This is a genomic window from Amycolatopsis pittospori (genome assembly GCF_013870525.1).
Lineage (GTDB): Bacteria > Actinomycetota > Actinomycetes > Mycobacteriales > Pseudonocardiaceae > Amycolatopsis > Amycolatopsis pittospori.
Genome location: NZ_JACBXD010000014.1, coordinates 54,875 through 108,782, shown reverse-complemented (window position 1 = coordinate 108,782; position 53,908 = coordinate 54,875). Strand labels below are relative to the sequence as shown.

60 protein-coding genes (1 of these 60 only partly in view) are annotated in these 53,908 nt (G+C 69.0%); 30 read left to right on the top strand and 30 right to left on the bottom strand.

From position 1 onward, the window contains the following. From H5J31_RS10915 to H5J31_RS10890, 6 genes are all read left to right on the top strand, one after another. On the top strand, nt 1-11 hold the final stretch of the coding sequence (locus H5J31_RS10915) for a hypothetical protein (protein WP_181772385.1). Its footprint begins 598 nt before the window's first position; 11 of the gene's 609 nt are visible here — the last part of the coding sequence; its start codon lies off the left edge, out of view; it ends in the stop codon at nt 9-11. After that, on the top strand, nt 8-1,243 hold the full coding sequence (gene otnK / locus H5J31_RS10910; protein WP_181772384.1) for a 3-oxo-tetronate kinase: 1,236 nt from the start codon (nt 8-10) through the stop codon (nt 1,241-1,243). The genes H5J31_RS10915 and otnK overlap by 4 nt, the downstream gene beginning before the upstream one ends. After that, complete coding sequence (gene otnC / locus H5J31_RS10905) at nt 1,240-1,887, top strand: 3-oxo-tetronate 4-phosphate decarboxylase (RefSeq protein ID WP_181772383.1); 648 nt, start codon at nt 1,240-1,242, stop codon at nt 1,885-1,887. The genes otnK and otnC overlap by 4 nt, the downstream gene beginning before the upstream one ends. Then, nucleotides 1,884-2,570, top strand: coding sequence for a molybdate ABC transporter substrate-binding protein (locus tag H5J31_RS10900; protein WP_181772382.1), 687 nt, complete (start codon nt 1,884-1,886; stop codon nt 2,568-2,570). Before otnC ends, H5J31_RS10900 begins: the two co-directional genes overlap by 4 nt. 96 nt (nt 2,571-2,666) lie before the next feature. Continuing rightward, complete coding sequence (locus tag H5J31_RS10895) at nt 2,667-4,013, top strand: SLC13 family permease (RefSeq protein WP_181772381.1); 1,347 nt, start codon at nt 2,667-2,669, stop codon at nt 4,011-4,013. Between the two features lie 8 nt (nt 4,014-4,021). After that, entirely contained in the window at nt 4,022-4,270 is a 249-nt protein-coding gene (locus H5J31_RS10890; protein ID WP_328701448.1) for a hypothetical protein, read from the top strand. A 64-nt stretch (nt 4,271-4,334) separates the two neighbouring features. On the opposite strand, the gene H5J31_RS10885 is transcribed toward H5J31_RS10890, so the two are convergent. Together H5J31_RS10885 and H5J31_RS10880 are read right to left on the bottom strand one after the other, a co-directional pair. Next, nucleotides 4,335-5,075, bottom strand: a complete 741-nt coding sequence (locus H5J31_RS10885) for an alpha/beta fold hydrolase (RefSeq protein WP_181772380.1) — start codon at nt 5,073-5,075, stop codon at nt 4,335-4,337. Further along, a complete protein-coding gene (locus H5J31_RS10880) occupies nt 5,072-5,590 on the bottom strand; it encodes a PadR family transcriptional regulator (protein WP_181772379.1) in 519 nt (172 codons plus the stop codon). Before H5J31_RS10880 ends, H5J31_RS10885 begins: the two co-directional genes overlap by 4 nt. Nucleotides 5,591-5,730: 140 nt before the next feature. Here H5J31_RS10880 and H5J31_RS10875 point away from each other — a divergent pair, with 140 nt between their 5' ends. Further along, on the top strand, nt 5,731-6,498 hold the full coding sequence (locus H5J31_RS10875; protein ID WP_181772378.1) for an SGNH/GDSL hydrolase family protein: 768 nt from the start codon (nt 5,731-5,733) through the stop codon (nt 6,496-6,498). Here H5J31_RS10875 and H5J31_RS10870 read toward each other — a convergent pair. The 4 genes from H5J31_RS10870 to H5J31_RS10855 all read right to left on the bottom strand — a co-directional run bounded on the left by H5J31_RS10870 (nt 6,489) and on the right by H5J31_RS10855 (nt 8,373). Next, nucleotides 6,489-7,061: a TetR/AcrR family transcriptional regulator gene (locus H5J31_RS10870; protein ID WP_181772377.1), complete on the bottom strand. Its 573-nt coding sequence runs from the start codon at nt 7,059-7,061 to the stop codon at nt 6,489-6,491. The genes H5J31_RS10875 and H5J31_RS10870 overlap by 10 nt on opposite strands. Before the next feature lie 174 nt (nt 7,062-7,235). Then, on the bottom strand, nt 7,236-7,673 hold the full coding sequence (locus H5J31_RS10865) for an SRPBCC family protein (protein WP_181772409.1): 438 nt from the start codon (nt 7,671-7,673) through the stop codon (nt 7,236-7,238). Next, on the bottom strand, nt 7,670-7,987 hold the full coding sequence (locus H5J31_RS10860) for a metalloregulator ArsR/SmtB family transcription factor (protein ID WP_181772376.1): 318 nt from the start codon (nt 7,985-7,987) through the stop codon (nt 7,670-7,672). Before H5J31_RS10860 ends, H5J31_RS10865 begins: the two co-directional genes overlap by 4 nt. Continuing rightward, complete coding sequence (locus H5J31_RS10855; protein WP_181772375.1) at nt 7,987-8,373, bottom strand: VOC family protein; 387 nt, start codon at nt 8,371-8,373, stop codon at nt 7,987-7,989. The genes H5J31_RS10860 and H5J31_RS10855 overlap by 1 nt, the downstream gene beginning before the upstream one ends. A gap of 131 nt (nt 8,374-8,504) precedes the next feature. Between H5J31_RS10855 and H5J31_RS10850 the strand changes: the two genes are divergently transcribed. The 3 genes from H5J31_RS10850 to H5J31_RS10840 are packed head-to-tail and all read left to right on the top strand — an operon-like array spanning nt 8,505 to nt 10,917. Continuing rightward, nucleotides 8,505-9,089, top strand: coding sequence for an NADPH-dependent FMN reductase (locus H5J31_RS10850; RefSeq protein WP_181772374.1), 585 nt, complete (start codon nt 8,505-8,507; stop codon nt 9,087-9,089). Then, nucleotides 9,086-10,543: a DHA2 family efflux MFS transporter permease subunit gene (locus H5J31_RS10845; protein WP_181772373.1), complete on the top strand. Its 1,458-nt coding sequence runs from the start codon at nt 9,086-9,088 to the stop codon at nt 10,541-10,543. Before H5J31_RS10850 ends, H5J31_RS10845 begins: the two co-directional genes overlap by 4 nt. Continuing rightward, nucleotides 10,540-10,917: a MerR family transcriptional regulator gene (locus H5J31_RS10840; protein ID WP_181772372.1), complete on the top strand. Its 378-nt coding sequence runs from the start codon at nt 10,540-10,542 to the stop codon at nt 10,915-10,917. Before H5J31_RS10845 ends, H5J31_RS10840 begins: the two co-directional genes overlap by 4 nt. Here H5J31_RS10840 and H5J31_RS10835 read toward each other — a convergent pair. Beyond that, complete coding sequence (locus tag H5J31_RS10835; RefSeq protein ID WP_181772371.1) at nt 10,907-11,389, bottom strand: pyridoxamine 5'-phosphate oxidase family protein; 483 nt, start codon at nt 11,387-11,389, stop codon at nt 10,907-10,909. The genes H5J31_RS10840 and H5J31_RS10835 overlap by 11 nt on opposite strands. Nucleotides 11,390-11,471: 82 nt before the next feature. On the opposite strand from H5J31_RS10835, the gene H5J31_RS10830 reads away from it, so the two are divergent. Beyond that, nucleotides 11,472-12,020: a hypothetical protein gene (locus H5J31_RS10830; protein WP_181772370.1), complete on the top strand. Its 549-nt coding sequence runs from the start codon at nt 11,472-11,474 to the stop codon at nt 12,018-12,020. 70 nt (nt 12,021-12,090) lie between these two features. Here H5J31_RS10830 and H5J31_RS10825 read toward each other — a convergent pair whose 3' ends face one another. The 6 genes from H5J31_RS10825 to H5J31_RS10800 all read right to left on the bottom strand — a co-directional run bounded on the left by H5J31_RS10825 (nt 12,091) and on the right by H5J31_RS10800 (nt 17,136). Continuing rightward, nucleotides 12,091-13,446, bottom strand: a complete 1,356-nt coding sequence (locus H5J31_RS10825) for an SPFH domain-containing protein (RefSeq protein WP_181772408.1) — start codon at nt 13,444-13,446, stop codon at nt 12,091-12,093. Nucleotides 13,447-13,502: 56 nt separating this feature from the next. Then, a complete protein-coding gene (locus H5J31_RS10820; protein ID WP_181772369.1) occupies nt 13,503-13,934 on the bottom strand; it encodes an NfeD family protein in 432 nt (143 codons plus the stop codon). A 95-nt stretch (nt 13,935-14,029) separates the two neighbouring features. Continuing rightward, on the bottom strand, nt 14,030-14,845 hold the full coding sequence (locus H5J31_RS10815) for a DUF3097 domain-containing protein (RefSeq protein ID WP_181772368.1): 816 nt from the start codon (nt 14,843-14,845) through the stop codon (nt 14,030-14,032). A gap of 50 nt (nt 14,846-14,895) precedes the next feature. Further along, nucleotides 14,896-15,789, bottom strand: coding sequence for an aminoglycoside phosphotransferase family protein (locus tag H5J31_RS10810; RefSeq protein WP_181772367.1), 894 nt, complete (start codon nt 15,787-15,789; stop codon nt 14,896-14,898). Then, nucleotides 15,774-16,556, bottom strand: a complete 783-nt coding sequence (locus H5J31_RS10805) for an SCO1664 family protein (protein ID WP_181772366.1) — start codon at nt 16,554-16,556, stop codon at nt 15,774-15,776. The genes H5J31_RS10810 and H5J31_RS10805 overlap by 16 nt, the downstream gene beginning before the upstream one ends. A gap of 4 nt (nt 16,557-16,560) precedes the next feature. After that, nucleotides 16,561-17,136, bottom strand: coding sequence for a DUF3090 domain-containing protein (locus tag H5J31_RS10800; RefSeq protein WP_076166819.1), 576 nt, complete (start codon nt 17,134-17,136; stop codon nt 16,561-16,563). A 144-nt stretch (nt 17,137-17,280) separates the two neighbouring features. Here H5J31_RS10800 and H5J31_RS10795 point away from each other — a divergent pair, with 144 nt between their 5' ends. The 4 genes from H5J31_RS10795 to H5J31_RS10780 are packed head-to-tail and all read left to right on the top strand — an operon-like array spanning nt 17,281 to nt 21,206. Continuing rightward, nucleotides 17,281-19,221, top strand: a complete 1,941-nt coding sequence (locus H5J31_RS10795) for a S9 family peptidase (protein ID WP_181772365.1) — start codon at nt 17,281-17,283, stop codon at nt 19,219-19,221. Further along, nucleotides 19,218-20,105, top strand: a complete 888-nt coding sequence (locus H5J31_RS10790; protein WP_181772364.1) for a S66 peptidase family protein — start codon at nt 19,218-19,220, stop codon at nt 20,103-20,105. The genes H5J31_RS10795 and H5J31_RS10790 overlap by 4 nt, the downstream gene beginning before the upstream one ends. A 47-nt stretch (nt 20,106-20,152) precedes the next feature. Then, nucleotides 20,153-20,776 carry a class I SAM-dependent methyltransferase gene (locus H5J31_RS10785; RefSeq protein ID WP_181772363.1) on the top strand — a complete coding sequence of 208 codons (624 nt, stop codon included), beginning with the start codon at nt 20,153-20,155 and terminating at the stop codon, nt 20,774-20,776. Between the two features lie 13 nt (nt 20,777-20,789). Continuing rightward, entirely contained in the window at nt 20,790-21,206 is a 417-nt protein-coding gene (locus H5J31_RS10780; protein WP_181772362.1) for a TIGR03668 family PPOX class F420-dependent oxidoreductase, read from the top strand. A 140-nt stretch (nt 21,207-21,346) separates the two neighbouring features. Here H5J31_RS10780 and mptB read toward each other — a convergent pair whose 3' ends face one another. The 6 genes from mptB to H5J31_RS10750 all read right to left on the bottom strand — a co-directional run bounded on the left by mptB (nt 21,347) and on the right by H5J31_RS10750 (nt 30,532). Further along, complete coding sequence (mptB, locus tag H5J31_RS10775) at nt 21,347-22,906, bottom strand: polyprenol phosphomannose-dependent alpha 1,6 mannosyltransferase MptB (protein ID WP_181772361.1); 1,560 nt, start codon at nt 22,904-22,906, stop codon at nt 21,347-21,349. 83 nt (nt 22,907-22,989) lie between these two features. After that, nucleotides 22,990-24,639 carry a nickel ABC transporter ATP-binding protein NikE gene (gene nikE / locus H5J31_RS10770; protein WP_181772360.1) on the bottom strand — a complete coding sequence of 550 codons (1,650 nt, stop codon included), beginning with the start codon at nt 24,637-24,639 and terminating at the stop codon, nt 22,990-22,992. Beyond that, nucleotides 24,636-25,541 carry an ABC transporter permease gene (locus H5J31_RS10765; RefSeq protein ID WP_181772359.1) on the bottom strand — a complete coding sequence of 302 codons (906 nt, stop codon included), beginning with the start codon at nt 25,539-25,541 and terminating at the stop codon, nt 24,636-24,638. Before H5J31_RS10765 ends, nikE begins: the two co-directional genes overlap by 4 nt. Next, nucleotides 25,538-26,569 (bottom strand): ABC transporter permease, encoded by a 1,032-nt coding sequence (locus H5J31_RS10760; protein ID WP_181772358.1) that lies wholly within the window; start codon nt 26,567-26,569, stop codon nt 25,538-25,540. The genes H5J31_RS10765 and H5J31_RS10760 overlap by 4 nt, the downstream gene beginning before the upstream one ends. Before the next feature lie 9 nt (nt 26,570-26,578). Beyond that, nucleotides 26,579-28,366, bottom strand: coding sequence for an ABC transporter substrate-binding protein (locus H5J31_RS10755; RefSeq protein WP_181772407.1), 1,788 nt, complete (start codon nt 28,364-28,366; stop codon nt 26,579-26,581). A 375-nt stretch (nt 28,367-28,741) separates the two neighbouring features. Beyond that, the gene (locus H5J31_RS10750; RefSeq protein WP_207897828.1) at nt 28,742-30,532 is read right to left on the bottom strand and encodes a hypothetical protein; all 1,791 of its coding nucleotides are present in this window, start codon (nt 30,530-30,532) and stop codon (nt 28,742-28,744) included. Nucleotides 30,533-30,644: 112 nt separating this feature from the next. Here H5J31_RS10750 and H5J31_RS10745 point away from each other — a divergent pair, with 112 nt between their 5' ends. The 3 genes from H5J31_RS10745 to H5J31_RS10735 are packed head-to-tail and all read left to right on the top strand — an operon-like array spanning nt 30,645 to nt 32,382. Next, nucleotides 30,645-31,010, top strand: coding sequence for a cupredoxin domain-containing protein (locus H5J31_RS10745; protein ID WP_181772356.1), 366 nt, complete (start codon nt 30,645-30,647; stop codon nt 31,008-31,010). Further along, complete coding sequence (locus tag H5J31_RS10740; RefSeq protein ID WP_181772355.1) at nt 31,007-32,230, top strand: hypothetical protein; 1,224 nt, start codon at nt 31,007-31,009, stop codon at nt 32,228-32,230. Before H5J31_RS10745 ends, H5J31_RS10740 begins: the two co-directional genes overlap by 4 nt. Then, nucleotides 32,227-32,382 (top strand): hypothetical protein, encoded by a 156-nt coding sequence (locus tag H5J31_RS10735; protein ID WP_181772354.1) that lies wholly within the window; start codon nt 32,227-32,229, stop codon nt 32,380-32,382. The genes H5J31_RS10740 and H5J31_RS10735 overlap by 4 nt, the downstream gene beginning before the upstream one ends. Here H5J31_RS10735 and H5J31_RS10730 read toward each other — a convergent pair. After that, nucleotides 32,379-32,927: a TetR/AcrR family transcriptional regulator gene (locus H5J31_RS10730; RefSeq protein ID WP_181772353.1), complete on the bottom strand. Its 549-nt coding sequence runs from the start codon at nt 32,925-32,927 to the stop codon at nt 32,379-32,381. The two genes, H5J31_RS10735 and H5J31_RS10730, sit on opposite strands and share 4 nt — an antisense overlap. Before the next feature lie 92 nt (nt 32,928-33,019). Here H5J31_RS10730 and H5J31_RS10725 point away from each other — a divergent pair, with 92 nt between their 5' ends. Continuing rightward, entirely contained in the window at nt 33,020-33,304 is a 285-nt protein-coding gene (locus H5J31_RS10725; RefSeq protein WP_181772352.1) for an antibiotic biosynthesis monooxygenase, read from the top strand. Beyond that, a complete protein-coding gene (locus tag H5J31_RS10720) occupies nt 33,301-33,879 on the top strand; it encodes a DUF2867 domain-containing protein (protein ID WP_181772351.1) in 579 nt (192 codons plus the stop codon). Before H5J31_RS10725 ends, H5J31_RS10720 begins: the two co-directional genes overlap by 4 nt. Here the strand turns inward: H5J31_RS10720 and H5J31_RS10715 are convergent. Both H5J31_RS10715 and H5J31_RS10710 read right to left on the bottom strand, forming a co-directional pair. Continuing rightward, on the bottom strand, nt 33,828-36,830 hold the full coding sequence (locus H5J31_RS10715; protein ID WP_181772350.1) for an AfsR/SARP family transcriptional regulator: 3,003 nt from the start codon (nt 36,828-36,830) through the stop codon (nt 33,828-33,830). The two genes, H5J31_RS10720 and H5J31_RS10715, sit on opposite strands and share 52 nt — an antisense overlap. A 166-nt stretch (nt 36,831-36,996) precedes the next feature. Beyond that, nucleotides 36,997-37,437, bottom strand: a complete 441-nt coding sequence (locus tag H5J31_RS10710) for a winged helix-turn-helix transcriptional regulator (RefSeq protein ID WP_181772349.1) — start codon at nt 37,435-37,437, stop codon at nt 36,997-36,999. 90 nt (nt 37,438-37,527) lie between these two features. Here H5J31_RS10710 and H5J31_RS10705 point away from each other — a divergent pair, with 90 nt between their 5' ends. Together H5J31_RS10705 and H5J31_RS39835 are read left to right on the top strand one after the other, a co-directional pair. Next, on the top strand, nt 37,528-38,709 hold the full coding sequence (locus tag H5J31_RS10705) for a thiolase family protein (RefSeq protein ID WP_181772348.1): 1,182 nt from the start codon (nt 37,528-37,530) through the stop codon (nt 38,707-38,709). Beyond that, nucleotides 38,706-39,743 (top strand): (4Fe-4S)-binding protein, encoded by a 1,038-nt coding sequence (locus H5J31_RS39835; RefSeq protein ID WP_181772347.1) that lies wholly within the window; start codon nt 38,706-38,708, stop codon nt 39,741-39,743. The genes H5J31_RS10705 and H5J31_RS39835 overlap by 4 nt, the downstream gene beginning before the upstream one ends. Here the strand turns inward: H5J31_RS39835 and H5J31_RS10695 are convergent. After that, nucleotides 39,725-40,297 carry a dihydrofolate reductase family protein gene (locus H5J31_RS10695; RefSeq protein ID WP_181772346.1) on the bottom strand — a complete coding sequence of 191 codons (573 nt, stop codon included), beginning with the start codon at nt 40,295-40,297 and terminating at the stop codon, nt 39,725-39,727. The two genes, H5J31_RS39835 and H5J31_RS10695, sit on opposite strands and share 19 nt — an antisense overlap. Nucleotides 40,298-40,436: 139 nt before the next feature. On the opposite strand from H5J31_RS10695, the gene sigJ reads away from it, so the two are divergent. Then, a complete protein-coding gene (sigJ, locus tag H5J31_RS10690) occupies nt 40,437-41,324 on the top strand; it encodes an RNA polymerase sigma factor SigJ (RefSeq protein WP_181772406.1) in 888 nt (295 codons plus the stop codon). Nucleotides 41,325-41,395: 71 nt separating this feature from the next. Here sigJ and H5J31_RS10685 read toward each other — a convergent pair whose 3' ends face one another. The 3 genes from H5J31_RS10685 to H5J31_RS10675 all read right to left on the bottom strand — a co-directional run bounded on the left by H5J31_RS10685 (nt 41,396) and on the right by H5J31_RS10675 (nt 44,285). Next, the gene (locus H5J31_RS10685; RefSeq protein ID WP_181772345.1) at nt 41,396-42,475 is read right to left on the bottom strand and encodes a glycoside hydrolase family 5 protein; all 1,080 of its coding nucleotides are present in this window, start codon (nt 42,473-42,475) and stop codon (nt 41,396-41,398) included. Nucleotides 42,476-42,684: 209 nt separating this feature from the next. Then, entirely contained in the window at nt 42,685-43,287 is a 603-nt protein-coding gene (locus tag H5J31_RS10680; RefSeq protein ID WP_181772344.1) for a CGNR zinc finger domain-containing protein, read from the bottom strand. Between the two features lie 152 nt (nt 43,288-43,439). Continuing rightward, the gene (locus H5J31_RS10675; protein ID WP_181772343.1) at nt 43,440-44,285 is read right to left on the bottom strand and encodes an LLM class flavin-dependent oxidoreductase; all 846 of its coding nucleotides are present in this window, start codon (nt 44,283-44,285) and stop codon (nt 43,440-43,442) included. Nucleotides 44,286-44,475: 190 nt separating this feature from the next. Here H5J31_RS10675 and H5J31_RS10670 point away from each other — a divergent pair, with 190 nt between their 5' ends. Continuing rightward, nucleotides 44,476-45,741, top strand: coding sequence for a glycoside hydrolase family 1 protein (locus H5J31_RS10670; protein ID WP_181772342.1), 1,266 nt, complete (start codon nt 44,476-44,478; stop codon nt 45,739-45,741). Nucleotides 45,742-45,760: 19 nt separating this feature from the next. Here the strand turns inward: H5J31_RS10670 and abc-f are convergent, their stop codons facing one another. Beyond that, on the bottom strand, nt 45,761-47,389 hold the full coding sequence (gene abc-f / locus H5J31_RS10665; protein WP_181772341.1) for a ribosomal protection-like ABC-F family protein: 1,629 nt from the start codon (nt 47,387-47,389) through the stop codon (nt 45,761-45,763). 278 nt (nt 47,390-47,667) lie between these two features. Between abc-f and H5J31_RS10660 the strand changes: the two genes are divergently transcribed. The 3 genes from H5J31_RS10660 to H5J31_RS10650 are packed head-to-tail and all read left to right on the top strand — an operon-like array spanning nt 47,668 to nt 50,434. Next, nucleotides 47,668-48,276, top strand: coding sequence for an Rv1733c family protein (locus H5J31_RS10660; RefSeq protein WP_181772340.1), 609 nt, complete (start codon nt 47,668-47,670; stop codon nt 48,274-48,276). Nucleotides 48,277-48,318: 42 nt separating this feature from the next. Next, nucleotides 48,319-49,146, top strand: a complete 828-nt coding sequence (locus H5J31_RS10655) for a M55 family metallopeptidase (RefSeq protein WP_181772339.1) — start codon at nt 48,319-48,321, stop codon at nt 49,144-49,146. Next, complete coding sequence (locus tag H5J31_RS10650) at nt 49,139-50,434, top strand: M20/M25/M40 family metallo-hydrolase (RefSeq protein WP_181772338.1); 1,296 nt, start codon at nt 49,139-49,141, stop codon at nt 50,432-50,434. The genes H5J31_RS10655 and H5J31_RS10650 overlap by 8 nt, the downstream gene beginning before the upstream one ends. Nucleotides 50,435-50,460: 26 nt before the next feature. Here the strand turns inward: H5J31_RS10650 and H5J31_RS10645 are convergent, their stop codons facing one another. Continuing rightward, nucleotides 50,461-51,042, bottom strand: a complete 582-nt coding sequence (locus H5J31_RS10645) for a TetR/AcrR family transcriptional regulator (RefSeq protein ID WP_181772337.1) — start codon at nt 51,040-51,042, stop codon at nt 50,461-50,463. Nucleotides 51,043-51,131: 89 nt separating this feature from the next. On the opposite strand from H5J31_RS10645, the gene H5J31_RS10640 reads away from it, so the two are divergent. The 3 genes from H5J31_RS10640 to H5J31_RS10630 all read left to right on the top strand — a co-directional run bounded on the left by H5J31_RS10640 (nt 51,132) and on the right by H5J31_RS10630 (nt 53,378). Beyond that, nucleotides 51,132-51,539 carry a nuclear transport factor 2 family protein gene (locus H5J31_RS10640; RefSeq protein WP_181772336.1) on the top strand — a complete coding sequence of 136 codons (408 nt, stop codon included), beginning with the start codon at nt 51,132-51,134 and terminating at the stop codon, nt 51,537-51,539. Further along, entirely contained in the window at nt 51,536-52,036 is a 501-nt protein-coding gene (locus H5J31_RS10635; protein WP_207897826.1) for a DUF3237 domain-containing protein, read from the top strand. The genes H5J31_RS10640 and H5J31_RS10635 overlap by 4 nt, the downstream gene beginning before the upstream one ends. A gap of 268 nt (nt 52,037-52,304) precedes the next feature. Then, nucleotides 52,305-53,378: a GDSL-type esterase/lipase family protein gene (locus tag H5J31_RS10630; protein ID WP_181772335.1), complete on the top strand. Its 1,074-nt coding sequence runs from the start codon at nt 52,305-52,307 to the stop codon at nt 53,376-53,378. Here the strand turns inward: H5J31_RS10630 and H5J31_RS10625 are convergent. After that, nucleotides 53,375-53,674 carry a hypothetical protein gene (locus H5J31_RS10625; RefSeq protein ID WP_005150941.1) on the bottom strand — a complete coding sequence of 100 codons (300 nt, stop codon included), beginning with the start codon at nt 53,672-53,674 and terminating at the stop codon, nt 53,375-53,377. The two genes, H5J31_RS10630 and H5J31_RS10625, sit on opposite strands and share 4 nt — an antisense overlap. Then, nucleotides 53,661-53,888: a hypothetical protein gene (locus tag H5J31_RS10620; protein ID WP_007035425.1), complete on the bottom strand. Its 228-nt coding sequence runs from the start codon at nt 53,886-53,888 to the stop codon at nt 53,661-53,663. The genes H5J31_RS10625 and H5J31_RS10620 overlap by 14 nt, the downstream gene beginning before the upstream one ends. Between the last annotated feature and the right edge of the window lie 20 nt (nt 53,889-53,908).

Sequence of the window (53,908 nt, the reverse complement as noted above, 5' to 3'; positions counted from 1 at the left end):
TCGGGGGATGACCGGCGTGCTCGGCGCGATCGCCGACGACTTCACCGGCGCGACCGACGTCGCGGTCGCCTTCCGGCGCGGCGGTCTGCGAACCCTGTTGTTCTTCGGAGTACCGCCCGAAACCGAAGACCTTCCCGAGCACGACGCCGTGGTGCTCGCGCTCAAAAGCCGCTCCATCCCGGTCGACGAAGCCGTCTCGGTGTCGCTGGAAGCGTTGCGGTGGCTGCGAAACCGGGAAGCGGAGCAGATCTACTTCAAGTACTGCTCCACTTTCGACTCGACGCCGCGGGGCAACATCGGCCCGGTGCTCGACGCGCTGTCACGGGCACTTCCGCCCGGCACGGTGGTGACGACCCCGAGCTCGCCTGAACACGGACGTACCCAGTACCAGGGCTATCTGTTCGTCGGCGACACGCTGCTGGCGGAATCGCCGATGCGCGACCATCCGGCGACCCCGATGACGGACTCGTATCTGCCCCGGCTGCTGCGGGCGCAGACCCACACGCCGGTCGCCCTGATCACGCACGACGTCGTCCGCCGCGGCGAAGCCGCCGTGCGGGAAACCCTGGCGAGCGACGGATACGTCCTCGTCGACGCGGTGACCGAAGACGACCTGCGGCTGCTGGGACGGATCGCCGTCGACGCGCCTCTCGTCGCCGGTGCGGCCGGGCTGGCGGCCGGTCTCGCCGTCGCACGAGCCTCCGCGGCTCCCCCGCCCGTCGCGGCACGGACACCTGAGGGCCCGGCAGCGGTGCTGTCCGGCAGTTGCTCGGCACGGACGCTGGAACAAGTCGCCGTCATGCTGCGGCTCGGCCGTCCCGCCCACCGGCTGGACCCGGTCGAGACCCCGGATCCGGACGACCTCGCGGCGAGCGCGCTGACCTGGTACGACTCCCTCACCGGTGGCGTCGCGCCGTTGATCTACTCGTCGCTGAACCCCGCGGATCTCAAGCGCACGCAGGACAAGCTGGGCGTCGCCAGGTCGGCCGAAGTGCTGGAGAAGGCGACCGGGCTGATCGCCGCCGGGCTCGCCGCGCGCGGAGTACGCCGTCTCGTCGCGGCGGGCGGGGAGACCTCGGGGGCGATCGTCACAGCGCTCGGTGTCCGCGGCAGCGTCATTGGAGCCGAAGCGGCGCCCGGGGTGCCGTGGATCCAGCCTGTCGACGAACGCCATCCCGCGCTGTTGCTGAAATCCGGCAACTTCGGCGACGAAGACCTTCTCGCGACGGCTTCCGGCTCATGAGCGGCGACAGGCTTTACCGCGAACGCGTCATCGCCGCGGCCCGGTCCCTGTACGACCGGGGACTCACCCACGGCCGCACGGGCAACATCTCGGTGCGCTACGGCGAGCAGATCCTCGTCACGCCCACCGAAGCCTGCCTCGGCACCGTGCGGCCTGGTGATCTGTCGGTCATCGACGCCGACGGAAACCACGTCGCCGGGCCGCCGCCATCGAAGGAAGCCTTCTTCCACGCCATCGTGTTACGGCAACGGCCGTCCGCGAACGCCGTCGTGCACACCCATTCGACGCACTCCGCCGCCGTTTCGTGTCTCGACGGTCTCGACCCGGACGACGCCATCCCACCGCTGACCGCGTACTTCGCGATGCGGGTCGGCCGCCTTCCCCTGCTCCCCTACCACCCGCCCGGAGACCACGGCGTCGCCGAGCCGATCGCTCGCGCCGCCGTCGGCCACCCGGCCCTGCTGCTCGCCAATCACGGTCCGGTGGTCGCCGGGACGAACCTCGACACCGCCCTGGACACACTCGAAGAACTCGAGCACACGGCGGAGATCTTCCTGCTCCTGCGAGGCGCCGCCACCCGGCCGCTCACCGATCGGCAGCGCGACGCCCTCCACTCCCCACCCGCTCGGAAGGAAACACCATGACCACCCGCCTCAGCCTCTTCAGCGCCCTCTCCGTGAAGAAGGCACTCGACGACGTGCTGCTGCACGCGTTCGGGAAGGCGCACCAGGCCGACGTCGACGTGACGTTCGACCCGACGACCATCCTGGTCGGGAAGATCGGCGAGGGCGCCAAGCCCGACGTCGTCATCGCCGTGTCCGACGCCTTCGCCGGCCTGGCAGCGGCCGGCGCGATCGACCCCGATTCCCGCGTCGTCCTGGCGAAGAGCGGTATCGGCATCGCGACCGCGCCCGAACTGGACAGCCCCGACATCAGCACCGTCGACGCCCTGCGCACCGCACTGACCTCCGCGCGATCGGTCGCCTACTCGCGCAGCGGGGCGAGCGGCATCTACTTCGCCCGGCTGCTCCAGGACCTGGGCATCGCCGACCAGGTGAACGCCAGGGCGACCGTCGTCGAGAAGGGTTTCACCGCGCTCGCCATCACCGACGGACGCGCCGACCTCGCCGTCCAGCAGGTCAGCGAGCTGAAATTCGTCCCGCAGGCCCGGATCGTCGGCCCGCTTCCCGACGGCGCCCAGCACTACAGCGAACTCTCGATCGCGCTCGGCCCCACCGCGCCGCCCGGAGCCACGGACCTACTGCGGTTCCTCACCACGCCGGAGGCGAAGGCCGCCTACCGCGACGCCGGTCTCATCACCGCCTGATTCCGTCCCCACCGGATCTCCCCCTCTGCCAATGACGTCACCGGAGGCTCTCCCCGTGCGATCCTTACCTCACCACCGGCCACAAAGGACATACAGATGAACGCGATCCTGGCACTCGTCGCGTTCATCGCCGCCATCGTCGTGTGGAACGCGGTCTTCAAACGCAACATCGGCGAAGCGATGGTCGTCGGCTTCCTCGTCACCGCCGCGTTCGCGGGCACGGAGTTCTTCACCGTCGCCTGGGAAAGCCTGGTCGACGGACTCAAATCCGAGATCACCTTCGCCGCGCTGGCGTTCGTCTTCGTCAGTGAACTGCTGACCCGGACCGGGCTGGTGCAGCGGATGGTCGACATCCTCAGCTCGTTCCTCGGCAGGCGGCGGGGAGGGTCGGCCTACGCGGCGACCGTCGCATCCGGACTGTTCGGCGCGGTCGCCCACAACGGCGCCGCGATCGTGGCCACCGTCGGCTCCATCACCATCCCCTGGATGAAGCGGTCCAAGGCGAGCGGTGAGACCGCGGCGCTCGTACTGTCCGGGAACGCCGGTGTCGGCGCCACCTTCCCCTTCAGTGGCGCGTTCTTCATCCTGCTGGCCGCGCCGACCGTGCTGCCGGTGCTGAGCGCGGGCGACATCGTCGCGACGATCTTCGTCACCGGCGCGTGGATGGTCGGGATGCGGCTGATCATGGCCTACGTCATCGTGAAGCGCCGCGGTGTCCAGGCGATGGAGCCGCAGGACATCCATCCGTTGCGCGCTTCGTTCAAGGTCGGATGGCCGTCGCTGGTCGTGCTCGGCTCGATCGCCGTCCCGATCCTGCTCACCGCGCCGCCGACCGCCGACTTCGTCTCGGCCCGCATCGGCATCGACGCACCGGACGCGATCCCGCTGCTCATCTGGCTGCCGATCGTCATGCTGCTGGTCGGCCTGCTCGTCGAACGGAAGGCGCTACCGAAGGGCCGGGCGCAGTGGTGGGATCTGTTCGGGGCTGTCGGGCCCAAGCTCGGCCTGGTCGGGGTCACGATGGTCTCCGCCTTCGCCGCGTCCGACGTGCTCAAGACGCTCGGCCTCGACGACCAGCTCAAGCCCTACCTCGAAGGGCTCACCGGAGTCTCCCCGCTCGTGGCGGCCCTCGTGGTCGGCGTCGTCATCGTGATCGTCGCGGGGCCGCTCAACACGACGTCCACGGTCGCGGCCGTGGGCCCGGTGGCGTTCGCCGCGCTGACCGCCGCCGGCATCCCTCCGCACGTCGCCTTCGCCGCCATCCTCGTGTGGGCGTCGTCGGAGGGATGCTCGCCGCCCGGCGCGGCACCGCTGTACGTCGCCGCCGGCATCGCCGAGATCGATCCGGTGCGGATCTTCGTCCCGGTCGTCCTCTACTACCTGCTGCCCACCTTGGTGTTCGGCGTGCTGATGGCCGTCGGTGTGCTGTGGCTACCCCACTGAACCGGAGCGTGATCCCCCTGTATCGGATACTTCTGGCCGCGACCCGCGTCTGCCTGTTCGCGTTCCTCGTCGGCGGTTTCGTGGTCGTCGCCGGGCAGACGATCGGCATGATCGTCGGCTCCGGCCCGCTGGTGACGGTGTTCGGCACCGACGTCGCGGACAACGTCTGCATCGTCGCCGGAGTCGCGGGCATCCTCGCGTTTCTTCTGCTTTACACGCGAGAAGGACGGGAGAACGCGCCCGACGCGGACGAATAACGCGGAGCATTCAGGCTCACGAGGGGACACCAGCTCTCCTCGTGAGCCTCGCCCTGGCTACCGCTCAGCCCTGAGGAACCGGGACCAGACGGTGATCGACGGCCCCGTCCAGCCACGAGCGCAGGACGTCGTTGAACAGGCCGCTGTCCTCCACGTTCCAGATGTGGTGCATTCCGGGCGCGAGCCGTGTCTGGGTCTGAGGCGCGGCCCGGGCGAGTTCCGCCAGGGAACGGCGTACCGCAGCGGAATCCTTCTCGCCCGCGGTCGCGAGAAGGGGGCCGGAGTACCGGCTCACCTGGGCGGGCACCCCGCCCGTGCACACCTCGGCGATCATCGCGGCCGCGGTCTCGCGGCTTACCGAAAGACCGTGCTCGACGTACCGGGCTCGGGAGTCCTCCGGAATCCCGAACACCGCGGCTTGGGCTCGCCAGAACCACGGCGCGTGGCAGAGCGCGAGTTGCATCCGGCAGTACAAGCGCAGTCCGGCACCGGCCCGCTGGAGCGGCGCGCTGGTGAGGAACGCCGAGCGCACCCGGCTGGGATGTCTTGCCAGCACACGCAACGCGGTCAAGGCGCCCAACGAAAGTCCGACGATATCGAAGGGGCCGTCGACGCCCTGTTCGGTCACTCCCGCCACGACGTCGTCGGCCACCGCGTCCAGCCCCGGCCAGACCTCGGCGACGCGCTCGCCGAATCCCGGCAGATCGGGAGCGAACACCGTCCGGTCGGCGAACGCCTCCCGCTGCGGTTCCCACATCCAGTTCGCGACGTTGCCCCCGTGCAGCAGCACCACCGGGCGGCTCATGAGAGTTCCTTCTCGGCCTCGTCGAGCCAGGCGAGTTCGGTACGCAGGTGCGCGATGCCGTTGTCCAGCGTGGCAAGCCGCAGCCGGGCACCACGATCGGACGCCGGGTTCTCGGCCCGGATCCGCTCGAAACGCTCCAGCCGCGCCTCGGCCGCCGCGCGATGTCCCGCGAAAAGGGCTCGAAGGTCGTCGTCGTCGAGTCCGGCGCCGAAGAACACCCGGGCGAGGAACGGGTCACGTTCGACGTGGCGCTCCGGCTCGCTCTTCAGCCACTCGGCGAGGGCAGCTCGTCCGGCGGCGGTGACGTGGTGCTCCTGCCGATCCGGTGCCCCCGCTCCGGCCACCGTCTCGACCTCGGCGAATCCGTCCGCGACGAGCTGAGCGAGGGTGCGGTAGATCTGGGCCTTGTCCGCCGCCCAGAAGTGACCCGCGGTCGAGTCGAAATGACGCTTGAGGTCATAGCCGGTCATGGGAGCGAGCGCGAGCAACCCCAGAATGATGCGCGAGAGGATCATCCCCGTAGTAGACAAGTCCACTATGGGACTTGTCAACTACGACTGGCACGACGCTTCCGCGAACATCCTGTGCCGCGGCGCGGATCCGGCATGGGCAGGGGCTGGCCGGCCAAGCGCGACCGTCTGGGTAACATCTGAGCATGTCCGCAACGACCAACCGCTTAGTATGTCTCGGCGACTCCTTCACCGAAGGGGTGGGCGACGAGGACCCGTCGTCCCCCAACGGCGTCCGCGGCTGGGCCGACCGCGTCGCGGGCCAGCTCGCGGGCAACCACCCCGGCTTCCGCTACGCCAACCTCGCGATCCGCGGCAAACTCCTCGGGCAGGTCCTCGCCGAGCAGCTCGATCCCGCGCTCGCGCTGAACCCGGACATCGTGACGCTGTACGCCGGCGGCAACGACCTGATGCGGCCGAAGGTCGATATCGACGCCCTCCTCGACGATTACGACGTCGCGGTCGGCAAGGTCGTCGCCACCGGCGCGCGTGTCGTGCTCTTCACCGGCGTTGACGGCGTCGAAGACGCGCTGTTCCGCCGCATCCGAGGCCGCGTCGCGATCTACAACGAGCACGTCCGCGGGATCGCCGCCCGGCACGGGACACTGCTCGTGGACATGTGGGCGATGCGGCAACTCCGGGACCGGCGACTGTGGGCACCCGATCGTCTGCATCTGAACTCGTTGGGACACAACGAAATCGCTGCCGCCGTCCTCGACGCCCTCGGCGAACCGCATAAGCTGACACCGGCCGAACTCGGACCGCGTCCGCTGCTCAGCCCGCAGGCCCGGCGCACCGAGAACCTGCAGTGGGGCAAAGAACACGCCGTACCGTGGATCAAGCGACGGCTACGCGGCGAGTCCTCCGGAGACGCGCTCGCGCCGAAGCGGCCGACGATGGATCCCTACGCCTGACGCGGCCGGAGCCCGTCGAAGAGGATGCAGACCGTCCGGGCCCGCAATTCGGGCCCGGCATGCTCCGCCGCCTTCGCCGTCCCGATGATCACCGGGATCAACTCCTCGACACCGAGGTCCTTACGGACGTCGCCGGTGTCTTGTGCCCGGCTGAGAAGTACACCGAGCGCGTCCTTCAGCCGGACTCCGATGACCGATCCCGCCGAAGGAACGCTGACCCCGGCCGCCGACAAGGCTTCGAAGTAAGCGTTCTTGGCGCCGGCCATCTCGATCCATCCGGTCAGGAACCCGAAGAACGCGGCACCCGGGTCCGGCGAATCGGCGGCCACGGTCGCTTCCGCTTCGTCGACGAAGCGGTGAAGCCGCGCGTAGAGAACGGCTTCCAGCAGGGCTTCCTTCGTCGGGAAGTGCCGGAACACCGTGCCGACGCCGACTCCGGCCTCCCGGGCGACCTCCTCGGTCGGCGCACTGGTGCCCTTGGCCGTGAAGACGCGCTCCGCAGCCTCCAGCACCCTGGTCCGGTTTCGGCGGGCATCGGCTCGGAGCGGTTTTTCGTCCGTCACAGCGGGGATCCTAGACCCGAGGTCAACCGCCGGTTTCTTCAGTGGGCGTACCCGCCCGGTGGTCGTGAGTGGCGATTCGGGTTCTAACCCGAATCGCCACTCACGACCACCGTCGCCCATCGCGCCACCTGCGCCTTTCCCTCAGCCCGGGCCGCCCAGGGTCTGCCACTCCCCCTAGTCCGGCATGTCATCGAGTACGCGAGCCAGGGCCTTCGGGACGCCGGTGCGCCAGCCGCCGCTCATGATCCTGCGCGACATCCGTTGGAACTCGTCGTCGGGATCGAAGCCTTCGTGGCTGAGGAACAGCCGCGTGCCCCGGCCTTCCGGTTCGAGCCGCCAGGTGACCGTCCATTCCGGACCCCAGCTGATGCTGAGCAACCGTTCCGGCTCCACGGCCAGCACTTCGCAGGCCACCGGTCCACCGGCGAACCCCGCGGCAGGCACCGGGTCCGCGAGGAGTTCGAATCGGTGCCCTACCACGGGTTTGATGTCGTTCGGCATTCGCAGCCAGCGTTCCAGCAGGTCCGGTTCGGTCAGTGCGCGCCACACCTTGCGCGGCGGATGCGCCAGGAACTGGTCGACGTGGACGGCTGTCGGATCCTCGGCGTTCAGAAGTCCTCCTCGTCGAGCAGGTCACGCAGATTCGCCAGTTTGCCGCGCCAGAACCGCTCGTACGGCGAGAGCCAGTCCGAAACCTCTTGCAGCGGCGCGGCTTCCAATGAGTAGACACGGTTTCGGCCGTGCCGCTGTTCGCGGACGAGGCCGGCCTCTCGCAGTACCCGAAGGTGTTCGGACAGACTCGGACGACGCATGTCGAAACGTTCGGCGATCTCCCCAGCCGCCCTCGGGCCTTCGAGGAGGATCCCCAGCACCTCCCGACGGGCCGGGTGGGCGAGCGCGGCGAACACGTCGTCGTTGACCGGCATCAGCGCGGCCAGTTCCCGTAGCCCGACGCTTCGAGTAGCCCGATCGCGTTGCCGTCGGGGTCCCTCAGGGACGTCGCGCGCCCCCAGGGCATCTCCTCCGCGTCCCCCACCTCGACGCCCTGAGCGCGCAGTCCGGCGATGTCGGCGTTGACGTCGGTGGTGGCGAGCTGGAGGTGCACCCGCGCGTCGTGGTCGAGCCCGCCGACGGGACGGTCGGCCAGGACGATCCCGGTCTCCGCCCCCTTCGGGCCGACCATGACGAACGGGCCGTGCGGCCCGCTGACCTCGACGAGCAGATCGAAACCGAGCTTGCCGACGTAGAAGTCCCGCGCCTTGGCCTGATCGGAGACGGGCACGGTGAGGAACTGGATCCGGTCGATGTTCATGCCGGCACCATACGTAGGGTTTTCCCTACATGTCAACACTACAACCTCGATATAGCTGGAGGTCCAGGGATCGTGATCAGTGCCCCAACGACCTTGAGCTCACCTATGGACGAACTTTTAGCGTCATCGACATGAGCACCGAGACCACCGCACAGTCCCCACTCCGCCTCGCCGTGATCATCGGCAGCGTCCGGCACGAACGGTTCGCCGACGCGATCACGAGCTGGCTGGAGACCGAACTCGCCACGACCGACGGCCTGGAGGTCGACGTGATCGACCTCGCCGACGTCGATCTCCCGTTGCAGGGAACGCGGCCCGGCGGCACCGAGACGGCGATCAGCGGCAGACTGCACGCGGCCGACGCCTACCTGGTCGTCACACCCGAGTACAACCACAGTTTCCCGGCCGCGCTGAAGAACGCGATCGACTGGCATTACCAGGAATGGGCGTACAAGCCCGTCGCGTTCGTCGGCTACGGCGCGGGGTCGGGCGGCATCCGTGCGATCGAGCAGCTGCGGCTGATCTTCCCCGAGCTGAGGGCCACCACCATCCGCGACGCCGTCCTCCTCGCCGCACCGTGGACCCGTTTCGGCGAGAACGGCTACAAGGCCACCGAGGGTGAGCGCGCCGCGCTGACCGCGACGATGACCGAGCTCGGCTGGTGGGCCCGCACCCTGCGCGCCGGACGTGTCGCCGAAGTGGAGAGTGCGGCATGAACCGGCTGACCGGTCAGGAACTGCGCATCGCGTCGGTCATCGCGCTCGGCGGGCTGATGGCCGTCCTCGACACCACGATCGTCGCGGTCGCGCTGCCGCAGTTCATGACGACCTTCTCCGCTCCGCTCACCACGATCCAATGGATCGCCACCGCCTACGCGCTCGGCATGGTCGCGGCGATGCCTCTCGCGGCGACACTCGCTCAACGCTGGGGAGCGCGCCGCGTCTATCTGGCGGCGTTGCTCGTGTTCGCGGTGGCGTCGGCGGGCGCCGGAGCCGCCGGTGACCTCGGTTGGCTGATCGCCGCCCGGGCGGTCCAGGGTCTCGCCGGAGGCCTGATCAATCCCTTGGGCATGACCATCGGCTTCGGCGCGGTGGCCCCGGAGCGCCGTGGCCGGATGACCACGATCACCGGCCTGCCCCTGCTCATCGGACCGATCCTCGGCCCGGTGCTCGGCGGCGTCCTGCTGGACAGTGCGTCGTGGCGAATGCTGTTCTTCATCACCGTTCCGCCCGCACTGCTCGCCATCGTGGGAGTGCTGCGCTGGGTACCGGCCGGACCGCTTTCGACGGAACGTATCCCGATCGACTTCGTGGGCGGCCTGTTGCTCGTCCCCGGTGTCGTCGCGGTGGCTTACGGCCTCAGCGAAGAGTCGACCGGCGCCACCATCCGTACGTCGATCGTCCTGGTGGGCCTGGCGCTGATCACCGCGTTCGTCCGCCGGTCGTGGCGGCATCACGCGCCGCTGCTGAACGTCCGTCTCCTGCGTGACCGGACGTTCGGGCGCAACGCCGTGATCCTCGTCCTCTACGCCGCGCCGTACTTCGGCTCGATGCTGCTGATGCCGACTTACGTCCAGGTCATCCGCGGCGACTCGGCCTTGATCAGCGCACTGCTTGGGGTGCCGGCCGCGATCGGGATGGGCGTCAGCATCCAGATCGCCGCCCGCGTCCTGGAACGCTTCGGTCCGCGGATCGTGGTCGGGACCGGGCTGAGTCTCGCGATCGTCGCCACCGGGCTGACCACGCTCGTCCTCACGCCGGAGACGCCGTACCTCCTGCTGGCGATCTTGGGAGTGGTCCAGGGAGCCGGCACCGGAGCGATCATGATGCCCACCATCGTGAGCGCCGGGCGGAACCTGCACGGTTCAGACCTCGCGTCCGGTTCCGCGATCCTGCCGTTGACCAGCACCATCGCGACGGCCGTCGGCACCACGGCGGTGAGCGCGGTGTTCACCGCCCTGACCGCGGCGGCCACCGACGGGCGGGGCCTCGCGGCCTTGGCGGACCCGGCGTCCGACGCGACGCTCTCCGCGGAGGTCGTGTCCGCATACCGTGTGACTCTCTTCGGTGTCCTCGCGGTCATGGTGATCGCCCTGGTGGTCAGGCTAAGGACCCGGCCCGCCCTGGCCGCCCCGGTGGCGGAACCCACGACGGTACGGAGTGCGGCATGACGCGGACCGCGGCAGTTCCTCTGGCAGACGGGCGCCTGACCATCAGCGAGGTCGCGAGCCGGGCCGGGGTCTCGGCCAACGCCGTCCGGTACTACGAGCGGTACCGCGTCATCACCGCCGAGCGGACCAAGGGCAACGCCCGCCGGTTCACGGTCGACGCCATCTGCCGGATCCGGCTCGCGGTCGCCGCCCAGCGCGTCGGACTCAGCCTGGCCGAGAGCGCGGAGATCCTGTCCGAGATCCCGCCGATGTCCCCCGACCTGGATCTGTGGACGGCCGCCGGGCAACGCCTCATCGACGCCGGACAAGCGCGGATCGCCGAGCTCGCCGCGGTGGTCGACGAATACCGGAATCTCGGCTTCCTCAGGAGTTGAGCGGTCCGTCCGCCGGTGCGGACCATCGGAAAACCGGGCGGTTCTCCAGACCGGGGTAGGTCGCGGCCATACCCCGGTCCGGGGACATCGACCACAGCAAGGCGTTCGGCGACGCCGCGTGGTCCGCCCAGTCCGGCGACCAGCCGGGGATGTAGCGCTCGTAGATGCGGCGGACCCGCGCCACGTCCTTGGTCTCCAGCCTGGCGGGCCCCGTCATCCGCACCTGCCGGACGTCATCGGGTGGAGCGAACGTCGCGATCATGACCGCGACGTCGCGGTTGTGGCGAGCCGCGTCCAGGAAGGGGTTCGGACGATCGTCGAGCACCGGAGTGTGGAACCACAGCCGGCGCTCCTCGGCCACGAACCACATCATCGCCAGGGCCGGCTTCCCCCGGCCGGTCGTGGCGGCGACGCTGGCGGGCAACCGCGGCTCGTCGAGGAAACCTTGTACATCGAAGATCGGTCGGTCCATGGCGTACACCCTGCAACTTCGACTCCAGTCGAGGTCCAGCGCCGATCGGTTTCGGCGCACTGGGAGCGGGTACGCCTCGAACATGCATACTTCCTCCCCCGACCCCGCTTTGCTCGGCATCTACCTCAACGACCACCTGGCGGGCGCCATCGCCGGAACCGAACTCGCCAAGCGCGTCGCCGGCGCCGAAGGCGACAGAGATCCCGCCGGTGTGCTCGACAGACTGGCCGTGGAGATCGCGGACGACCGTGCCGCTCTGCTGACCGTGATGGCGGCGCTGGACGTTCCGGTCCGCCGCTACAAGGCCGTCGCGGCTTGGGCGGTGGAGAAGGCGGCACGGCTCAAGCCGAACGGACGGCTCGTGTCCAGATCCCCGCTGAGCCGGGTCGTCGAGCTCGAGGCGTTGCGCCTGGGTGTCGAAGGCAAGGCGTCCGGGTGGCGAACCCTGCGGGTGTGCGCCGACACCGATCCGCGGATCGACGCCGGCCGCCTCGACGATCTGATCAAGAGGGCCAGACGGCAGATCGACGAAATCGAAGAGTTGCGTGTCCACGCCGCCGCCGAAGCGTTCGGCGGTGACGCTCAACCGGTGAAACCGTCAGACACCGGCGGCGAGACGCGGACCCCATAGAGCTGAAGGTCCCCTTCAGCTCCACGGAAAAGGGCCGCCCCTCACGGGACGGCCCTTTTCCGATCCTGGATCAGCGCTGCGGCGGCGGCCCGCCCTGAGGGCCGCCGAACGGACCCTGCTGCGGGAACGGTCCGCTACCACCCGGCGCCTGTCCCGGAGGGCCCTGGTACGGGCCGCCCTGCGGAGCCGACGGCGGCTGGGGCTGCGGGAGCTGGGCGGGCGGCGGGGCCTGCTGCTGCGGGGGCTCCGGAGCGGCCTCCGGCTCGGGAGCCGGCGCGGCCTTTGGAACCTGACGCGGCGCGGGCGGCTCCTGGCGCGGCGTCGCGACACCCAGGGCCGGAACCTCCTTGCGTGCCACGGCTTCCGCCGCGGCGACGGCCTCGGCGACCTTCGGGTCGCTGGAGGTGTCGAACCAGCCCTGAACCTCTTCGTCCTCGAGATCCGGCTTCTCGACGACCTCTTCCTTCGGCGGCTCGTAGCGGAACACGCCGTCGTCGCCGGGAGCACCGAGCGCGCGGGCGAAGCCTTCCAGGGCCTTGCCGTAGTCGCTCGGGATCATCCAGACCTTGTTCGCGTCGCCTTGCGCCATCTGCGGCAAGGTCTGCAGGTACTGGTAGGCCAGGACCTCGGGCGTGGGACGCCCGGCCTTGATCGCCGCGAAGACCTTCTCGATCGCCTTCGCCTGACCCTGTGCCTGCAGGTAGCGAGCGGCTCGTTCACCCTGCGCTCGCAGGATCCGCGACTGCCGCTCCGCCTCCGCGCTCAGGATCGCGGCCTGCTTGGCACCTTCGGCCGCGAGGATCTGGCTCTGCTTCTGACCTTCCGCGGTCTTGATCGCCGACTCACGCTGACCTTCGGCGGTCAGGATCATCGCGCGCTTCTCACGGTCGGCGCGCATCTGCTTCTCCATCGAGTCCTGGATGGAGGGCGGCGGGTCGATCGCCTTCAGCTCGACTCGCGCGACACGGATGCCCCAGCGGCCGGTGGCCTCGTCGAGCACGCCGCGGAGCTGGCTGTTGATCGAGTCACGCGAGGTCAGCGTCTGCTCGAGGCTCATGCCACCGACGACGTTTCGCAGTGTCGTGGTGGTCAGCTGCTCGACACCGACGATGTAGTTCGAGATCTCGTAGACCGCGGCCCGCGAATCGGTCACCTGGAAGTACACGACCGTGTCGATCGACACGGTCAGGTTGTCCTCGGTGATCACCGGCTGGGGCGGGAACGAGACGACCTGCTCGCGGAGGTCGATCCGCGCCCGCACCTTGTCCAGGAAGGGCACCAGAAACGTCAGGCCGGGAGAAGCCACCGTCCGGAACCGGCCCAGCCGTTCGATCACGGCGGACTGCGCCTGCGGCACCACCATGATGGCCTTGACCACGACGACGACCACGAACAACGCGAGCAGCCCGACAACGATGAACACCACTGTCTCTGACAACTACCTTCCCCTTACGTAGAACATCTTTTGGCAGGCCGTACTCATCACGGCTCGGCCGAAACGACAGCGGTGGCACCCGAAATCTCGACGACCGTCACCGGTGTCCCCGGCGCGATCGCTTCCCCTTCGAGCATGCACCGGGCGGACCAGACGTCACCGGCCAGCTTCACCTGGCCGCTTTCGACGTCCACAGTGGACACTACTACCGCTCGCGCGCCGATCAGCGCGTCGGTGTTGGTCTTGATGTCCGGGCCCGAGAGGAACCTGCGTTTGAGGGTCGGGCGGACGAGGGCGAGCATCCCGACCGATGCGACGGCGAACACCGCGACGTCGATGAAGGGGTTCCCGGTCAACGCGGCGGAGCCGGCCCCGAACAGGGCTCCGAGACCGACCATGAGCAGGAACAAGTCACCCGAGAGGAGCTCGGCGATGATCAGGAGGATGCCGGCGATCAGCCAGATGAGAGCGCCTGTCATGCGTTCATGCTCCCAGATCGCGCCGATTCATACCGAAGAAGCGAAACCGACGTGACCGACGCGTGACCTTGAGTGACCTCGCGCAAACCGGTCATTCAGGACTCATCGCCCGGGTCGCTGATGAAGTCAATGAGCCGTTCCACCGCTCCGATCAGCGGTGTTTCCAGATCCCGGTAGCTGCCGACGGCCGCCAGGATCCGCTGCCAGCCTTCGTACGGCTCGCCCCAGCCGAGTTCGTCGCAGACACCCTGTTTCCACTCCGTGCCACGCGGGATCTTCGGCCAGGCACGGATGCCGACGACCGACGGCTTCACGGCTTCCCAGATGTCGATGTACGGATGCCCGGTGATCAGCACGTACTCGTCGCGGATCCCGTCGACGATCCGGGATTCCTTGCTGCCCGCCACCAGATGGTCGACCAGTACGCCGAGACGTCGGCCGGGCCCGGTGCCGAAGTCGCCGATCCGGTCGGAGAGCACGTCCACACCATCGAGTGGTTCCACCACGACGCCTTCGACCCGCAGGTCGTGGCCCCAGACCCGCTCGACGAGTTCGGCGTCGTGCTTGCCTTCCACCCAGATGCGCGAATCGCGCGCGACGCGGGCCTTGTGCCCTTGGACGCGGACGGAGCCGGACGCGGAGATCTGCCGCGCGGGCGCCTTGGGCGCGGCCTTCGCCGGCACCAGTGTCACCGGCTTGCCTTCGAGCAGGAACCCGGCCGGGTTCAACGGGAACACGCGATGCTTGCCGTGCCGGTCTTCGAGCACGACGTTGCCGTACTCGATCTTCACCACGGCGCCGCAGTACCCGCTGGCCGGATCCTCGACCACGAGTCCCGGTTCGGCGGGCACCTCGGGGATCTTCCGCTTGCGCGGACCGGACAGCACGTCGTCGTACGAATGGGAGCGCACGGCGGACGACGCTAGCGGTGCCCGGGGCCGGCGTCGCCCCGCCACGCCGGTCAGGCGGCCATCCGCAGCATCGCGTCGATGAACGGGCTTCGTTCGCCGCGTTCGAGCGGGCGCATCACGAAAAGCGGCGAAAGCGCGACGCACCACGCCCGGACGCGTTCGGCGTCGAACGTGGGCAGATGCGGCGCGATGGCGTCGAAGCCGTCTTCGAGGGTGCCGCCGTCGAGCATCGGCAGCGTGACCCAGTCTGCCAGGTCGAAGGACGGATCACCGATGCTCGGGCGCGGGTCGATGGCGACCGCTCCCCGGCCGGGCCCGCCGTCGAGGACGTTGCCCGGGTGCAGATCGCCGTGCACGATCGACTTCCCTCCCCCGCTGGTCGCGAGGTCGAGAGCCCGCAGCCGGGCACGATCGAGAGTTTCCATCGGCAAGGTGGCTTCGGCCACCGAACCACGCAGACCTCGCTCGGCGAGGGCGTACATGTAGCGCACCCGGTCTTCCAGCGTCGAGAACCCGCTGGGCGGGGTCACGGCATGGATCTGGGTCAGCAGGTCCCCGATCTCCGGCCAGGGGACGTCGGCACCCGATTCCCGCAACTCCGTGCCGGGATCGAGGCCTTCCAACAGGATCGCGCCGTCGGCGAGTTCGGTGGCGACGACCTGCACGACGCGGGAGCAACCGTTCCATGCCCGCAGCGCGCCGGCCTCGGACTCGGCGATCGAGTGGTCCGGCGTCAGCTTCAGGACCTTCTTCGCTCCGTCGTCGCCGACGCAGATCAGTGTGCGGCCGGTGTTGCCGGGCTTCGCGCCGACGACCGTGAGCCCCCACTGCTTCGCCAGCCGCGCCACGAGCGCGGGGAAAGCGTCGCACCAGGTCGTGACGTCTTCGCCGAATCGCTTGATCAGGCGTTCGCGGGCCTCCTCGTCGATCAGAACAACGGCCACGGAATCGCCCGCCAGTCGTCCCCGGGCTCCGGGAACACACCTTCCGCCAGGAGTAAGTCGGCACGCTCGGCGAGCGCACGGATCTCGAACCCGGTGATGTGCTCGCTCAGCGCTTCCCCGAGCTCGCCGTCCAGTTTCTCGCGCAGGCCGCGCAGCTTGCCGACCTCGACGTCGGTGAGACTCTCCCCGATCCAGCCCCACAGCACCGTGCGCAGCTTCGGATCGGTGTGCAGGCAGATCCCATGGTCCACGCCGTAGACGCGGCCGTCGGTCCCGGCGAGCAGGTGGCCACCCTTGCGGTCGGTGTTGTTGACCACGATGTCCAGGACCGCCAGTTCGCGCATCCCCTGGTGGTTCGCGTGCGCGAGGACGGCAGGCTCACCGTCGCGGTCGTGCGCGTGCAGCACCACGCGCCAGTCCTCCGGCAGGTTGTCCGGGGATCGGACGTCGACCAGGTCCTCGTCGGTGGTCTCGATCCACAGCTGCACCATGCCCGGACCGAACGGACCGTCGCGCAGCACGGTGGGCGGGATCGCGCCGAGCCCGGAGGCCTCGGCGACCATGGCCGTCGCGACCTCGCGGCCGGCGAGCGTCCCGTCCGGGAAGTCCCAGAGCGGCCGTTCACCGGACACCGGCTTGTACACGACGTCGCCGGTCACACCGTCGAGTTCGATCTTGCAGAAGAGCGTGACGTTGGAGGCGTCGACGAGCCTGCCTTCGACGTCGATCTTGCCGCGCGTCACCAGCTCCCGCGAAGTCTCCTCCACGCGGTCAGTCCTCGAGGACGTCGACGTCGCGCCGGTACCCGTTCTGCCGCGGGCAGATATGCCCGGCCGGGTCGAGCGGCTCGGCGCACAGCGGGCACGGTTTGCGGCCGGCGTTGACCACCCGGTCGGCGCGCTCGGCGAAAGCGCGCGCGGCACCCGGGGTCAGGAAGACGCGGACGGCGTCCGGTCCTTCTTCGGTGTCGTCCAGAACGACCGTTTCGTCCACCTCGCCCTCGGTCATCGCCAGCAGCTCGATGACGACGGCGCTGCTGTCGGCGTCCCAGCCGAGGCCCATCGTGCCGACGCGGAACTCCTCCTCGACCGGAACGGTCAGGGGGTCGACGTCGAGCAGTTCGTCGGGCGCGTCGTCCGGTACGTCCGCGCCGAACCGGTTGGCGACCTCTTCCAGCAGCGAGCCGAGCCGTTCGGCCAGGACCACGACCTGCTGTTTTTCGATCGTCACACTGATCGTGCGGACGTCCTCGGACGCCTGGAGGTAGAACGTGCGGTCGCCTGGTTCCCCGACGGTGCCGGCGACGAACCGGTCGGGTTGGCGGAAGACGTGGATTACGCGAGACATGGCACCTTTGACCCTAGGCCACGGCCCCATGATCGGCATCCGCCGCCCCACCGTTCCGCCGTAAGCGAAATCGCCAGGCCCGGCGGCTCGCCGCGGGTGTGCCCCGGGCCACCGCGGGCAAAGCGGCGAACCTAGTCTTCAGCTGTGGTTGAGATCGCCCCTTACGGCACCTGGACGTCTCCCCTGTCGGCCGCCGACGTCGCGGCTTCGGGAGTCAGCGCGCAATGGCTCGGAACCGTCGGCGACGAGGTCTGGTGGGCCGAAGCCAGAACCGGCGAAGGCGGCCGCGTCACGCTCGTGCGGGCACGTGAGGACGGCACGACCGAAGACGTCCTTCCCGCTCCGTGGAACGTCCGGAACCGGGTGCACGAATACGGCGGCCGCCCGTGGCTCGTCGTGGACGACGTCCTCGTCTTCACCCACTGGTCGGATCAGCGCGTCTACCGCCGCGATCTGGCGACCGGTGAGACGACCGCACTGACACCGGAACCCGAGACCCGCCAAGGGATCCGCTACAGCGATCTCCGGCCCGGCCCCGCCGGCGAGGTGTGGCTGGTCCGCGAACGCAGCACCGGCCCGCGCCGCACCGACATCGCCCGCGACCTCATCGCACTCCCCCTCGCCGGCGGCCCGGAACGCGTCCTGGCCGCCAGTCACCACTTCCTCACCGCGCCGCAGCTCTCGCCCGGCGGCGCGCGGGCAACATGGATCGGCTGGAACCATCCCGCGATGCCTTGGGACGGCACGGAGCTGTGCGTCGCCGACGTCCGCGAAGACGGCACGTTCGGCCCGCATCGGGTACTCGCGGGGGCCGCCGACATCGCCGTCTGCCAGGTCGAATGGGAATCCCCGGACACCCTGCTGGCACTGCTCGACCCGGACGGCTGGTGGAACCTGCACCGTGTCGGTCTCGACGGCGACATCGAGAATCTGGCGCCGGTGGAACGGGAAATCGGCGGCGCGCTGTGGAAGCTCGGCGCACGCTGGTTCACACCTCTCGGCGGCGGAAAGCACGCGGTCCTGGCTTCGGGTCGCCTCGCCGTCCTCGACGAAGCGACCCGGGAAGTGACGCCGGTCACGGCCGCCGCGGAGCTGACCGCGTGGTCCATCAACGGTTTCGCCGTCCACGCGGGCGGGATCGCCGGTGTCGCCGCGGGACCGAAACGCGAAGGCGCCGTCGTGAAGGTCGACCTCGACGGTGGGGCGGTGACCGAACTCGCGTCGGCGCCCGAACCGCCGTCGTACGACTACCTTTCCACGCCCGTCGAGCGGATCTTCAAGACCGAGGCCGGCGACCGCGTGCCCGCCTTCGTCTATCTGCCCGCGAACGCCGACTTCGCCGCGCCGGACGGGGAACGCCCGCCGCTGGTGGTCTACCCGCACGGCGGCCCCACCGGACGGGACAGCCAGGTACTCGACTTCGACATCGCGTACTTCACCAGCCGCGGCATCGCCGTCGTCACGGTGAACTACGGCGGCTCGACCGGATACGGGCGCGCCTACCGCGAGCGGCTTCGCGAGCAGTGGGGCGTCGTCGACGTCGCCGACTGTGTCGCCGTGGCCGAAGCACTCGCCGCCGAGGGCACCGTCGACGGCGACCGGCTCGCGATCCGCGGCGGCAGCGCGGGCGGCTTCACCTCCGCCGCCTCGCTCACCACCACCACGACCTACCGGGCGGGCACCGTCATGTACCCGATCCTCGATCTCTACCAATGGACCGGCGACGGCGGCGAGACGCACGACTTCGAGTCCCGCTACCTGGACGGGCTGATCGGGCCGCTGCCGGAGACCGAGCAGCGCTACCGGGATCGCTCCCCGATCACCAACGCGGACACGCTCGCGGGGCCGTTGTTGTTCCTCCAGGGACTTGAGGACGAGATCTGCCCGCCGGAGCAGGCGGACCGGTTCGTGGCCGGCCTCGCCGGACGCGGCATCGACCACGCGTACCTGAGGTTCGAAGGAGAGCAGCACGGCTTCCGCAAGGCGGAGACGATCGTCGCCGCGCTCGAAGCGGAGTTGTCCTTCTACGGCCAGGTTTTCGGCTTCGAGACCCCGGGCGTGGCAAAACTCCCTCTGAGCCGGTGAAGCCGCCGAAGGTACGACCGGGCGACACGATCGCCCTGGTCGCCCCGGCCGGCCCGGTGCCGGCGGACCTCGTCGACAAGGCGCTGCCGGTGCTGAACGGCTGGGGTGTCGAGGTCCGCGTCGGCGACTGCGTCCGCGCGGCGCCCGACGGCTATCTCTCCGCTCCCGACGAAGCACGGGTCGCCGAGTTCACCCAGGCTTGGCTGGATCCGGGCGTGACCTGTGTCCTCGCCGCCCGCGGCGGCTACGGCTCGCAGCGGATACTCGACCTCGTCGACTGGGAGACGCTGCGAACGGCCGGGCCCAAGATGTTCGCCGGATCCAGTGACGTGACCGCGATGCACCGGGCCGTGAATGTCCACTTGGGACTGGAGACGCTGTTCTCCCCCATGCCCGCGAGCATCCTGTTCGACGCGGTGGCCGCCGAACATCTGCGCCTGTCGTTGTTCGAACCGGACAGCGTCCGGACGATCCCGTCGCCGACCGCGTCGCCGCTGGTGCCCGGCACCGCGACCGGCACGCTCATCGGCGGCAACCTCGCGCTCTTGGCGGCGGGTCTCGGCACACCGGAGCAAGGCTCGGCACGTGAGACGATCGCGCTCCTGGAGGACGTCACCGAACGCCCCTATCGGCTCGACCGGATGGTGACCCAGCTGCTGCGTTCCGGCTGGTTCGACGGCGTCCGGGGAATCGTGCTGGGCTCGTGGGAGGGGTGCGGTGACCCCGCGCCGATCCGGGATCTGATGCTCGAACGACTCGGACCTCTCGGTGTACCGATGGTGTGGGACTTCGGCTTCGGGCACGTCCCGGCGTCGCCGACGATCCCCCTCGGCGCGCGGGCCACCCTCGACGCCGGCGCGGGAACGCTCACCCTGTTGCCATAACAGCAACGGAACTGGCGGTTTCGGCCCGCCGAGGGCATCTTTCGGTCATGGATTCCACACAGCAGTTCTGGGAAGACTTCTACCGGGACAAGGAGCAGGTCTGGAGCGGGAAGGTGAACCCGCTCCTCGAGCGTGAGGTCGCTCCGCTGACGCCCGGCACCGCGCTCGACCTCGGCTGCGGCGAAGGCGGCGACGCCATCTGGCTGACTCGGCAGGGGTGGCGCGTCACCGCCGTCGACATCTCGGACACCGCACTGAAACGGGCCGCCGCGCACGCGGCCGAAGTCGGCGCCGAAGGCATCGTCTGGGAGCGCCACGATCTCACCGAGTCGCTCCCCGAGGGCAGCTTCGATCTCGTTTCGGCCCAGTTCTTCCACTCCCCCGTGGAGGAGAACGGGGCACGCGACAAGGCGCTCCGGCGCGCCGCCGAAGCCGTCGCGCCGGGCGGGACACTGCTGGTCGTCGGCCACGCCGGCTGGCCGACCTGGATGACGGACCCGCCACACGTCGACGTCCACTTCCCCACGCCCGCCGAAGTCCTCGAAGCGCTGGCGCTGCCCGAAGGCTGGACCGTCGAAGCGCAGGAACTGGTCACTCGCGATTTCCCGGGACCGGAAGGGCAGGAAGGCACGCGGGCGGACAACGTGCTCCGCGTGCGTCGCTCGGCGTAGGTACCGTTGCCGCATGCGGTCGACGCCTGCGGAAGCCCGTGCCCGGTTCGAAAGCCAGAGGATCGCGCGGCTGGCGACGGTGGGTTCGGACGGCGTACCCCATCTGGTGCCGGTGACCTTCGTCGTCGAAGGCGATTCGATCGCGTTCGCCATCGATCACAAGCCGAAGAGCACGACGGCGTTGCGGCGGTTGAAGAACATCGCCGAGAACCCGGCGGTCAGTTTCCTCACCGATCAGTACGCCGAGGACTGGGCGGAGCTGTGGTGGGCTCGGGCCGACGGGGTCGCGCGGGTGCTCACCGAGCCTGACGAGCAGGCACTTCCGGTGCGGTTGCTGCGGGAGAAGTATCCGCAGTACGAGGCTCAGCCTCCCCCGCACTCCGTGGTGAGCACCCTGGTCCACGCCTGGCGTGGGTGGCAGGCTTCTTGAGCTTTTTTGGGCTTGTCGCCGGTTCACGGCGACAAGCTCGTCGCCAGGCCGTATAGGTCGTTATACACATTGAGTAGTCCGTGAAGGCCTCCTTCACGGACCCTGGATCCCTCAAGGGGGCCTTCACGGACTTCAGCAGATCAGGACCGACGGGCTTCAGCGGGCAGGAACTGCTCCGCGGGCTTTCCTCGCCAAGCGGCGATGATCCCCAGCGGATCCGGCCGCAGCAGCGAAGCGGCCGCGTAGACACTCGCCGCGACGACGCCCGCCATGAACCACCAGTCGTACAGCGCCTGCTCCCCTGTCGGGTAGTACACCAGCGTCACGAACACCGAGACCGCGACGACGACCGCGAGGTTCCGGCGGCGCCATTCGAACGCCGACAGGACCACGAAGCCCCAGGTCAGGTACCACGGGAGCGAGGGCGGCGGGACGATCGCACCGGCCAGCAGGACGATCGCCATGCGGTGGATCGCCGGGTTGCCGCCGTTGCGGGCCAGCCACCATTGGCGGCCGGCGAAGACGAACAGGCCGACCATCGCGATCGCGCGGAACACCGTGACGAACGGCGAGACCTCCACGTCGATCACCAGGTTCACCAGCGAGTAGAAGATCTCGCCGATGCCGGTCGGGAAGTTCATCCAGTTCGCGATCAGCGTCGGCGCCTTGAGGCCGGTCAGCCAGCCTAGGTTGACCGAGCCGAGCGAGATCCAGGTCCCGGCGACGAACACCGGCAGGAAGATCCCGACCGACGCGGCGCCCGCGCGGAAGAAGTTGACCACCTTCCGGTCGCCGGGCAGGTGGTTCGCCCACACCCACACCAGGAACGGCAGTGCCCAGGCCGCGGTGGGCTTGATCAGCATGCCGATGGTGACCAGGACGATCGCCAGGACGTGTTTGCGCTCCAGCGCGGCCAGCACGCCGATGGTGAGGAAGCCCAGCATCAGCAGGTCGTTGTGCGGACCGCCGACGAGGTGGATCACGGTCATCGGGCTGGCGATGGCGAGCCACAGGGTGATCGGCAGCTTGCCGCCGAGGTGCTTGACCAGCCGAGGCAGCGACCAGAGCATCCCGACGAGGCCGATCATCAGCACGAGCCGGGTCGCGATGACGCCGGCGATCATGTCGTTGCCGGTGATCCCGACGATCCACTTCGCGACCAGCAGGAACAGCGGGCCGTACGGGGCGGGCGTGGTCTGCCAGAGCGGGTGGACGTTCTGCACGACGTCCGGCAGCACGACGAGTTCGGCCGGGCCGTTGGCGTACGGGTCGAGCCCGTTCAGCAACTGCGCGCCCTGCGCGAGGTACGAGAAGACGTCGCGGGTGAACAGCGGCGGCGAGACCAGCAGCGGTGCCATCCAGCAGGCCGCGGCGATCACGATCGGACGGCTGCCGATACGGCCCGCGAGCGCGTAGCGGCCCAGCCGCACCCACGCCCAGATGATCAGCGCGAAGCCCGTGTAGAGCATCACATTCGCCAGGATGCGGCCGTGGCCGTAGCGGATCCACGACAGCGGTCCGTGACCCAGGATCGGGTCACGGATGAGGATGCCGCCCGCGCCGAGTGCGGCCAGCATCAGCAGCGTGCTGCCGATGGTTCCCATCGCGATCGTGCGGTACGGGAACCGGGAAGGCACCCGGAGCCGCTCGCCGAGCGAACCGGCCGAGGGCGTCTGCGGGGAGTCTGTCGTGGTCGCCATTTCGAGATTGGAGGTTACACACCGCGCCTGTGCGAGTGCGCGGCAATGGGTGTTTCCCGCGTCGGAGACGGGAATTCCGTCGGTCAGCGGTCGGCCGCCGCCCGCTGGGCGGTACCACCGGGCAACGCGGCGAGCAGCGACTTCGTGTACTCGTGTTTCGGGTCCAGCAGGACCTCTTCCACGGTACCGACCTCCACCAGTTCCCCTCGGTACATCACCGCGACCCGGTCGGCGATGTTCCACGCCAGCCCGAGGTCGTGGGTGATCACCAGCCCGGCGAGACCCAGCTCACGCCGCAGGCGCAGCAGCAGCGCGAGGATCTCCCCGCGGACGGACGCATCCAACGAGGCCACCGGTTCGTCGGCGACCACCACCCCCGGGTCCAGCGCGAGCGCGCCCGCGATGACCACCCGCTGACGCTGCCCGCCGGACAGCTCGTGCGGGAGCCGGTCGAGGAACTTCTCCGCGGGACGCAGTTCGGCCGATTCGAGAGCCTTGATGACGATCTCGCGTTCGGTCGCCCCCATGCCGTGGATGCGCGGGCCTTCCGCGACGGCCTCGTACACCGTGTGGTTCGGGTTCAACGCGCTCGTCGGGTCCTGCAGGACCAGCTGGACCTGACGCCGGTACGCCTTGAGCCCGGCACCGCCGAGCGGAACCGGCTTGCCGTCGTAGCGGACCGCACCGGAGTCGGGTTTCTGCAGCCCGAGCAGCGTCCGGGCCAGCGTCGTCTTGCCCGAGCCGGACTGGCCGACCAGCGCGACGATCTCGTCCTTCCGCACCTGGAGACTCACTCCGGCGACGGCGTTGATCCGCTTGCCGGTCCGGTCACGGAAGCTGACCCGCAGATCCTCGGCCTCCAGCAACGCGGGCTGGTCGCCGCCGCGTTCCGGCTCCGGTGGGAGCGGTGTGCTGGTGGCCGGCGCGAACCGGGACACCGGATCGCCGACGGTCGGGAACGCGGCCGCCAGCGCCTTGCTGTGCTCGTGCTGAGGCGCGCTCATCAACTCGGCGCTCGGCCGTTCCTCGACGATCTCGCCGTCGTACATGACCGCGATGCGGCGACACGTCGCGGCGAGCACCGACAGGTCGTGACTGATCATGATCAGCCCGATCCCCTGCTCGGCGACCAGCCTGCCCAGCAGGTCGAGCACCTGGGCCTGGACGATGACGTCGAGTGCGGTGGTCGGCTCGTCCGCGATGATCAGCCGCGGCGAGCAGGCCAGGGCCATCGCGATCATGACGCGCTGTTTCTGGCCGCCCGACAGCTCGTGCGGGTACGCGCCGGACCGCCCGGGCGGCAGGTCGACCTGTTCGAGCAGTTCCGCGACCTTGGCCTGGACCTCGGCGTCGGACAACGCCTTGCCGCCGGGCGGATGCAGGCGGATCGGCTCGGCGATCTGCTCGCCGATCTTGCGGACCGGGTTGAGCGCGTGCATCGCACCCTGGAACACGACCGAGGCCTCGGCCCAGCGCACCGCGCGCAGCCTGCCCCACTTCATGGCCGTGACGTCTTCCCCGTCGAGCAGGATCTCGCCGCTGACCTTCGCCGAACGCGGGAGCAGCCGCAGGACGCTCATCGCGACCGTCGACTTCCCCGACCCCGACTCCCCCGCCACGCCGAGCGTGTCACCGGGTTCGAGTACGAGGTCGACACCGCGGACGGCGGCGACCTCGCCGCTTCCGGTGGCGTAGGTGACGCCGAGGTTCTTCAGTTCCAGCAAGGGGCTCATGAGTGCCGTCCCTTCAGGCGCGGGTTCAGCACGGTCTCCAGCGCGCGTCCGACGAGGGTGAAGGCGAGTACGACCACGACGATCGCGATGCCCGGCGGCAACAGGTTCCACCAGGCGCCCTTGCTGATCGCGCCGTTGTTCAGCGCCACCTCCAGCATGGCGCCCCAGGAAACGGTGTTCGCGTTGCCGACGCCGAGGAACGCCAGCGTCGCGTCCGCGATCACCGCGTTGCCGACGACGAGCGTGGTGTTGGCCAGCACCAGCGGCATGACGCCGGGCAGCACGTGCTTGCCGATGATGTGCAGGTGCCCGCCACCGAGCGCCTTCGAGCGCTCGATGTACGGCCGGCTTTCGATGGTCAGCGTCTGCGCCCGCACCAGACGCGCGGTGCTCGGCCAGGCCGTGACGCCGATGGCGACGATCACCGTCATCGTGCCCTGGTCCAGCACCGCCGCCAGCGCGACGGCGAGCACCAGCGACGGCAGCACCAGGAAGAAGTCCGTGAACCGCAGCAGCAGCCCGGACACCCAGCCGCCGAAATGCGCGGCCGCGATCCCGATGACCGCCCCGATGAACACGGAAAGGAACGCGGCCGAGAACCCGACCAGGAGCGAGACCCTCGCCCCCCAGAAGGTCATGAGCAGAACGGACCGGCCGTCGATGTCGGTGCCGAGCCAGAACTCCCCGCTCGGTCCTTCGAGCGAGCCACCCGTGGCCTTCGTGACGTCGAGGCCGGATTCGTCCGAGATCACCGGGAGCAGGACGGCCAGCAGGGTGATCACGCCGAGGAAGATCAGACCGGACAGCCCGGCCTTGTTCATGGCGAACTCGTGCCAGTGCTTCGCCGCCGCCTCGCGACGACGACGCCAGACGATGCCGCTGGGTTTCTCCGCTGTGGTCATGCCGTCCGCACCCTCGGGTCGAGCACGCGGTAGAGCAGTTCCGCGAACAGGTTCATCAGCACCACCGCACCGGCGAGCACCACGAAAACTCCTTGCAGGAGAGGAAGATCCGGCCCCTGCAGTGAGGTGTAGAGCAGCTGCCCGAGGCCGGGCCAGCTGAACACGGCCTCGACCGAGACCGCGCCGGACACCACCATGCCGAACTGGATGAAGACGAGCGTGACGGTCGGCAGCAGCGCGTTGGGCACCGCGTGCCGTTTGCGCACGAGTTCGTCCCGCAGCCCCTTGGCCCGCGCGGTGGTGAGGTAGTCCGAGTTCATCTCACCGATCAGGGACGACCGCATCACCAGCATGTACTGGGCGTAGAAGACCGCCAGCAGCGTGAGGCACGGCAGCACCAGGTGGTGCAGGACGTCGAGGCCCTCACTGAAGAATCCGGGTGCGACGTCCGGGGAATGCATGCCACGGCTGGGGAAGAGGCCGTTCGTGGCGACGAGCAGGATGAGCCCCAGCCAGAACTGCGGGACCGACCACAGGGTGAGCGCGATCCCGGTCTGGACGCGGTCGAAGGTGCTGTTGCGGCGCCACGCCGCCCGGATGCCGAGCCAGAGCCCCAGCGCGATCGCGAGCACGGTCGCGCTGCCGACCAGCAGGATCGTCGGCCACAGCCGCTCCCCGATCAGCCCGGCGACAGGCTGCTTGAGGATGTAGGACCGGCCCATGTCACCGGTCAGGAGACCGGTGAAGTAGTCCCAGAACTGCTGCAGCAGGGGCTTGTCCACGCCCATCTGCTCCCGCAGTTCCGCCATCATCTTGGCGTCCGTGGGCCGGTCGCGGACCATGAACCGCACCGGATCGCCCGGCAGCATCCGGAACAGGAAGAAGCTGAGGACGATCACCAGCAGAAGGCTGGCGATCGCCTCACCGATCTTCGAAAGCACGAACCGGGCGGTGCCGGTCCCGCCTCGGCGCTCGTCGGGATCGACGAGCGCCGAGTTCTGGTCGAGAGAACTGAGTGCCTCGGTCAACGCTGTCCTTTACTCCCGGTCGTCGGCCGACTTGCCGCGCCGCCCGAGCAGCACGCCGCCACCCACGAGCACGACCAGCACGACGGCGCCGATACCGATCCACAGTCCGGTGTTGCTCCCGCCGTCCTCCGCGCCGGCCGCGGCGGCATCACCCGGAGTGGCGCCGTAGACGCCCCAGTAGCCGGACTGCTCGAGGATCGCGCCTTCGGGCTGCGGCTGCTTGGTGAACGAGGAGAACTTGTCCGAGCGGTAGGCCTCCAGCACGTTGTCGTAGTCGAGGACGACGTCGACGTACTGGTTCGCCAGCACGGCCTGGGCCTGCTTGACGATCTCGGCGCGCTTGGCCGGGTCGAACTCGGTCAGCTGCTTCTTGTACAGGTCTTCGTACTGCGGGTCGCAGAAGAAGGTGGCGCTGGTGCCGCCGTTGCCCTGGGCGTTCGGACGGGCGGCGCAGGTGTTGAGCGACAGCGCGTAGTCCGGGTCGGGCGAGGTGCCGTACCCGGAGATCGCCAGGTCGTAGTTGCCCGCGGTGGTGCGGTCGTCGAGTTCGTCGTCGGAGACGAGTTCCTGCTTGACGCCGATGCCGATGTCCTTGAGCCAGCCACCGACGAACTGGGCGGTGCGCTGGTCGAACGGACGGTTGGCGTGCCCGGCGAGGCGGAACTCCAGCTTCGCGCCACCAGGGGCGACACGGATGCCGTCCGGGCCCTTCGCGAAGCCGGCCTGGTCGAGGGTCGCGTTCGCGGCGGCGGTGTCGTACTTGGTCTTCTCGGCGTCCGACGGCGTCCAGGTGTAGGCCTTGTAGATCGCGGGCACGACGCCGGTTCCGGGCTGGCCGTAGCCGTTCATCACCCGGTCGACGATGGCCTGGGTGTCGATGGCCTGCGCGATCGCCTTGCGGACGCGGATGTCCTTGAGCAGCGGGTTGCCGTCACCGATCGGCTGCTCGGCGACGTTCTTGACGCCGAAGTTGATGATGAGCTCGTTGTACCGGCGTCCGGGTGCCTTGTTCGTCGTGATGCCCGACTGGCCCTTGAGCGCGTCGAACTGGGTCGGCGTGAGCCGGTTGATGACGTCGACCTCGCCCTGCTTCAGCGCGTTCACCGCGGCCTCGGCGTCCTTGAACTGCAGGAGCTGCAGTTCGTCGACCTTGGGGGCTCCGCGCCAGTAGTCCTTGTTCGCCTTGAACTTCACGAACTCGTTCTTCTTGTACTCGGTCAGCAGGTACGGGCCGCTGCCGACACCGACGACGGCCATCTCGTCGGTCGAGGGTGCGTTGAGGTCCTTGATCGGCTCCCAGATGTGCTTGGGCACGATCGGGACGTCGAGCGAGGTCATACTCGCCTGCGGCGCCTTCGTCTTGATGACGAGGGTCTTGTCGTCCGGCGCCGACACCGACTCGAAGTTGGTGACGTAGCTGCCGTTCGCGGTGCGGGCGTTCTCGTCGTCGAGCATCCGCTGGAAGGTGTACGCCGGGTCCTGCGCGGTCACCGGCTTACCGTCGGACCACTTCATCCCCTGACGGATGGTGAAGGTCCAGGTGAGCTTGTCGTCGGAGGTCTTCCACGACTCCGCGACCCCGCCCGTGGGCTGGGTGTCCTCCGCCGAGGGCAGCGTGAGGAACTCGTAGTTGAACCGGCCGACCTGCGTCGCCGCCGACAACGTGGCGGTGAACGGGTTCAGGTGGTCGATCCCGGTCGTGAGCGCCACCCGCAGCACCTTCCCCTGCTGCTGCGCCGTCGCGGCGGGCACGAAAGGCACCGTCGCGACCGCCGAAGCGGCGAGGACCGCGACCACGCGAAGACCGCGTCGTCGCCTGGGAAAACGCTCTGTGCGCACGAAGACCACCCCATCGAAACTCGCTGTATCCAACCCCCGAAGCGGAAAAGTAACCACATGTCGCGGTAACCGCGCAATGACTCGCCAACACCCCACGTGCACGGATAACGCCGTCGCGTGGTCAAAAGTGACCGTCAGTGATAGCAAAGTCGCTTTCGGTCACCATTTGGGCGTATGACGAGGGCACGACCGCTGCGTCCTGGGCATTCAAGGAGAGCGCGCTTGCAGAACGCTTGCGCCCGATGATGCTCAATCGATACCGGACAGCAAAGTGGCCGCCGTGTCGCGATACGACTCGACGGCCACCTTCGCACCGGCGACTGCCCTCCTGCTTCAGCCGACGGAGACCTCACGCCGCCGCGCGGTGGCGGCACCCGCGTAGAGCCACGCGAACAGCGCCCACATACCGGCGAAGATCAGGCCCACGGTGGCGTAGGCGACCGTCCACAGCACGGCGGGCGTCTCGGATTTCCGTTCCCGTTGCAGGAACTCGATCTCGGACATGAATTCGCGCGGGCCGGAGGCGGCGTCGATCGCGGGCGCGTTCGCGGCCGGGTCCGCGGGGGCGTAGATCGGGGCGAGGCCCATCACCCGGTTGGGGACGTGCACGCGGATCCCGGTCTTCCACTGGCCGAACACCGGCAGCGGCTGGGCCGTGCGGTAGACGCCGTCGCCGATCTTCTCCAGCGGCGCGGTGAAGAAATCGCCGCCCTGCCAGGAAAAGCCGTTCAGCCACACGGCGTCGTCGGCCAGGTCGGGCCGGGAGAGCGTGACGGTCGCGTCCACCCAGCGAGGCGTGCCTCCGCCGTGCGGGTTCGAGATCGGCAGTCCCGCGGCGGCCTCGGTCAGCCGGACGTCGGCGGTGAACCCGGGTTCCGGGTCGCCCGGGACGGCGACCGACGACATCAGGGCGACCGCGCCCAGGGCTCCGACGAGACCGATCGCGTGCCGGGGACCGGACGCGGGTTCCAGCGTCGCCGTCTCCTCGACCCGCTGGTACTGCCAGACGCCGATGAACGCGCCCGCGAGTGCCGCGCCGGTCCCGAAGACGAGGAACAGCGGCAGATGCGCGGACGGCCACGGGTTCGGCATCAGCCAATGGGTGAACGCCGCCTCGGCGAGCATCCCGGCGGTCCCCACGAGCAGACCGGCCACGACGGCGAACGTGTACCCCTGGCGGTTACGCAGGGCCAGAGCGACGACTTCGATGATCACCGCTTCGGCGATGTACGGCAGCAGCGACGCGACGTGGAGGTCCGCGAAAAGCGGGATGATGGTGAAGGAGGCGCGCGACACGAGGAAGACCGCGACGACGATCAGCGCGCCGCCGGGTCCCCAGGACAGCCGTCCGTAGGTCAGCGTCCAGGCACCGATCAGTCCGACCAGCACGACCTGCGACAGCATCGGGAACTGCGGCACGCCGAGGTCGAACTCCATCAGGAACGCCGAAGCGCCCATCATCCAGGCACCGGCGAGCACCGGGCCGAGCAGGCGCACGATCGGTCCGGTCGCGCCGACCTGACGCGCCTCGCCGAGCAGCAACTGCAGGCCGAGGACGACGCAGACGCCGCCGCCGATCATCAGGACGTGGGTCGGGCCCCATTCGGTGACGTCCTGGCCGAACAGCCGGTGCCAGACGTCGTCGAGCGGGAAGCCGGCGATGCCGACCAGACCGGTCGCCATCATCTGGATGGAGCCCATCGGGGCCCGCCAGTGCGGGCCGATCTTGAACGTGCGCTTGGGCAGGTCCTTCGTCGCCAGGGTCGCGCTGAGCACGCCGGCGGCGAAGATGCCCATCAGTCCGAAGTAGATCGGGTAGTGCGACGGGTTCGCGAGCGGCCCCTCGTCGCGGCCGAGTTCCATATGGATCGGCACGTCCCAGTAGACGCCGATCAGCGCCGACATACCGGACAAGAACGCGACGACCATCGGCAGCGCCGCCCACCGCGGCAGACCGCTGAATTCACCCGTCCAGTCGGCGATCCGGCCGAAGACGGTCCGCTTCCCCGCGCGCTCACGGAGGACGAAAACAGCCAGTGGCAGGAAGACCGCGGTGAACATCAGGCCCGCGATGACGATCTGCCCGAATTGCGCGCCGCCGGCAGGCGGGCTCTCCTGAGCCATGAACACCGTGCTCGCCTTCCTGCTAACCTAAGTAACTGTTACCTTGGGGTAACACGATAGGGGCAAGGTCCCGGACAGGCAAGCCGGGGCGTACGACTTGAAAGGGACCTCGATGCGGAGGATCGGCGGGATCTGCGGGATCACCATGGCCGCGCTGCTGGCCGTGACAGGCTGTTCGGGATCGACCGGCTCCGAACCCGCGCCGGGCACCGGCACGCGGACCGTGAAGTTCTCGATCGCCGAGGGCCGCCGCACGGCGGGCCCGGAAGAGGTCGCGGTGCGCACCGGCGAGAACGTCGCACTGGAGGTCACCTCCGACCAGGCGGACGAACTACACGTCCACGGCTACGACAAGGCCGCCCAGTTGGCGCCCGGCGTCCCGGGGACCGTCTCGTTCACCGCGAACATCGACGGGATCTTCGAGGTGGAACTGCACAAGAGCGGCGCGGCGGTGACCAAGCTCCGGGTGAGCGGATGATCCTGGCGCACGGTCTCGGCGGCCGGTCCGATCTGCCGGTCCCGCTGTGGCTCGCCCTGTACGCGGGAGCGGCGGCCGTCGTGGTCTCCTTCTTCGCGCTCACCGTGCTCTGGAAGGAACCGAAACTCCGCGGCGCCGACGCCGGCCGGCCGCTTCCCCCCGCCCTGCAAGGATTCGTGGACAGCACACCGGCCCGTGTCGCGTTGCGGGTGGCGGGGGTCCTGCTGTTCGCGGGATTCCTGGTGATGGCGTGGGCCGGTCCGGACAGTTCGGCGGACAACCCCGCCTCGGCGTGGTTCTACGTCTGGTTCTGGGTCGGCCTGGTGCCACTCTCCCTGCTGTTCGGTCCGGTCTGGACCCGGCTGAATCCACTGAGGACGGTCGCCTCCTTGTTCCCGGTCCGACACAGGGAACTCCCCGACCGGCTGGACTACCTGCCCGCGATCGCCGGCCTCTTGGCGTTCTTGTGGCTGGAACTGGTCTTCCCGCATTCGGACTCGCCGCGTGCGATCGCTCTCTTCTGCTCCGTATATGCCGTTATACAGATTGCTTTCGGGGTGGCCTTCGGGCCGCGCTGGTTCGACCGGGGTGACGCTTTCGAGGTCTACGCGCGGTTGATCGCGGCCCTCTCCCCCTTCGGCAGGCGCGCCGACGGACGTCTCGTGCTCCGGAACCCCCTGGATGGCCTGCTCACCCTCTCCCCCGCGCCCTGGCTGACCGCGCTGGTCCTGGTGGTGCTCGGGTCGACGGCGTTCGACGGCCTGACCCGGCTCCCCTTCTGGACGTCGCTGGACGCGGGTGTCCTCGGAGGCACCGCGGGGCTTGCCGCCTGCATCGCGCTCACTTATGGCGCGTACGCCGGCGCCATCAGCCTGACCAGGCCCTACCTGCGTCGCGGATTCGACCCCTACCCCGCGTTCGCGCCGTCCCTGATCCCGATCATGGTCGGCTACACGGTCGCGCACTACTTTTCGTTCGCGGTGTTCTCCGGACAGCAGGGCTTCGGCCGCGCGATCGACTACACGGTCGTCTCGACCGGCGTGATCGCGCTGGTGCAGATCGCCGGGATCGTCGCCGGGCACGTGCTGGCCGTAACCTCGGCGCATGACCGTTCCGTCGGCGTGCTGCGCGCGAACTACGTCAAGGTGGGCCAGTACCCCATGCTGGCGCTGATGATCGCCTACACCGCACTCGGGATCGCGCTGGTCTCCGGCTCATGACCATCGCGGCGCGGGTGATGATGATGCACCAGGGCGGCTGGGACGAGATCCTGATCTTCGTCGGCCCCGTGGTGATCATCGGGCTGCTCATCTACGTCGCGCGCAAACAGGTCCCGACCACGCCGGAAGAGGACGACCAGGACACGGTCTAGCCGTCGAGCAGCAGCTTCCCGGCGAGTTCGGTGACCTCGTCGCGGCTGTGGGCGCCATGGTCCGCGGCCATGAAGTGCTTGCCGATCAGCAGTGAGAACGCGAGCAGGCAGCGGGCTTCGACCTCGTCCTCGTCGGCGAAGATCTCGCGCATGAGCGAGCGCAGGTAGTCCATCCGCTGGTTGTCGACGCGCCGGAGCCGCTCGGCGACCGCCGGGTCGCGCCTGGACCAGTCGCGGATCGCGAGGTCGATCGGCAGCAGGTGGTCACTGGCGAGCATGCCCGCGCGCCGGATCTTCGCCCTGGCGTCGCCGCCTTCGCTCTCGACGGTCTCGAACAACTCGCCGGTGCTCATCCGCTCCCAGGTGACGAGCATTTCCTCGATCAGCGCGCCGCGATCGGCGAAATGGCCGTAGAAGCCGCCTTTGGTGACTCCGAGCGCCTTCGCGAGCGCCTCGACACGGACCGCGTCGGGTCCCCCGGTGGACAACGCCCGCAGCCCCGCGTCGATCCATGCGCGCGGCGGGGTCCGGGTTTCAGCGGCCATGTGATCACCGTATCCCGCGTCACGCCGTCACCACGACAGCGATATATACGCTACCGTATAGATGGCGGAACGCACTGGGAGGACACATCGAAATGAGTGTTGGATTCGTGGCCATGCACTACCCGCACGCCGATCACCACGACGCGTTCGTCGCGCGGGTCCAGCGAGTCGCCGGGGTCCTGCGGTCCACGCCCGGCTGCCTCGGCGCCGAATGCTGGGTGACCGCCGCCGGCGACGCCGTCGTCTCGATCGCGCGCTGGGAATCCGAAGCGGCCCAGGCCGCCTCGATGCAGGCGCTGGGTTCGGCCGACGTCGACGTCGCCTACGACGAACGCGAGGTCCGCCCGCGCGAGATCACCGCCCTGGTGTCGGCATGAAACTCGCGAACACGGCCCACACCGGGCAGTCGTGGCGGATCCACGAGGTCGCCGGGGACTTCGACCTCGAAGACGTCTGGGCGCTCGAAACACCCGGCGGTCCGGACGACTTCGCCAAGTTGGTGAAGCAGTTCGCCTCGGGCGACTTCCCGGACGGCGCACCGCTGATCGTCCGCGCGCTGTGGTCGCTGCGGTGGAAACTCGGCGCGTTGTTCCGGCTGGACGAACGGGATTCCGGCCTCGATTCCCGTGTGGAGTCCGTCCGGGACAGGCTGCCCGAGGACCTCCGCGACACACCCACCGGCCCGGACGAGGACTGGCTGCCGTTCACGCCGATCTACCGGCTGGACGACGAATTCGCCGCGGAGATGGCGAACCGGACCATGCACGGGATCCTGCACCTGGCGTGGATCGAGGAGGGGCCCGGCCGGTATCGCGGTCAGATGGCGGTGCTGGTCCGTCCGAACGGGCGGTTCGGGCGCGCGTACATGGGGTTCATCAAGCCCTTCCGGTACCTGTTCGTCTATCCGGCACTGTTGCGGCTGATCGAACGGAACTGGCGTTCGTCCACATAGGACGCCAGTTCGGACCTCGCCGTCCTCGCGGCGGCGAGGCCCAGTCCGGTGTAGATCGTGATCGCCTGGTCGTAATGACGTCGTGCGGCCACGACGTCGGCGTCCGCGACGGCGACCCGCGCGAGTCCACGATGCGCCCGGGCCGCCTGTTCCCGCGAGTCGATCCTGGTCGCGACGGTCAGCGCCTCGGCGTGGTTCGCGCGAGCCGCGTCGGCGTAACCGCAGGCGTGGCAGGCCTCCCCCAGCCCGTTGAGCGCCCACGCCTCGCCGTCGCGAGTGCCATGACGGCGGAACAGATGGAGAGCTCGCCGGTGCCGGGTGGCGGCTTCGACGGGACGGCCCGCCAGCGCTTCGGCCCGGCCGAGAGCGTCGATCGCCCACGCCTCGCTCTCCCGGTGCCCGAGTCTGGCGAACAGATCCGCGGCCTCTTCGTGAAGCCGGTGCGCGTCGGCGGACTTGCCTTCTTCGGCGGCGAGTTCCCCGAGACCGACCTTCACCCAGGCCTCGCCGAACCGATGCCCGGCCTGCCCGTGGAGCCCCATCGCCTGCCGCAGCCGATCCTCCGCCTCCGGCACGCCCAGCCGGGCCTCGATCGTGCCGAGTCTGGTCAGGATGTGCGCGCGGCCGATCACGTCGCCGAGCCGGTCGAACAGCGTCAGTGCCTGCGCGTAGTAGCCGGACGAGGTCCGGTATCTCCCTGCGCACTCTTCGAGCATGCCGACCGTACCGAGGACCCTGGCCTGCCCCAACGGGTTCCCGATCTCGCCGTACGCCGCGAACGCCGCCCACAGGTCCGCCGCGGCGGGCTCCGGCCGTCCCGCCCGCATATGCAACCCGCCGAGGGCGATGAGCGCGTCGGCTTCGGCCGAACGGTCGTCCCCGGCACGCGCGGCGGCCCTGGCGTACCCGTGGATCGACAGTGCGATGGCTTCGTGATGCCCGTCGAGGTAGCGGAACAGCAACGCGGACAACGTCACGGCGTGCTCCGGGAATCCGCCGGCCACCGCCTGCGCGGACAGGGCCTGGACGGCGGGAAGTTCCTCGTCCAGCCAGGTGCGCGCGCCGTCGGCGTCGGTGAAGGACGGCGCCGGACTCGCCGTGCCGGTCACCGCGGGACGGCGGTGGGCCTCGCCGGGATAGAGGCGATCCATCGCCGCGGCGATGGTGGCGTGGTAGTAGCGGTGGACGCGGCCGAGCGCGGCGCACGCGTCGTCCTCGCCGCCGGATTCCGCCGCGTAGGCCTTCAGCAGATCGTGCATTCCGTATCGGTCGGCACCGGAAGGCTCGATCAGATTCGCCCGCGCGAGGGTGTCGAGCCGGATCCGGGCCCATTCGAGCGGGCGGCCGGCCAGTGCCGCCAAGGCGTGCGCGTCGAACCGCGGTGCCGGATGGAGGCCGAGGACGGCGAAAGCGCGGACGGTGTCTTCGTCCAGCTCTCGCAACGACCACGAGAACACAGCGCGCACGGCGGCCCGCTGGTCGGCACCGCCGCTGAGCAGATCGAGGGTGTGCTGAGCCGCTCGCAGTTCGTCGACCAAACGCGCCAACCTGGTGGCCGGCCGCGACACGGCGAGCTCGGCCGCCAGACGAAGGGTCAGCGGTAACCGCACGCATCGTTCGGCGAGCGCGGCCGCGGCTTCCGGTTCCGCGTCCACCCGCGGTCCGGCCAGCCGCCGCATCAGCGCGACGGCGTCGGGGTCGGGTAGCTGGCCGAGAGTGACCCGATGGGCGCCGTGCAGGGCGACGAGCCCACCGAGCGAGTCCCGGCTGGTGACCACGACGACGCAGTCGCCCGTCCCCGGCAACAGTGGGCGGACCTGCTCGACCGTGGCCGCGTTGTCCAGCATGACCAGCATCCGCCGGGCGGCCAGCTCGGTCCGGAAGCGGGCGGCGCGTTCGGTCAGGCCGAGCGGGATCTCCGTCCCCGGCGGCACCAACGCGGTCAGGAACGCGCCCAGCGCCTCGACGGGCGCCATCGGCTCGCCCGGGTCGTAGCCACGCAGGTCCAGGTACAGCTGGCCGTCGGGGAACCGGTCGCGGAGCCGGTGGCCCCAGTGCACGGCCGTCGCCGTCTTCCCTGCCCCGGCGGTGCCGGTGAGGCAGACGACCACGGGTTCCCCGGTGGCATCCGCGACCAGTCTGTCGAGCGCGTCGAGTTCGTCGGCTCGGCCGGTGAACGCGGAGACGAGTGCGGGCAACTGGGCCGGAACCGGCGCGACCGGCGCGGTGCCCGAAGGCAGTTCGTGGCGCAGCACCGCCTCGTGCACGCCGGCGAGCTCCCGGCCCGGATCGGCGCCGAGGTCGTCACGCAGGAGACGTCGAATCCGTTCGTAGCGGGCGAGCGCGTCCGCCCCGCGCCCTACCGCGTACAGGGCGCGCATCAAGGTCGCCGCGACAGTCTCCTGCAACGGGTGGTCGTCGGCCAGCTCCGTCAGCCGGGTCAGCGTCGCCGGTGCGTCGCCCGCCTGGATCGCCGCGTCGGCCCAGGCGACGACGGCGGCGACCCGCTCCTGGGTCAACGTCTCCCGGGTGCGCTCGGCCCAGTCGCCGCGCAGACCCGCCAGCGGTTCGCCTTGCCAGAGCCCGAGTGCCGCGTGCAGCGCGGCGGCGTCGGCGGGACTCTCACGCAGCGTGTCGCGGAAGCGGAACAGATCGACCTGGCCGGGCGGGACATCGAGGCGATAACCACCGGAATCCCGCGACACCCTCGCGCCACCGGGGTCGGCTTCTTCGAGCGCGCGCCGGATCCGTGTGATGTGGGCCTGCAGCGAGCGGCGGACCTGTTTCGGCGGGGATTCACCCCAGACCCGGTCGACCAGCACGTCGACGCCGACGGTGCGGCCCGCCTCCAGCAGCAACACCGCCAGCACCGCCTGCCGGCGCGGTTCGCCGATGGTGACGGCCTGTCCGCCGGTGTACAACCGGATCGGTCCCAACACCCGGAAATCCACGTTCACCCCTCGGCCGGGTGGGCACTCCCCATGCCCGGTCCCGACCGCTGCATCGTAGGGCCGCGTCACGACCGCTACAACATCCTTCGACGTGGTTCGCGGTCACGATCCCCATCCCGCGAGGAAACCGGGCCGACCGATACCCGACTCACGGACTCATCGCCACTCACGTCGTGCGGCGGGTGCTGCGCACCAGCGTCATATCCTTTTCCCGCACCGGCTCGTGGCAGTGCGCGCACACCGTCTCCGGCGCGAGCTCCTCGCCGCACGAGTGTCGCCACACCGTCGGCGCGGGCCCCTCCGTGACGTACTTGTCGCCCCACGCCATGAGGTTCAGCAGCACGTGGTTGAGCGCGTGCCCGGCTTCGGTGAGCACGTATTCGTACCGCGGCGGATGTTCCTCGTAGAGCCGCTTTTCGAGGATGCCGGTCTCGACGAGTTTCCGCAGCCGCGCGGTCAGGATGTCCCGGCTGGCCCCGGTGTTGCGGACGATCTGGTCGAACCTGCGCGCCCCGAAGAACACCTCGCGCAGCGCGAGCAGGCTCCAGCGCTCCCCGATCACCTCCATCGCGTTGGCGATCGAGCAGTCCCTCGGTCCTTCGGTCATGGGACCCAGGGTAAGGCCAGTGAGTCTTGATTTCCAACCCACTCGATGCCACAGTGAGTTGGATATCCCAACTCACCCGAGGAGGCAGCCGTGCACGACGCGGTCATCGTGGACGCCGTCCGCACCCCCATCGGCAAGGGCAAGCCCGGCGGTTCCCTGCACGAGATCCACCCGGTCCAGTTGCTGGCCCACACCCTCCGCTCGCTCGTCCGGCGCAACGGCCTCGACCCCGCCCTGATCGACGACGTCATCGGCGGCGCCGTCGACCAGGTCGGCGAGCAGGCCCAGAACGTCACGCGCTGGGCGGCGCTCGCGGCCGGGTTGCCGGAAAGCGTGCCCGCCACCACTGTCGACCGGCAGTGCGGAAGCAGCCAGCAGGCCGTGCACTTCGCAGCCCAGGGCGTGATGGCCGGCGCGTACGACGTCGTCATCGCCTGCGGTGTCGAGTCCATGAGCCGCGTCCCGATGTGGTCGAACGTGCTGCCCGGTACCGATCCCCTCGGCCCCGGCGTCGCCGAGCGCTATCCGGAAGGCCTGGTACCGCAGGGGATCAGCGCCGAACTCATCGCCGCGAAATGGTCGCTCAGCCGCGAGGCGATGGACGACTTCGCCGTCTCGTCGCACCGGAAGGCCGCGCGGGCGCACGAACTCGGACGGTTCGCGAGCCAGATCGTGCCGATCGAGACGCCGTCCGGTCTGGTGTCCACCGACGAATCGGTCCGTCCCGGCACCGACCTCGGAACGCTGGCCAAACTGCGCCCGGCGTTCCAGGACCAGGCGATCTCGGAAAGGTTCCCGCAGATCGACTGGTCGGTGACCGCGGGCAACAGCAGCCCGATCAACGACGGCGCCTCCGCGGTGCTGATCACCTCCAGCGAAACGGCGGCCAGGCTCGGCCTCCGTCCCCGTGCCCGCCTGCACAGCTTCGCCGTCACCGGCTCCGACCCGCTGCTCATGCTCACCGGTGTCATCCCCGCGACCGAGAAGGTGCTGCGGCGCGCGGGTCTGCGACTGGAGGACATCGACCTGTTCGAGATCAACGAGGCGTTCGCGAGCGTCGTGCTCGCCTGGCAGCAGGAGACCGGGGCCGATCCGGCGAAGGTCAACGTCCACGGCGGCGCGATCGCACTCGGCCACCCGCTCGGCGCGAGCGGCACCCGGCTGATGGGCACCCTGGTCAACGCCCTGCACCACCACGGTGCCCGCTACGGCCTGCAGGCGATGTGCGAAGGCGGCGGCCAGGCCAACGCGACCATCCTGGAGGCGCTGTGACCGACCGGCTCCCCAAGAGACTCGCCGGTCATCCGTCGGTCCAGGCGGTGCTCGCCCGACCGCGCGACAAGCCGTCGCCGGTGATCGACGCCGCCTGGCTCAGGGAGATCTGCCTAGCCGCGGGCGCCGACGACGCGGCCGCGGTCTCCCTCGATCATCCGGATCTGGCCGGGGAGCGCGAGCACGTCGAACGGGCGCTGCCGGGGACCAGGACACTGGTCTCGCTGGTCGTGCGGATGAACCGCGACGACGTCCGCTCCCCCGCCCGCAGTGTGGCCAACCAGGAGTTCCACCGGAGCGGCGAGATCATCAACGAAGCCGGGCACACGATCGTCCGGAGCCTGCAGGACGCCGGACATCGCGCGGTCAACCCGTCCGCGACCTTCCCGATGGAGATGGAGAACTATCCCGGCCGGATCTGGGTGGTGGCGCACAAGACCGTCGCCGTCGCGGCCGGGCTCGGTGCCATGGGCCTGCACCGCAACGTCATCCATCCGAAGTTCGGCAATTTCGTGCTCCTGGCGACGTTGCTGCTCGACGCCGAGGTGTCCACCTACGGCGAGGCCCTCGACTACAACCCCTGCCTGGAGTGCAAGTTGTGCGTCGCGGCCTGCCCGATCGGGGCGATCTCCAAGACCGGCGAGTTCGACTTCCTCGCCTGCTCGACACACAACTACCGCGAGTTCATGAGCGGGTTCACCGACTGGGCGCAGACCGTGGCCGACAGCGAGGACGCCGCCGATTTCCGCTCCCGGGTCAGCGACTCGGAGAACGTGTCGATGTGGCAGAGCCTCGCGTTCAAACCGAACTACAAGGCCGCCTACTGCATGGCCGTCTGCCCGGCGGGCGAGGACGTGCTCGGACCCTATCTCGACGACCGCCGCGGATTCCTCGGCACGGTGGTGAAACCGTTGCAGGACAAGGTGGAGACGTTGTACGTGCGGCCGGGTTCGCCGGCGAAGGACTACGCAGAACGCCGGTTCCCGCACAAACCGGTGAAGGAGGTCGACGGCGGCTACCGGAGGACTCGGTAGCGAAGGTGCGTGACACCGGCGTCGCCTTCGAGGACCCGCACCCGCTCCAGTTCGCGCTGGGCGGCACCGAGGTGCTCGAAAAGCCGCACGCCCTCGCCGAGCAGCACGGGGATCAGGTGGATCTCGAGTTCGTCGAGCAGCCCGGCGGCGAGCATGCGCTGGGCCGTACTCGCCCCGTGGACCAGGACGTTCTTGTCACCGGCGGCCTCCTTCGCGGCTTGCGCGGCGCTTTCGACGTCGTTCGAGTAGTGCACCTCGGGCCAGTTCGCCGCCCACTCCGGCTTCGGATGCCTACTGAGGATGTGGATGGGGACACCGTCATGGTGGTCGCCGTTCCAACCGCCGGCGGGCTCGAAGGTCCCCTTCCCCGCGAGGATCGCCCCCGTGGCCATGAATTCGTCGCGGACCAGGAGGTTCGCGCCGGCGACCTCGCCGTCGAACAGCCAGTCGTGCAGCCGCTCGCCACCTTCACCGAGCCCCTGCTCAGGACTCACGTCGCGTCCCGAGATGAAGCCGTCGAGGGACATCGACATGTACAGCACGGTCGAAGACATGGGGTCGCTCCTTCGGTCGGTTCTGCGTACGCGTCGAACGGCGGACCCGGATTTCGACACGGTAGGGCGCGACCCGCTGTCACATCTCCGCGTTCCCATCCGTCAGGGTTACGACGGACGGTGAAGAAGGATGGGGACAGTGGACGAACACGACTGGCTGGCACGGCGTTTCGAGGGACATCGGACGCAGTTGCGCGCCGTGGCGTACCGCATGCTCGGTTCGCTGAGTGAGGCCGACGACGCCGTGCAGGAGGCCTGGCTACGGCTCAGCCGGTCGGACAGCGAGGACGTGGACAATCTCGGCGGCTGGCTGACCACCGTCGTCGGCCGGATCTGCCTGGACATGCTGCGCTCGCGCAAGTCCAGGCAGGAGGATCCGGCAGGCGCGCAACTGCCCGACCCGATCATCGGCCGCGAGGACGGGATCGACCCGGAACACCAGGCCCTGCTGGCGGATTCGGTCGGGCTCGCGCTCCTGGTCGTGCTCGACACGCTGGACCCGGCCGAACGGCTCGCCTTCGTGCTGCACGACATGTTCGCCCTGCCGTTCGACGAGATCGCGCCGATCGTGGGCCGGTCGTCCGCCGCGACCCGGCAACTCGCCAGCCGCGCGCGCCGCAGGCTCCAGGGCACGCCGACCGTCCCGGACGCGGACCTGCCCCGCCAGCGCGAGGTCGTCGACGCGTTCTTCGCCGCCGCGAGGGGCGGCGATTTCGACGCGCTGGTTTCCGTGCTCGACCCCGACGTCGTACTCCGTTCCGAGGGCGGCCCGCTGCCCGCCGGGGCTTCGCGGTTCGTGCGCGGCGCGGCCGCCGTCGCGGGCCAAGCGCTCACGTTCCGGAAGATCGGCGCCGGCGGGGTGCCGCGGCCCGCGCTGGTCAACGGCGCGGCCGGGATGGTCTTCACCAAGGACGGCGTGCCGCGGACGGTCTTCGCCTTCACCGTGGTGGCCGGGAAGATCGCGGCGATCGACATCCTCGCCGACCCGGACCGGCTCGCCACGCTCGACTTCGAACCCCTCGGCTGAAGTGTCATGAAGGGTCTTTCAGGACGGAATTCGTCCTGAAAGACCCCTTCATGACATGCGCGCTGCCGGGATCAGGAGGTCGGGAAGTTGTCCGCTGTGCGGATGCGGTCCCGGATCCAGACGCCCGCCGGCTTCAGCGGACCCGTGCCGGTGAACGAGGAGCCCGAGCAGGTGCCCGGCTTGAACACCGCTCCCGAACGGCTGTCGTCGGAGAAGTTCCAGTTGGTCCAGCTGATCTTCTTCGACGCCAGGAAGTCCAGGTACTTCTGGGAGTTGGTGAAGTCGTTTCCGCCGTCACCGCTGGCGGTCTGGGTGCCGAACTCGGTCACGAACAGCGGGATCTTGCTCGCGGCCCGGCTCAGCGCGTTGAAGTACTCGGTTTTGTGCGACGCCGCGTAGAAGTGGAACGTGTACATGAAGTTGGTGGCGCGCACCGGGTTGTTGATGACGTCGGTCTCGTCGCGACCGTCGGAGATGCCGAGTGAGCCCCAGCCGTGAGTGCCCACGAGCACGACACCGTCGGAGTCCTGGGCGCGGATGACCGGGATCATCTGCTCCGCGTAGCTGCGGACACGGTCCCAGCTGACGTTGTTGGGCTCGTTGGCGATGTCGTAGATGATGTTGGTCTTGTCCTTGTGCCGCTGGGCGATCTCGGTGAAGAACGTCTTGGCGCGGCTCAGGTTCGCGTTCGGGTCGCCGGGGGTGAGCTGATGCCAGTCGACCAGTGCGTACATCCCGCGTTTGGTGGCTTCTTCGATGTACCCGTGCACCATGTCGGTGAACTTGCGCGGGTTGGTCTCGTAGCCGCCTTCCTGGATGTACATCGAGATCCGGAGGACGTCGGCCTTCCAGTCGTTGGCCAGCGCGTCGAGCGAAGCGGTCTTCACGCATTGGCTGTACCACTGGATTCCGTGGGTGCTCATGCCCCGGAGCTGGATCGGTTTACCGGCGGAATTGCAGAGCTGGAGGCCGCAGACCTTCAGCTGTCCGTTGACCGCCGCCGGACTGCCCGGCGGCAGCGCTGCGGCTGCCTGCGTTGCGGGTTCTGCCGCGTTCGCGGTCGCCGTCGAGGTGCTCGCGGTGGCGATCGGGGCCAGCAGTCCGGCGGCCAAAGCGGCCGTCACCCGGAGACGGATCTTGTCCCAACGCATTCGGCTTCTCCTCTCGCGTCGACGGCACCGGCTCTGGTGCGCCGACGGTCAGGGCGGCGGGGTTAAATAGGAAACTTTCCTTACTATTGGAAGGTAAAGGAGAGATTACCCACGGGCTCGACGGACGGTCAAGGCTTGACCACCGACAGTTTCCTGGACATCGGGCATGCTCGGGGCCGTGACAACCTTGATGCGCGTCCTGACCTGGCTCACGGGCCTGAACGGCGCACGCGGGCGCGATAAGCGGCGGCTTTCACCCGGTTCTGGCAAGTCAGTCCGCAGAACCTCTTGATCTGCGCCTGACTCGCGTCGATGTAGACCTCGTCGCACCGCGGCGCCGCGCACAAGCCGACGCGATGCGGGATGTGCTCGCCGAACGCGGCCGCCACCGACACCGCCAGCCCGGCCGCCCACTGCTGCACGAGGTCGGCCTCGGGACTGTGGAAGTGCAGATGCCACGACCGATCGTCGTGACGATGCAGGTACGGACGAGCGCGACTGTCGGCGAGCATCCGGTTGAGCAGCCCGGCCGCGCTGTCGTGCTCGCTCCGCGAAAGCGCTTCGATGATCTCGCGCAGCCGCGACGCGAGATCCCGCAGCCGTTGCGCCGCGAGAAGATCGACCGCGCCGTTTCCTGGCGCTTGATCACCGAGCGCCTCCGCGGCGGCCCGGGCCAGATCATGGCCGGCGAGCGACGGTTTCGCCCTGCCGTGGACGTGGTCGCCCGTCAAGGCGTTGATCAGCGCGACCCCGGTTTCCAGGCGCATCGCGTGGTGGCCGTCGAGTTTCGCCCCGTCCGGCTCGTCGGACATCGAACCCCTCCCCCGGCGTCACTGGTTCGCAGGACGCCGACGGTGACGGTACCAAAGCCGCCGGTGATCACAAGGGGGATGAAGTCTTTCGGAGCAACGGAATCCTACGGAAGTAGGAGCATTCGTCCACTATGGACAAAGGACGGGCGAAGTCACGATCGTGGAGGTCCCGCGTCCACGATCTTCTGCGACAGCTCGAGCGGATCGTGGTGCATCAGCGACTCCATCCACCACGTCATCCCGGCCTGCGCCAGCGCGGGCAGATCGACCTTGATCGGTTCCTCCCACGCGGGGCTCGCGTTCCCGGCGACGGCGACGTCGAACGGGCGGCCCGGTTCCAGCCCGGCCAGGCCGAGCGCACGGTGGGTGTCGGCGATCTCCTCGGCGGTCGGCGTGTGATCCTCGGGGTTCGGGAAGATCCCGTCGCACAGCGCCGCGCGCCGGACCACGCGTGGGTTGTCGGTGGAACTGGCCACCCAGATCGGGATCGGGTAGGGCTCGGGCGGGGCTTCGGCGAGCGCGACCTGGTAGTGCTCGCCGTCGTGGTCGAAGCGCCTGCCGGACCAGATCGCACGGATGACGTCGAGGCCTTCGTCGAACATCGCCGACCGGGTCAGGAGGTCGGTCTGTTCACCGAATCGGCTGAAGTCGCCGGATTCGTCCGAGCCCAGGCCGGTGCCGAGGATCAGCCGTCCGCCGGAGAGCCTGCTGATCGTCGACGCGTGCCGCGCGACGACCCAGGGCCGGCGCCGCGCGGGCGGGGTGATCATCGGCCCGAAGCGCAGCCCGCTGGTGGCGTGCGCGATCGCGCCGAGCGTGGTCCACGGATCCGCGATGGGCATCGTGTCCGCGACGACGTGGTCCCAGAGGAAGAAGCCGTCCCAGCCCGCCCTCTCGGCGCGTACGGCCAGGTCGACGAGTACCGCCGGCTCGCCGAACGGACCGAAGGGCGGCAGGTAGACGGCGTGGCGGACCGGGCTGCCGGTCAAGTCGATCATCTCCCCAACGTCATCGTCGAAGTCCCCGGACGGCCGCTTGTTTACACCATTCACTCAAGCTAGCGTCCGCAAGATGGCCTGGGACGCGAGCAGCCGTGAACGATCGACGAAGTGGCCGGAGCATCGGGGAAGGTTACGCCGGGCGACGGGTTTGGCGGTCGCCGTCTCACTATGCGCGACACTTTCGGCCGTGAACGCGTCCGCATCGCAGGACGACGACTGGTCCCGGGACTTCTACTGGGGCGTCGCGTCGTCCGGCTATCAGTCCGAGGGCAGTGCGCCCGACAGCAACTGGAAGCGGTTCGTGGACCGCTCCGCCGGCAAGGACGGCGTCGACGAGTACCGGGACTCGGTGGACTTCCGGCACCGTTACGCCGACGACATCCGGCTCGCCGCCGGACTCGGCGTCAACACCTACCGCTTCGGCGTCGAGTGGGCGCGGGTCGAGCCCGCGCCCGGTCAGTGGGACGAGACAGGGCTGGCCTTCTACGACGACGTGATCCGGCAGGTCCGCGAAGCGGGCATGACCCCGATGATCACGCTCAACCACTGGGTCTACCCGGGATGGGCACTCGATCAGGGTGGTTGGGCCGAGACGCGGACGGCCGACGCGTGGTTGGAGTTCAGCAGGAAGATCGTTCAGCGCTACGCCGGCCAGGACGTCCTCTGGGTGACGTTCAACGAGCCGCTGATCTTCCTCAAGAACGAGCAGAGGGTCGGTGCGCTGAACCCCACTCGGTACTTCGCCGCGCAGTCGAACGTCGTCCAGGCGCATCGGCGGGCCTACGATCTGATCCACGAGATCGACCCGACGTCGAAGGTCACCAGCAATCAGGCCTACATCACCGGGGTCAACGGGATGGCCGACTGGTTCTTCCTCGACCAGGTCAAGGACAAACTCGACTTCATCGGCATCGATTACTACTACGGCCTGAGCATCGACAACTGGACGGTGTTCGCCGCCGCCACCGACAAGTTCTGGGACGTGAAGCTCCAGCCGGAGGGCATCTACTACGCGCTGCGCAGCTACCACAACCGGTTCCCGCGCCTGCCCCTCTACGTCGTCGAGAACGGCATGGCGACCGACAACGGCAAGGTGCGCGACGCCGACTACACGCGCGGCGACAACGTACGCGACACCGTCTACTGGCTCCAGCGCGCGAAGGCCGACGGCATGAACCTCATCGGCTACAACTACTGGAGTCTCACCGACAACTACGAATGGGGCAGCTACCGGGCCCGTTTCGGACTGTACACAGTGGACGCCCTCACCGATCCCTCGCTGACCCGGCGCCCCACGGACGCCGTTCCCGCGTACCAGGATCTGGTGACGTCGGGTGGCGTACCGCAGGGCTACCGGCTCAAACGAGGTCCCGGACTCTGTTCACTCGTCGACGGACTGAACAGCTGCCTCAACCCGGCCAAGGTGGAAGGACCGCTGGCACCGTTGCGGTGACCGTCCACAAGCGACAGGGTCAGACGGCGACCGGTTCGGGGGCCAGGTGCAGCCTCCGGCCCTCGAACGTCCGCCGCATCCGCCTGTCGTGTGTGACGACGACGAGCGCGCCGGGATACTCGGCGAGCGCCTGTTCCATCTCCTCCACCAGATCCGGCGCGAGGTGGTTGGTCGGCTCGTCGAGCAGCAACAGGTCGGTCCTGGCCGTCACGAGCCTGGCCAATTCCAGTCTGCGCCGCTGCCCCACGGACAACTCCCGGACCGGCTTGCGCAGATCCGCCGCCCGGAACAGGCCCAGGGACAGCAACCTCTCGGCGGACTCCTCCTCATCACCGTCACCGGCGAACAGCGCCAGGACCGTTCGTGAATCGCCCGCGAGGCCGCCGTCCTGGTGCAGGAAACCGATCCGGCCTGCCCGCTCCGCCGACCCGGTCGACGGCGCCAGTTCACCGGCGAGCACCCTCATCAGGGTGGTCTTGCCGGCACCGTTCGGGCCGGTCACCAGCACCCGTTCCCCGGGCAGCACGCTGAGCGAGGTCGGCAGCAGCCTGCCGGCCACCGACACGTCGTCCACCTTCACCACGTGCCGATCGATCTCCGCCTCCCCGCCGGCGATCCGCGCGGTGAACCGCAGCGGCCGAGGCGGAGGCGGCACCGGGTCGGCTTCGAGCCGCTCGATCCGTTCGCGCGCCGAGCGGATCCGGCTCATCGCCCCGTGCGAACGGGACCGGGCCCGGAAGGCGCCCGCCCCGCTGAAAGCCGCCGGGGCCTTGCGCGGGATCGCCGAGAACCGGTCGATGTTGACGTCGGCCAGCGCTTCGTGACGCGCCTTCTCCAGTTTCCATTCCTCGTACTCCTGGACCCACCGGGCCCGCGCCGCCTCCTTCGCCGCGAGGTATCCCGAGTAGCCGTTGCCGTGCCGGTGCACGGTCCGGCGATCGGCGTCGACCTCGAGGATCGTGGTGGTGACGCGGCTGAGGAACATCCGGTCGTGCGTGATCGCGACGAGCCTGCCGCGATGCCCGCGGAGATGGTTTTCCAGCCACGCGACGGCTTCGTCGTCGAGATCGTTGGTCGGTTCGTCCAGCAACAGCAATTCGGGAGAAGCGGCCAACGTCGCGGCCAACGCAAGCCGTGACCGCTGCCCGCCGGACAGGCTGCCGAGCGCACGATCGCGGTCGAGACCCGGCTGGCCGAGTCCGTGCAACGCGATCTCCACCCTGGCCTCGGCCTCATAGCCGCCGCGGGCTTCGTACGCGGTCACGAGGTCGCCGTACTCGGCAAGGTCTTCAGTCGTCTCCAGCGACGCTTCGGCGGCCCGCATCCGGGATTCCAGGTCCCGGACATCGGCCAGCGCCAGGTCGATCGCGTCGCCGACGGTGGCGGTTCCGGGCAGCTCCAGCGTCTGCGGCAGGTAACCCACGCCGCCGGGCGCGGTGACGGTCACCGTCCCGTTGTCGGCCTCCTCGCGTCCGGCGACGAGCCTCAGCAAGGTGGATTTGCCCGACCCGTTGTCACCGACGACGCCGGCCTTCTCCCCTGGTTTGACGGTGAAACCGACCTGGTCCAGCACGACGTGGTCGTCGAAACGTTTGGTGACACCGGAGAGCACGAGTTGTGTTCCGGCGGTTCGATGCGGGGTACGCATAGAGGCGTCCTCCTGATTCTCGGCACGGCCGATCGCGATCGGGACGGCGGAGGGACGCGGCCCGGCGGAGCGAAAGCTCTACGCCAGGGCCGCGTCGAAGGCGAGAATCACAGGTAGAAGAAGAACCCCATGGCAGAAAAGGTAGCCGGGGAACGACGGCGTGCAAAACGAATTAAACGTTGTGTACAGGTTCACAGAGTGGTCTGTGTCCCCATACCGCGACAGCGGCGCCCAGGTGACCGAGAATCGACCATGGAGGTATTCGCGGTCTTGAGGGAATGGGGTTCCTCGTGCACGGGTCCAACGGTCCGATCGCCCGGTTCCGGCGACGGCTCTTCCCCGGCCGCAACTCGCTGGCCCGCGGTTCGGACCGCTTCGAAGCCCTCGTCCTGAAACTCGCCATCCTCGCCGCTCTGCTCGCCGTTCCCGTCGCGGCCGCGGTCGGCTCGGCCAATCACGACAGGCAGGTCGCCGAGGCCGCCACCGACGCGGCCGGGCGTCAGGCGGCCACCGCGTACCTGCTGCAGGCCGCGCCCATCCGCATCGTCGACAGCGAGAGCGTCGGAACCGACGATTCGACCACCCAGGCGACCTGGACCGATTCTCGCGGCGCCCGGCACACCGGCGGCGTCCTCGCCACCCCGGGCAGCCCCGCCGGATCGCCGGTCCCGATCTGGACCGACGCGCGAGGTGATCTCACGGCCGCCCCGAAAACGGCGTCGACGGCGGTGTTCGATTCCGTACTCGTGGGGCTCTGGCTCTGGTTCGCCGTCGTGGCCGGGCTCGTCCTGCTGTACCGGGCCGTCCGGCTGGTCCTGGACCGCCGCCGGGCCGCTGCGTGGGCACGCGCCTGGGCGGTCTACCCACGTTCCGGTTCCTGGCCCTGATCCCGGAAGCGGGGGCAAAGCGCCTCGGCTAGGGTGCCCCGCATGCGCATCATGATCTCCGCGGACATGGAGGGCGCCACCGGCGTCACCTGGACCGAGGACGTCATCCCCGGCACCGAACAGTGGCAGCGGTTCCGCCGCCTGTTCACCGGCGACGTCAACGCGACCATCGCCGGCCTGTTCGACGCGGGCGCCACCGACGTCCTGGTCAACGAGGCGCATTCGTCGCAGCGGAACCTCCTGTTGGAGGACCTCGACGGCCGCGCCCGGATGCTCACCGGCAGGCACAAGCCGCTCTCGATGATGCAGGGCATCGACACCGGCGTCGACGGCGTCGTCTTCCTCGGCTACCACGCCGGCGCCGGCTTCGACGGGGTCCTCTCCCACACCTACCTGGAGAATCAGATCACCGGCGTGTGGCTCGACGACGTCCCGGCCAGCGAAGGCAGGCTCAACGCCGCCATGGCCGCCGAGTACGGCGTTCCGGTGCTGGTGGTATCGGGTGATGACAAGGCGTGCGACGACGCCCAGGACTACGCGCCGGAAGCCGAACTGGTCACGGTGAAAGAGTGCGTCAGCCGTTACGCCGCGATCTGCCTCCCGCCCGCCAGGACCGCCGAACTGCTGTCCTCGGCCGCGGCGGATTCGATGAACCGCGCGGGCCGGGTCGAGCGGTTCACCACTCCCCACCGCATCGAGGTCGAGTTCGACGCGAGCCACCTCGCGCAGGCCACGGCGGTGATCCCGACGGTGGAACAGATCGGCGTACGCCGGGTCGGCTTCGACGCGGCGGACATGACCGAGGCGATGAAGGCGTTCAAGATCGTGACGGCGATCGCGGCCGGGGCGGTGCAAGGGATCTATGGCTGAGCTCGACGTTGTCGACGTTTGTTCGAGGTTGATCCGGTTCGACACCACGAACCGGGGCAACGGGGATTCGGAGGGTGAGCGCGAGGCGGCCGAGTACGTCGCCTCGCTGCTCTCCGGGTCGGGGATCGACTCGAAGATCATCGAGTCCGCACCGCGGCGCGCGAACGTGATCGCGCGGGTCCCGGGTACCGACCCGAGCCTGCCCGCGCTGCTCGTGCAAGGTCACCTCGACGTCGTCCCCGCAGACCCCGCCGACTGGTCGGTCGACCCGTTCTCGGGCGAGGTCCGCGACGGGTTCCTGTGGGGACGCGGTGCCGTGGACATGAAGGACTTCTGCGCGATGGTGCTCGCCGCCCTCGCCTCAGGCGCGCGACCTCGACGGGACCTCGTCCTGGCGTTCGTGGCCGACGAGGAGGACAAGGGCGAGTACGGCGCGCATTGGCTCGCCGCCGCGCATCGGGACCTGTTCGACGGTTGCGCGGCCGCGATCAGCGAATCGGGCGCGTACACCTACCACGTCCCGGCCGCCGATGGCCGGACCGTGCGGCTCTACCCGGTGGCGACCGCCGAACGCGGTACCGCCCACCTGCGGCTGACCGCCAAGGGCCGCGCCGGGCACGGATCCCGGCCCAACGACGAGAACGCGGTCACCCGGCTGATCACCGCGCTCGGCAAGATCGCCTCGCACCGCTGGCCGATCCAGCTGACTCCGACGGTGCAGGCGTTCCTGGAACGCACCGGCGAGGCACTCGGCGTCCCGGTCGATCTGTCCGATGTGGACGGGACGATCGCCCGGCTCGGCCCGGCGGGCGCGCTCGTCGTGCCGACCGTCCGCACCAGCACGACCCCGACGATGCTCGACGCCGGCTACAAGGTGAACGTCATCCCGAGTTCGGCGCAGGCCCAGGTGGACGTCCGAGTGCTGCCCGGTTCCGAGCCGGATCTGCTCGCGGAACTCGACGCGATGCTCGGCGAGGGTGTCACCCGCGAGTTCGTCGCGCACCAGCCGCCGGTGCAGGCGCCGGTGGACTCGCCGTGGTTCGACGCGATGGCGGACGCGCTCCGATCACAGGATCCCGAAGCGGTCGTCGTCCCCTACTGCATGGGCGGCGGGACGGACGCGAAGGCGTTCAGCCCGCTCGGCATAGACTGCTACGGCTTCGCGCCCTTGTGGTTGCCGGAAGGTTTCCCGTATCGCGCGATGGCCCACGGTGTCGACGAACGCGTCCCGGTGGAAGGTCTGCGGTTCGGCACGCGGGTGCTGCGGCACTTCCTGGAGAACTGCTGAATCCCAGGCCAAGATCAGCCGAACGGCTACTTGACCTCCAGCAGGCGGCCGACCGCCTTACGGGCGCGGGTCAGGGCGTCATTGCGGCCGAGTAGCTGACGATCGTGATTCGCCTGAAGCACCATGGCGTGCAGTTCGAAGACGAGCTGCTCGACGTCCGTGTCCGGCGGAAGTTCCCGAAGGCGCAGGGCGAGTTCGATCTCGCGCCGGAGCAGGGCGTCGGCGCGTGCGACGGCGTCCGCAACCGCGTCTCGGACGGGTCCAGGCCGCCCGTCGAGTTCGCTCGCGGCGGCGACGAAAAGACAGCCACCCTCGAAGGTCTCCAGATAGTCGATCCACAACGACATAAGGGCCCGCAGTCGCACCAGCCCGGCGGGCCGCCGGTCGGCGGGCAGCGAAACATCCCGAGCGAAGACCTCCGAAGCGGCGGCGACGATCGAGAGCTGGAGTTCCTGCTTGGTGCCGAAAAGGGTTTGGATGCCGCTCTTGCTGGTGTGCAGGGCCTCCGCCAAGCGTCCGAGCGTCAACCCGTCGATGCCTTCGACCGACGCGATGTGCATCGCACGATCGACGATCGCGCCGCGGCGTGCGTCGCCTGTCCGAGTCATGCATACGATCGTATCGAACTATACGACCGTACGTATTGATACATACGATCGTATGCGTTAACGTCGCGGCATCCGACCTGAGGAGTTCCATGAAAACCCCCGCGACAACCCAGGATCTTCCTGCGATCGCGAAGAAATACTTCGCCGCTTGGGAGGCTCGCGACGTCGACGCGATCGTCGCTTTGCACACTCCCGAATCACAGTTCCAGGCTCACGGTCGCGGCGCAGCGGTCCAGGGCCGCGAGGCTCTGCGGAGCGAGTTCGCACATGTCTTCGAGCTCTATCCGGGCTTCGGCTTCGACGAGCGGCGCCTGCTGTTCGGAAGCGGCCATTGGGTGCTGGACTGGACGCTGACGTTCCAGCGGCCCGGAGAAGATCGCCAGGGCGTCCACTGTCTCGACGTCGTCGAGGTGACATCCGGCGGCCTCGTCGCACGGAAAGACACTTTCTTCGACTTCGCCGAACTGAAGGCCGCGTTCGGGGGTGGGACGGCGTGACCGACGCAGGCTCCACCACGCCGTTGTTCGATCGGGCGGTGCTCGACGCCCTGCCGGTCGAGCATCTCTGCGATCTCAGCATCGACCTGGAACCAGCCCAGGTCATCTCGACACCGCTTGGTACGCGGATGACCTTCGTGACCAAAGGCGGCCGGTTCACCGGGCCGGGCTTCCGGGGCGAGATGCTACCCGGAGGCGGAGACTGGGTATGGCTGGGAGCCGACGGGATAAGCCGGATGGACGTCCGCGCGACCCTGCGTACCCACGACGGCGTCCTCATCCATTACGACTCGAACGGAGTACTCCGCTTCCCTCCCGATGGCAGGCAACGCCTGGCAGCCGGGGAACGGCTCTCGTTCGACGAAAGCTACATCCGGCCGACACCGAGGTTCGAGACCTCCGACGAGCGCTACTCCTGGCTGAGCGGACTGGTCGTGGTCGGCTACGGCGAATACGGCCAGGGCCGCATCGACCACCGGATGTACCGGATTCTGTAGCGACGCTTCGGCCGAGGGGCTCCCACCAGCGGCGTTGGGAGGGCCGAACGCGAGCCGGGAGCACGGGAGCCCGGCTCGCCGCGCAGGCCCGGGAAACGACAAACCCGCGCTGCCCGGGGGCTCGACATCGTGTCGGAACCGGCCGCCGGAACGGACCTGACGGAGGCGGGCTCACGCAAGGCCGGATGTCCGGCACGGCCGGAAGCCGCGCTCGTCACACCCACATGATCACCCGGTCGGGGCCGGGTGTCCGTAGAATCCGGTGACGATGCGACGTTTCCGGTGGTGGTGGGGTGCTCTCGCGCTCACGTTCGTGGTGGTTCTCGTCGGGTTCATTGCCTTTACCGGGTCGGAAAGCCGGCCGGGGCAGCCGTCCCCGCGCCAAGGCCCGCCGGGAACGGGGCCGCTGACGGTCGTCTCCATCGGCGACAGCACCGTCTCCGGTGAGGGCGCGGGCGACTACACGCCCACGACCAACGGGCAGGGCGGCAACTGGTGCCACCGCTCCCCCAACGCCTTCGTCGAGCAGATCAAGATCCCCGACGTCACCGCGCGCGTGAACCTGGCGTGTTCGGGGGCGCCGTCGGAGCAGATCGCGCTCGGCGAGGCGAAACAGTGGACGGAACCGTCGCAGGCCCAGCAGCTGGCGAACCTGATCAAGGACCACCGGGTGGCCGCGGTGGTGATCGCGGTCGGCGCGAACGACGAGCCGAAGTTCTCCGCTCAGGTCAGCGAATGCTTCAAGGCGTGGTTCTCCCCGCAGAATCCGCCGTGCAGCGAAGCGCTCCGCGCCACCTGGAAGTCCAAAGTGGACGCCATGGTGCCGAAGGTGACCAACGCCGTAGCCGACGTGAAGAAGGTGTTGGCGCAGGCGGGATACATCCCGGCGGACTACCAGCTCGTGCTGATGTCCTACGCCTCGCCTGTCGGCCCGAAGATCCCGGAATCGTTGCGCAGCCTCAACGGTTGCCCGTTCCGTACCGAGGACTTGCAGTGGATGGGCCGCGAAGGCGTCTCCGTGCTCTCGGACGGCCTCAAACAGGCTTCGCGCGCGACGAGCGCGCGGTTCCTCGACCTGTCCCGGGCCGGCGCCGGACGCGAGGCGTGCACCAGCGACCCGGCGACCGAGTGGTTCAGCAGGCTGACGCTGCAGCTGCGGGACCTCGGTCAGGTGGACCGGGCGAGCCACGCGCTGCAGGAGTCGTTCCATCCCAACGCGGCAGGACACGCCCAGGTCGCGAACTGCCTCAACGAATTCCTCGCCGCCCGCGGCGGTAACGCGTCGTGCCTGTCCGGGGCCGACGGCAAACTGCACGCCGCACCCGAAGTGGTCGCCCGCTAGAGATCGAGGGCGGCGCGCAACGCGATGTCGATGCGCTCCTGGACCTCTTGGTCGATCTCCGCGATCTTCTCGTCGAACCACGGCCGGTACAGGCGCGTGAGGTTCAGCGTGGAGACCCAGTAGCGCGCGTCGACGGCGACGCCGAGGATGTCCTGCGGATCACGGTCCAGCAGTTCGGTGCCGAGCAGCCATGGCCGCTCGGATTCGTTCACCCCGTCCGAGGACAGCAGCACGACGGTGCGCTGCCGTGCCGGTTCGGTCGGGGGGTGGTACGTCCAGACTTCACCCCTGTGCACGCAGATCCTTCTCCGCGGCGGTGAGCTCGGCCTCGTCCGATTCGGCGGACGGTTCGACCGGTGCGCGCTGCGGGGTGTATCCGGTGCGGACGGCTTCCCTTCGGGCGGCCTTGGACAACCACGACGAGACCGAGATCCCGTGTGCCTTCGCGGCCCGCTCGGCGAACTCGAGCGCACCGCTGTCGAGTGAGAGTGTGACCTTACGTGTTGCCATACCTTTTATCGTACCAGCGC

What these genes read in the sequence shown, in the direction of transcription:
- otnK (WP_181772384.1), top strand. Translation starts at nt 8, where the DNA reads ATGACCGGCGTGCTCGGCGCGATCGCCGACGACTTCACCGGCGCGACC.
- otnC (WP_181772383.1), top strand. Translation starts at nt 1,240, where the DNA reads ATGAGCGGCGACAGGCTTTACCGCGAACGCGTCATCGCCGCGGCCCGG.
- H5J31_RS10900 (WP_181772382.1), top strand. Translation starts at nt 1,884, where the DNA reads ATGACCACCCGCCTCAGCCTCTTCAGCGCCCTCTCCGTGAAGAAGGCA.
- H5J31_RS10895 (WP_181772381.1), top strand. Translation starts at nt 2,667, where the DNA reads ATGAACGCGATCCTGGCACTCGTCGCGTTCATCGCCGCCATCGTCGTG.
- H5J31_RS10885 (WP_181772380.1), bottom strand. Translation starts at nt 5,075, where the DNA reads ATGAGCCGCCCGGTGGTGCTGCTGCACGGGGGCAACGTCGCGAACTGG.
- H5J31_RS10880 (WP_181772379.1), bottom strand. Translation starts at nt 5,590, where the DNA reads ATGATCCTCTCGCGCATCATTCTGGGGTTGCTCGCGCTCGCTCCCATG.
- H5J31_RS10875 (WP_181772378.1), top strand. Translation starts at nt 5,731, where the DNA reads ATGTCCGCAACGACCAACCGCTTAGTATGTCTCGGCGACTCCTTCACC.
- H5J31_RS10860 (WP_181772376.1), bottom strand. Translation starts at nt 7,987, where the DNA reads ATGCCGGTCAACGACGACGTGTTCGCCGCGCTCGCCCACCCGGCCCGT.
- H5J31_RS10855 (WP_181772375.1), bottom strand. Translation starts at nt 8,373, where the DNA reads ATGAACATCGACCGGATCCAGTTCCTCACCGTGCCCGTCTCCGATCAG.
- H5J31_RS10850 (WP_181772374.1), top strand. Translation starts at nt 8,505, where the DNA reads ATGAGCACCGAGACCACCGCACAGTCCCCACTCCGCCTCGCCGTGATC.
- H5J31_RS10845 (WP_181772373.1), top strand. Translation starts at nt 9,086, where the DNA reads ATGAACCGGCTGACCGGTCAGGAACTGCGCATCGCGTCGGTCATCGCG.
- H5J31_RS10840 (WP_181772372.1), top strand. Translation starts at nt 10,540, where the DNA reads ATGACGCGGACCGCGGCAGTTCCTCTGGCAGACGGGCGCCTGACCATC.
- H5J31_RS10835 (WP_181772371.1), bottom strand. Translation starts at nt 11,389, where the DNA reads ATGGACCGACCGATCTTCGATGTACAAGGTTTCCTCGACGAGCCGCGG.
- H5J31_RS10830 (WP_181772370.1), top strand. Translation starts at nt 11,472, where the DNA reads ATGCATACTTCCTCCCCCGACCCCGCTTTGCTCGGCATCTACCTCAAC.
- H5J31_RS10820 (WP_181772369.1), bottom strand. Translation starts at nt 13,934, where the DNA reads ATGACAGGCGCTCTCATCTGGCTGATCGCCGGCATCCTCCTGATCATC.
- H5J31_RS10800 (WP_076166819.1), bottom strand. Translation starts at nt 17,136, where the DNA reads ATGTCTCGCGTAATCCACGTCTTCCGCCAACCCGACCGGTTCGTCGCC.
- H5J31_RS10785 (WP_181772363.1), top strand. Translation starts at nt 20,153, where the DNA reads ATGGATTCCACACAGCAGTTCTGGGAAGACTTCTACCGGGACAAGGAG.
- H5J31_RS10780 (WP_181772362.1), top strand. Translation starts at nt 20,790, where the DNA reads ATGCGGTCGACGCCTGCGGAAGCCCGTGCCCGGTTCGAAAGCCAGAGG.
- mptB (WP_181772361.1), bottom strand. Translation starts at nt 22,906, where the DNA reads ATGGCGACCACGACAGACTCCCCGCAGACGCCCTCGGCCGGTTCGCTC.
- nikE (WP_181772360.1), bottom strand. Translation starts at nt 24,639, where the DNA reads ATGAGCCCCTTGCTGGAACTGAAGAACCTCGGCGTCACCTACGCCACC.
- H5J31_RS10765 (WP_181772359.1), bottom strand. Translation starts at nt 25,541, where the DNA reads ATGACCACAGCGGAGAAACCCAGCGGCATCGTCTGGCGTCGTCGTCGC.
- H5J31_RS10750 (WP_207897828.1), bottom strand. Translation starts at nt 30,532, where the DNA reads ATGGCTCAGGAGAGCCCGCCTGCCGGCGGCGCGCAATTCGGGCAGATC.
- H5J31_RS10745 (WP_181772356.1), top strand. Translation starts at nt 30,645, where the DNA reads ATGCGGAGGATCGGCGGGATCTGCGGGATCACCATGGCCGCGCTGCTG.
- H5J31_RS10740 (WP_181772355.1), top strand. Translation starts at nt 31,007, where the DNA reads ATGATCCTGGCGCACGGTCTCGGCGGCCGGTCCGATCTGCCGGTCCCG.
- H5J31_RS10735 (WP_181772354.1), top strand. Translation starts at nt 32,227, where the DNA reads ATGACCATCGCGGCGCGGGTGATGATGATGCACCAGGGCGGCTGGGAC.
- H5J31_RS10730 (WP_181772353.1), bottom strand. Translation starts at nt 32,927, where the DNA reads ATGGCCGCTGAAACCCGGACCCCGCCGCGCGCATGGATCGACGCGGGG.
- H5J31_RS10725 (WP_181772352.1), top strand. Translation starts at nt 33,020, where the DNA reads ATGAGTGTTGGATTCGTGGCCATGCACTACCCGCACGCCGATCACCAC.
- H5J31_RS10720 (WP_181772351.1), top strand. Translation starts at nt 33,301, where the DNA reads ATGAAACTCGCGAACACGGCCCACACCGGGCAGTCGTGGCGGATCCAC.
- H5J31_RS10710 (WP_181772349.1), bottom strand. Translation starts at nt 37,437, where the DNA reads ATGACCGAAGGACCGAGGGACTGCTCGATCGCCAACGCGATGGAGGTG.
- H5J31_RS10695 (WP_181772346.1), bottom strand. Translation starts at nt 40,297, where the DNA reads ATGTCTTCGACCGTGCTGTACATGTCGATGTCCCTCGACGGCTTCATC.
- H5J31_RS10685 (WP_181772345.1), bottom strand. Translation starts at nt 42,475, where the DNA reads ATGCGTTGGGACAAGATCCGTCTCCGGGTGACGGCCGCTTTGGCCGCC.
- H5J31_RS10680 (WP_181772344.1), bottom strand. Translation starts at nt 43,287, where the DNA reads ATGTCCGACGAGCCGGACGGGGCGAAACTCGACGGCCACCACGCGATG.
- H5J31_RS10675 (WP_181772343.1), bottom strand. Translation starts at nt 44,285, where the DNA reads ATGATCGACTTGACCGGCAGCCCGGTCCGCCACGCCGTCTACCTGCCG.
- abc-f (WP_181772341.1), bottom strand. Translation starts at nt 47,389, where the DNA reads ATGCGTACCCCGCATCGAACCGCCGGAACACAACTCGTGCTCTCCGGT.
- H5J31_RS10660 (WP_181772340.1), top strand. Translation starts at nt 47,668, where the DNA reads ATGGGGTTCCTCGTGCACGGGTCCAACGGTCCGATCGCCCGGTTCCGG.
- H5J31_RS10655 (WP_181772339.1), top strand. Translation starts at nt 48,319, where the DNA reads ATGCGCATCATGATCTCCGCGGACATGGAGGGCGCCACCGGCGTCACC.
- H5J31_RS10650 (WP_181772338.1), top strand. Translation starts at nt 49,139, where the DNA reads ATGGCTGAGCTCGACGTTGTCGACGTTTGTTCGAGGTTGATCCGGTTC.
- H5J31_RS10645 (WP_181772337.1), bottom strand. Translation starts at nt 51,042, where the DNA reads ATGACTCGGACAGGCGACGCACGCCGCGGCGCGATCGTCGATCGTGCG.
- H5J31_RS10640 (WP_181772336.1), top strand. Translation starts at nt 51,132, where the DNA reads ATGAAAACCCCCGCGACAACCCAGGATCTTCCTGCGATCGCGAAGAAA.
- H5J31_RS10630 (WP_181772335.1), top strand. Translation starts at nt 52,305, where the DNA reads ATGCGACGTTTCCGGTGGTGGTGGGGTGCTCTCGCGCTCACGTTCGTG.
- H5J31_RS10620 (WP_007035425.1), bottom strand. Translation starts at nt 53,888, where the DNA reads ATGGCAACACGTAAGGTCACACTCTCACTCGACAGCGGTGCGCTCGAG.